The sequence below is a fragment of the Streptomyces gamaensis genome, assembly GCF_042656465.1.
Classification (GTDB): Bacteria; Actinomycetota; Actinomycetes; order Streptomycetales; family Streptomycetaceae; genus Streptomyces; species Streptomyces gamaensis.
The window spans coordinates 57672-115342 of record NZ_JBHSPB010000010.1; the positions used below are offsets into that span (position 1 = coordinate 57672).

The 57671-nt window shown below is 72.0% G+C and carries 49 protein-coding genes and 1 tRNA gene (1 of these 50 only partly in view); 26 read left to right on the forward strand and 24 right to left on the reverse strand.

The genetic code is table 11. The features are described 5' to 3' along the window. Positions 1-75 precede the first annotated feature (75 nt). The 5 genes from ACFP1Z_RS17880 (at position 76) to ACFP1Z_RS17900 (ending at position 5751) form a co-directional block, all read left to right on the forward strand. Positions 76-2049 (forward strand): PTS fructose transporter subunit IIABC, encoded by a 1974-nt coding sequence (locus ACFP1Z_RS17880; protein ID WP_390317399.1) that lies wholly within the window; start codon positions 76-78, stop codon positions 2047-2049. A 442-nt stretch (positions 2050-2491) separates the two neighbouring features. Then, entirely contained in the window at positions 2492-2926 is a 435-nt protein-coding gene (locus tag ACFP1Z_RS17885) for a GntR family transcriptional regulator (RefSeq protein ID WP_390317584.1), read from the forward strand. Then, on the forward strand, positions 2923-3849 hold the full coding sequence (locus ACFP1Z_RS17890; protein ID WP_390317400.1) for an ATP-binding cassette domain-containing protein: 927 nt from the start codon (positions 2923-2925) through the stop codon (positions 3847-3849). The genes ACFP1Z_RS17885 and ACFP1Z_RS17890 overlap by 4 nt, the downstream gene beginning before the upstream one ends. After that, complete coding sequence (locus ACFP1Z_RS17895; protein ID WP_390317401.1) at positions 3846-4838, forward strand: transporter; 993 nt, start codon at positions 3846-3848, stop codon at positions 4836-4838. The genes ACFP1Z_RS17890 and ACFP1Z_RS17895 overlap by 4 nt, the downstream gene beginning before the upstream one ends. 133 nt (positions 4839-4971) lie before the next feature. Then, on the forward strand, positions 4972-5751 hold the full coding sequence (locus ACFP1Z_RS17900) for a class I SAM-dependent methyltransferase (protein ID WP_390317402.1): 780 nt from the start codon (positions 4972-4974) through the stop codon (positions 5749-5751). A 155-nt stretch (positions 5752-5906) separates the two neighbouring features. On the opposite strand, the gene ACFP1Z_RS17905 is transcribed toward ACFP1Z_RS17900, so the two are convergent. Together ACFP1Z_RS17905 and ACFP1Z_RS17910 are read right to left on the reverse strand one after the other, a co-directional pair. Next, entirely contained in the window at positions 5907-7106 is a 1200-nt protein-coding gene (locus ACFP1Z_RS17905) for a P1 family peptidase (RefSeq protein ID WP_390317403.1), read from the reverse strand. A gap of 84 nt (positions 7107-7190) precedes the next feature. Next, positions 7191-7499, reverse strand: a complete 309-nt coding sequence (locus tag ACFP1Z_RS17910) for a hypothetical protein (protein WP_390317404.1) — start codon at positions 7497-7499, stop codon at positions 7191-7193. 124 nt (positions 7500-7623) lie between these two features. Between ACFP1Z_RS17910 and ACFP1Z_RS17915 the strand changes: the two genes are divergently transcribed. Continuing rightward, on the forward strand, positions 7624-8793 hold the full coding sequence (locus ACFP1Z_RS17915) for a low temperature requirement protein A (RefSeq protein ID WP_390317405.1): 1170 nt from the start codon (positions 7624-7626) through the stop codon (positions 8791-8793). A gap of 50 nt (positions 8794-8843) precedes the next feature. Here ACFP1Z_RS17915 and ACFP1Z_RS17920 read toward each other — a convergent pair whose 3' ends face one another. From ACFP1Z_RS17920 to ACFP1Z_RS17940, 5 genes are all read right to left on the reverse strand, one after another. Next, entirely contained in the window at positions 8844-9290 is a 447-nt protein-coding gene (locus tag ACFP1Z_RS17920; RefSeq protein ID WP_390317585.1) for an MscL family protein, read from the reverse strand. Between the two features lie 619 nt (positions 9291-9909). Beyond that, on the reverse strand, positions 9910-10758 hold the full coding sequence (locus ACFP1Z_RS17925; RefSeq protein WP_390317406.1) for an S-methyl-5'-thioadenosine phosphorylase: 849 nt from the start codon (positions 10756-10758) through the stop codon (positions 9910-9912). Positions 10759-10891: 133 nt separating this feature from the next. Then, the gene (locus ACFP1Z_RS17930; RefSeq protein WP_390317407.1) at positions 10892-11227 is read right to left on the reverse strand and encodes an FmdB family zinc ribbon protein; all 336 of its coding nucleotides are present in this window, start codon (positions 11225-11227) and stop codon (positions 10892-10894) included. Between the two features lie 66 nt (positions 11228-11293). Beyond that, positions 11294-12571, reverse strand: coding sequence for an MFS transporter (locus tag ACFP1Z_RS17935; RefSeq protein ID WP_390317409.1), 1278 nt, complete (start codon positions 12569-12571; stop codon positions 11294-11296). 335 nt (positions 12572-12906) lie between these two features. After that, positions 12907-14406, reverse strand: coding sequence for a potassium/proton antiporter (locus ACFP1Z_RS17940; protein WP_390317586.1), 1500 nt, complete (start codon positions 14404-14406; stop codon positions 12907-12909). A 271-nt stretch (positions 14407-14677) separates the two neighbouring features. On the opposite strand from ACFP1Z_RS17940, the gene ACFP1Z_RS17945 reads away from it, so the two are divergent. Beyond that, entirely contained in the window at positions 14678-17563 is a 2886-nt protein-coding gene (locus tag ACFP1Z_RS17945; protein WP_390317411.1) for a penicillin acylase family protein, read from the forward strand. A 7-nt stretch (positions 17564-17570) separates the two neighbouring features. On the opposite strand, the gene ACFP1Z_RS17950 is transcribed toward ACFP1Z_RS17945, so the two are convergent. Beyond that, positions 17571-18164 carry a 5-formyltetrahydrofolate cyclo-ligase gene (locus ACFP1Z_RS17950; RefSeq protein ID WP_390317412.1) on the reverse strand — a complete coding sequence of 198 codons (594 nt, stop codon included), beginning with the start codon at positions 18162-18164 and terminating at the stop codon, positions 17571-17573. An 80-nt stretch (positions 18165-18244) separates the two neighbouring features. On the opposite strand from ACFP1Z_RS17950, the gene galU reads away from it, so the two are divergent. The 8 genes from galU (at position 18245) to ACFP1Z_RS17990 (ending at position 28778) form a co-directional block, all read left to right on the forward strand. Further along, complete coding sequence (galU, locus tag ACFP1Z_RS17955) at positions 18245-19153, forward strand: UTP--glucose-1-phosphate uridylyltransferase GalU (RefSeq protein ID WP_390317413.1); 909 nt, start codon at positions 18245-18247, stop codon at positions 19151-19153. Then, positions 19150-20460: a molybdotransferase-like divisome protein Glp gene (glp, locus tag ACFP1Z_RS17960; RefSeq protein WP_390317414.1), complete on the forward strand. Its 1311-nt coding sequence runs from the start codon at positions 19150-19152 to the stop codon at positions 20458-20460. The genes galU and glp overlap by 4 nt, the downstream gene beginning before the upstream one ends. Positions 20461-20529: 69 nt before the next feature. Further along, positions 20530-21042, forward strand: a complete 513-nt coding sequence (gene moaC / locus ACFP1Z_RS17965; RefSeq protein ID WP_390317415.1) for a cyclic pyranopterin monophosphate synthase MoaC — start codon at positions 20530-20532, stop codon at positions 21040-21042. After that, a complete protein-coding gene (locus tag ACFP1Z_RS17970) occupies positions 21039-21566 on the forward strand; it encodes a MogA/MoaB family molybdenum cofactor biosynthesis protein (RefSeq protein WP_390317416.1) in 528 nt (175 codons plus the stop codon). Before moaC ends, ACFP1Z_RS17970 begins: the two co-directional genes overlap by 4 nt. Further along, complete coding sequence (locus ACFP1Z_RS17975; protein ID WP_390317417.1) at positions 21563-22183, forward strand: GNAT family N-acetyltransferase; 621 nt, start codon at positions 21563-21565, stop codon at positions 22181-22183. The genes ACFP1Z_RS17970 and ACFP1Z_RS17975 overlap by 4 nt, the downstream gene beginning before the upstream one ends. 151 nt (positions 22184-22334) lie before the next feature. After that, entirely contained in the window at positions 22335-23351 is a 1017-nt protein-coding gene (gene sepX, locus ACFP1Z_RS17980) for a divisome protein SepX/GlpR (RefSeq protein WP_390317418.1), read from the forward strand. An 85-nt stretch (positions 23352-23436) separates the two neighbouring features. Next, a tRNA-Ala gene (locus ACFP1Z_RS17985) sits at positions 23437-23510 on the forward strand. Between the two features lie 1197 nt (positions 23511-24707). Next, positions 24708-28778: a ricin-type beta-trefoil lectin domain protein gene (locus ACFP1Z_RS17990; RefSeq protein WP_390317419.1), complete on the forward strand. Its 4071-nt coding sequence runs from the start codon at positions 24708-24710 to the stop codon at positions 28776-28778. A 129-nt stretch (positions 28779-28907) separates the two neighbouring features. Here ACFP1Z_RS17990 and ACFP1Z_RS17995 read toward each other — a convergent pair whose 3' ends face one another. After that, positions 28908-31196, reverse strand: coding sequence for an alpha-N-acetylglucosaminidase (locus ACFP1Z_RS17995; RefSeq protein ID WP_390317421.1), 2289 nt, complete (start codon positions 31194-31196; stop codon positions 28908-28910). Between the two features lie 214 nt (positions 31197-31410). On the opposite strand from ACFP1Z_RS17995, the gene ACFP1Z_RS18000 reads away from it, so the two are divergent. The 3 genes from ACFP1Z_RS18000 (at position 31411) to ACFP1Z_RS18010 (ending at position 33982) form a co-directional block, all read left to right on the forward strand. Then, complete coding sequence (locus ACFP1Z_RS18000) at positions 31411-31878, forward strand: hypothetical protein (RefSeq protein WP_390317422.1); 468 nt, start codon at positions 31411-31413, stop codon at positions 31876-31878. Between the two features lie 20 nt (positions 31879-31898). Then, complete coding sequence (locus ACFP1Z_RS18005; protein WP_390317423.1) at positions 31899-33242, forward strand: ATP-binding protein; 1344 nt, start codon at positions 31899-31901, stop codon at positions 33240-33242. Positions 33243-33484: 242 nt separating this feature from the next. Then, on the forward strand, positions 33485-33982 hold the full coding sequence (locus tag ACFP1Z_RS18010) for a DUF1269 domain-containing protein (RefSeq protein ID WP_390317425.1): 498 nt from the start codon (positions 33485-33487) through the stop codon (positions 33980-33982). Positions 33983-34001: 19 nt separating this feature from the next. Here the strand turns inward: ACFP1Z_RS18010 and ACFP1Z_RS18015 are convergent, their stop codons facing one another. Continuing rightward, positions 34002-34496 (reverse strand): GNAT family N-acetyltransferase, encoded by a 495-nt coding sequence (locus tag ACFP1Z_RS18015; protein ID WP_390317426.1) that lies wholly within the window; start codon positions 34494-34496, stop codon positions 34002-34004. Positions 34497-34623: 127 nt separating this feature from the next. On the opposite strand from ACFP1Z_RS18015, the gene ACFP1Z_RS18020 reads away from it, so the two are divergent. Both ACFP1Z_RS18020 and ACFP1Z_RS18025 read left to right on the forward strand, forming a co-directional pair. After that, entirely contained in the window at positions 34624-35421 is a 798-nt protein-coding gene (locus ACFP1Z_RS18020; RefSeq protein WP_390317427.1) for an exodeoxyribonuclease III, read from the forward strand. Between the two features lie 67 nt (positions 35422-35488). After that, positions 35489-35836 (forward strand): hypothetical protein, encoded by a 348-nt coding sequence (locus ACFP1Z_RS18025; RefSeq protein ID WP_390317428.1) that lies wholly within the window; start codon positions 35489-35491, stop codon positions 35834-35836. A gap of 472 nt (positions 35837-36308) precedes the next feature. Here ACFP1Z_RS18025 and ACFP1Z_RS18030 read toward each other — a convergent pair whose 3' ends face one another. After that, positions 36309-37529 (reverse strand): helix-turn-helix domain-containing protein, encoded by a 1221-nt coding sequence (locus ACFP1Z_RS18030; protein ID WP_390317429.1) that lies wholly within the window; start codon positions 37527-37529, stop codon positions 36309-36311. A gap of 480 nt (positions 37530-38009) precedes the next feature. After that, a complete protein-coding gene (locus ACFP1Z_RS33755) occupies positions 38010-38324 on the reverse strand; it encodes a DUF7848 domain-containing protein (RefSeq protein WP_465269277.1) in 315 nt (104 codons plus the stop codon). A 532-nt stretch (positions 38325-38856) separates the two neighbouring features. On the opposite strand from ACFP1Z_RS33755, the gene ACFP1Z_RS18040 reads away from it, so the two are divergent. Beyond that, complete coding sequence (locus ACFP1Z_RS18040) at positions 38857-39330, forward strand: deoxynucleotide monophosphate kinase family protein (protein ID WP_390317432.1); 474 nt, start codon at positions 38857-38859, stop codon at positions 39328-39330. A gap of 446 nt (positions 39331-39776) precedes the next feature. Next, on the forward strand, positions 39777-40592 hold the full coding sequence (locus tag ACFP1Z_RS18045) for an alpha/beta hydrolase (RefSeq protein ID WP_390317433.1): 816 nt from the start codon (positions 39777-39779) through the stop codon (positions 40590-40592). 102 nt (positions 40593-40694) lie between these two features. Here the strand turns inward: ACFP1Z_RS18045 and ACFP1Z_RS18050 are convergent, their stop codons facing one another. Further along, complete coding sequence (locus tag ACFP1Z_RS18050) at positions 40695-41168, reverse strand: DUF6415 family natural product biosynthesis protein (protein WP_390317434.1); 474 nt, start codon at positions 41166-41168, stop codon at positions 40695-40697. Between the two features lie 187 nt (positions 41169-41355). Between ACFP1Z_RS18050 and ACFP1Z_RS18055 the strand changes: the two genes are divergently transcribed. The 3 genes from ACFP1Z_RS18055 (at position 41356) to ACFP1Z_RS18065 (ending at position 43030) form a co-directional block, all read left to right on the forward strand. Continuing rightward, entirely contained in the window at positions 41356-42174 is an 819-nt protein-coding gene (locus ACFP1Z_RS18055) for a helix-turn-helix domain-containing protein (protein ID WP_390317436.1), read from the forward strand. After that, complete coding sequence (locus tag ACFP1Z_RS18060) at positions 42171-42383, forward strand: DUF397 domain-containing protein (protein WP_390317437.1); 213 nt, start codon at positions 42171-42173, stop codon at positions 42381-42383. The genes ACFP1Z_RS18055 and ACFP1Z_RS18060 overlap by 4 nt, the downstream gene beginning before the upstream one ends. A 209-nt stretch (positions 42384-42592) precedes the next feature. Then, positions 42593-43030, forward strand: coding sequence for a hypothetical protein (locus tag ACFP1Z_RS18065; protein ID WP_390317439.1), 438 nt, complete (start codon positions 42593-42595; stop codon positions 43028-43030). A 57-nt stretch (positions 43031-43087) separates the two neighbouring features. On the opposite strand, the gene ACFP1Z_RS18070 is transcribed toward ACFP1Z_RS18065, so the two are convergent. Next, a complete protein-coding gene (locus tag ACFP1Z_RS18070) occupies positions 43088-45319 on the reverse strand; it encodes an MMPL family transporter (RefSeq protein WP_390317440.1) in 2232 nt (743 codons plus the stop codon). A 143-nt stretch (positions 45320-45462) separates the two neighbouring features. Continuing rightward, a complete protein-coding gene (locus ACFP1Z_RS18075; RefSeq protein WP_390317442.1) occupies positions 45463-46068 on the reverse strand; it encodes a TetR/AcrR family transcriptional regulator in 606 nt (201 codons plus the stop codon). Here ACFP1Z_RS18075 and ACFP1Z_RS18080 point away from each other — a divergent pair. Continuing rightward, positions 46067-49516, forward strand: coding sequence for a S41 family peptidase (locus ACFP1Z_RS18080; RefSeq protein WP_390317443.1), 3450 nt, complete (start codon positions 46067-46069; stop codon positions 49514-49516). The genes ACFP1Z_RS18075 and ACFP1Z_RS18080 overlap by 2 nt on opposite strands. 84 nt (positions 49517-49600) lie before the next feature. Here the strand turns inward: ACFP1Z_RS18080 and ACFP1Z_RS18085 are convergent, their stop codons facing one another. From ACFP1Z_RS18085 to ACFP1Z_RS18125, 9 genes are all read right to left on the reverse strand, one after another. After that, entirely contained in the window at positions 49601-49780 is a 180-nt protein-coding gene (locus ACFP1Z_RS18085) for a hypothetical protein (RefSeq protein ID WP_390317444.1), read from the reverse strand. 29 nt (positions 49781-49809) lie between these two features. Further along, entirely contained in the window at positions 49810-49989 is a 180-nt protein-coding gene (locus ACFP1Z_RS18090; RefSeq protein WP_390317445.1) for a hypothetical protein, read from the reverse strand. Between the two features lie 52 nt (positions 49990-50041). After that, positions 50042-50224, reverse strand: a complete 183-nt coding sequence (locus tag ACFP1Z_RS18095; RefSeq protein WP_390317446.1) for a hypothetical protein — start codon at positions 50222-50224, stop codon at positions 50042-50044. 113 nt (positions 50225-50337) lie between these two features. After that, on the reverse strand, positions 50338-51237 hold the full coding sequence (locus ACFP1Z_RS18100) for an SDR family oxidoreductase (protein WP_390317447.1): 900 nt from the start codon (positions 51235-51237) through the stop codon (positions 50338-50340). Beyond that, complete coding sequence (locus tag ACFP1Z_RS18105; RefSeq protein ID WP_390317448.1) at positions 51234-52760, reverse strand: flavin-containing monooxygenase; 1527 nt, start codon at positions 52758-52760, stop codon at positions 51234-51236. The genes ACFP1Z_RS18100 and ACFP1Z_RS18105 overlap by 4 nt, the downstream gene beginning before the upstream one ends. Positions 52761-53351: 591 nt before the next feature. Next, positions 53352-54203, reverse strand: coding sequence for an EamA family transporter (locus tag ACFP1Z_RS18110; protein WP_390317449.1), 852 nt, complete (start codon positions 54201-54203; stop codon positions 53352-53354). 47 nt (positions 54204-54250) lie between these two features. Next, entirely contained in the window at positions 54251-55066 is an 816-nt protein-coding gene (locus ACFP1Z_RS18115) for an SDR family NAD(P)-dependent oxidoreductase (RefSeq protein ID WP_390317450.1), read from the reverse strand. 51 nt (positions 55067-55117) lie between these two features. Then, positions 55118-56305 (reverse strand): serine hydrolase domain-containing protein, encoded by a 1188-nt coding sequence (locus ACFP1Z_RS18120; protein WP_390317451.1) that lies wholly within the window; start codon positions 56303-56305, stop codon positions 55118-55120. 176 nt (positions 56306-56481) lie between these two features. Then, positions 56482-57671, reverse strand: partial view of a MarP family serine protease gene (locus ACFP1Z_RS18125; protein ID WP_390317452.1) — the 3' portion only. 7 nt of this gene lie beyond the right edge of the window; only the last 1190 of its 1197 coding nucleotides appear in the window; its start codon lies off the right edge, out of view — the gene reads right to left on this strand; its stop codon occupies positions 56482-56484.

Genomic DNA, 57671 nt, shown 5'->3' on the forward strand with positions numbered 1-57671 from the left:
CGCCTTCCGGGGCCGCGACCCCCGGACCGTCCCCCACCGCCCGCAGGGCGCGAACCGCGAGCAAAGGAGCCCGCGTTGAGCGAGCTGATCACCGCGGACCTGGTCGACCTCGGCCTGTCCGCCGACACCAAGGAGGCCGCGGCCCGGTCGCTGGCCGAACGCATGCGGGCCCTCGGGCGCGTCACCGACCTGGAGGGCTTCCTCGCGGACGTCGCCGCCCGCGAGGCCCAGATGCCCACGGGACTCGACGGCGGCATCGGCATCCCCCACTGCCGCAGCGCCCATGTCACCGAGCCCACCCTCGCGTTCGGCCGCGCCACCCCGCCCGTCGACTTCGGCGCGCCCGACGGCCCCGCGGACCTGATCTTCCTCATCGCGGCGCCGGACGGCGCCGACAGCGACCACCTGACGATCCTGTCGAGCCTGGCGCGACAGCTGATGGACGAGTCCTTCACGGGGGCGCTGCGCGCTGCGCGGAGCGCGGAGGCGGCGGCCGCCCTGGTCCGGGGGGAGCGGCCGGAAGAGGAATCCGGGCAACCGGAAGGCGCCGGGGGCGAGCCCCGTGCTGCGGCAACCACCCGCATCGTCGCCGTGACCTCGTGTCCCACCGGAATCGCCCACACCTACATGGCCGCCGAAGCCCTGCAGAAGGCCGCCGAGGCCGCCGGAGTGGAGCTCGTCGTCGAGACCCAGGGGTCCGCCGGCTACAGCAGGCTCGACCCGGAGACCGTCGCCGCCGCCGACGCGGTGATCCTCGCGCACGACGTGGAGGTACGCGAGAAGGACCGCTTCGCGGGCAAGCCCACCGTCGACGTCGGCGTCAAGGCCGGAATCAACCGGGCCGCCGAACTGATCGCGGAAGCACGGGCGTTGGCGGAGCACGCCACGCCCGTACGCCCCGCCGCCCCCATGGACGCGGGCGCCGACGCCGCCGACGGCTACGCGAGCCGGCTGCGCAAGTGGCTGATGACCGGCGTCAGTTACATGGTGCCGTTCGTCGCCGCCGGCGGGCTCCTCATCGCGCTCGCCTTCGCGATCGGCGGGTACCAGATCAACAAGGCCCCGTCCGTCGCCGAGCACTTCGTGTGGACGGAGTCCACGAGCTGGGCGGCCCTGCTGTTCCAGATCGGCAGCGCGGCGTTCGCCTTCCTCGTCCCCGTCCTGGCCGGCTACATCGCCTACGGCATGGCCGACCGCCCCGGCCTCGTCCCCGGGTTCGTGGGCGGCTCGATCGCGCTGACCGTCAACGCCGGCTTCCTCGGCGGGCTCATCGCGGGCCTGCTGGCGGGTGCGGCCGCGCTGGCCGTACGGCGGGTGGACGTACCGCCGGTACTGCGCGGCATCATGCCGGTGGTCGTGATCCCGCTGCTGTCCTCGGCGGTGGTGGGCTTCCTGATGTTCCTGGTGGTCGGCAAGCCGGTCGCCTCCCTGCAGAAGGCGCTCACGGACTGGCTGAGCGGACTGACCGGCGCCAACGCGGTCGTCCTCGGCGTGATCCTCGGCCTGATGATGTGCTTCGACCTCGGCGGCCCGCTGAACAAGGTCGCCTACGCCTTCGCCGTCGGCGGCCTGGCCACCCCCAACGACGGCAGCCTGAAGGTGATGGCGGCGGTCATGGCGGCCGGCATGGTCCCGCCGCTGGCGATGGCCCTGGCCACGACCGTGCGCGGCACCCTGTTCACCAAGGCCGAACGGGAGAACGGCAAGGCGGCCTGGGTACTGGGCGCGTCCTTCATCAGCGAGGGCGCGATCCCCTTCGCGGCCGCCGACCCGCTGCGGGTGATCCCCGCGAGCATGGCGGGCGGCGCGGTCACCGGCGCCCTGTCGATGGCCTTCGGCTGCACGCTGCGCGCCCCGCACGGCGGCCTCTTCGTCGTCCCGCTGATCGGCGAACCGCTGCTGTACGTCCTGGCGATCGCCGCCGGCACGGCCGTCAGCGCGGCCCTGGTCGTCGCACTCAAGAGCCTGACGAAACCGTCCGGGGACGGGGCGGCGCCCGCTCCCGGGGAGAAGGGGAAGGAGACGGAGGCGGAGCCGGTCACGGTGTGAGGAGCGGGGCGCCGCGGGCGCCGGTTCCGGCGGCCGACGCGGAGGCCCGCCTCACGGTGGCGGCCTGACAGCGTGCGCAGGCCGGAGCGGCCGGCAATGCGTCGGCGGCGGAGTCCCACCGCCTTGCGGACCGGACAGGCCGGTCGGCGTGCCGGTCGCGCAGGCCGGCGACGGCCCCGGCCTGCCCGGCCGCCCGGTGCGGGACGCCGCACACATCCAGCACCCGGAGCCCCGGGCCGCCTGCTTTCCTGTGCAGGCGGCCCGGGGCTCCGGGTGTCTTCGCGTGTCCGCGGGCGCGCGGCCCGGGCCGGCCTGCGCGTGCCCCGGAGATTCGCCGGCGAAGCCGGCCCACGCGGGCCGGGGGATTTGACGGGCCCCGCCCCGCATCCGCATCATTCCACTAACACGTTAGTGAAACGAGGGTGCGGTGATCGAGTTCCGGATGGACCGGCGCAGCGGCGTCGCCACCTATCTGCAGCTCGTGCACCAGGTGAAGGCGGCCCTGCGGCTGGGGGTGCTGCGGCCGGGCGACCGGCTGCCCACGGCGCGGCAGGTGGTCGAGGCCGTCGCCGTCAACCCCAACACCGTGCTGCGCGCCTACCGGGAGCTGGAGCGCGAGGGCCTGGTCGAACCCCGGCCGGGGCGGGGCACGTTCGTCACCGCCTCGCTCTCGCGCCCGGAGGCGGGCGCGGACTCGCCACTGCGCGCGGAGGCCGTCGCCTGGGTGGGACGGGCCCGCGCGGCCGGGCTGGAACGGGAGGACATCGCGGCGATCGTCACCTCGGCCCTCGACGAGCGCTTCCCGCGACCGCTGCCCGAACCCCGCAGTCCGCTGCCGTCCCCCCGATCACCGCAGAGCCTGGAGGAAGACACGTGACCGAACCGACCGCCCCCGCCGCCCTGCGGGCGACCCGGCTCGGCCGGAAGTTCCGCGGCGGCTGGGCGCTGCGCGACTGCGACTTCGAGCTGCCCGCGGGCCGGGTCACCGCGCTCGTCGGGCCGAACGGGGCCGGCAAGAGCACCCTGTTCCACCTCGCGACCGGGCTGCTGCGCCCGACCGAGGGCGGCATCAGTGTCTTCGGCGCCGAACCCGGCACCCCGGCCGCCCGCGACCGTACGGCCTTCCTCGCCCAGGACAAGCCGCTCTACCCGCGCTTCACCGTCGAGGAGACCCTGCGCTTCGGCCGTGAGCTCAACACCGACTTCGACCAGGAGAGCGCCGAGCGCATCGTGCGCGCCGGGAACATCCGCCCCGACGTCCGCGTCGGCACCCTCTCCCCGGGGCAGTGCACGCGCATCGCGCTCGCGCTCGCCTTCGGCAAGCGGCCCGAACTGCTGCTGCTGGACGAGCCGTTGGCCAGCCTCGACCCGCTCGTGCGCGTCGAGGTCATGGGCCTGGTCATGGCGGAGGTCGCCGACCGGGGCACCACCGTCGTGATGTCCTCGCACGTGCTGTCCGAGCTGGAGAGCGTCTGCGACCACGTCCTGCTGCTGCAGCACGGCGCCGTCCGGCTCCAGGGCGACACCCAGCAACTGTGCGCGGAGCACGTACGGATCACCGGCCGTGCCGAGGAGTCCGCCCCCGACGGGCTGCCGGCCGCACTCGACCGCGCGGCCGTCGTGGAGTCGGCCGTCACCGGCCGGCAGGCCCGCGCGCTCGTCCGCACGTCCGGCTCCCTCGGCCTCGCCGAGGACCGGTGGATCACCGAAACCCCGTCCCTGGAAGATCTGTTGCTCGCTTACCTGCGCTCCGACCCCGCCCGTACGCCCGCTCCCGGAGCCCCGGAGGCGGCGGCGTGAAGGGCACCTTCTGGCTGGCCTGGCGCCAGCAGCGCACCGCGGTCGTCATCGGCGCCGTGCTCCTCGCCGCGTGCGCGGCGTGGGTGGCGTTCCGCCGCGCGGACATGACGGCGTGGCTCGACAGCCATCACATCGGCGCCGGGCTGTGCAAGGGCTGGGATCCCGAGGAGTGTCAGAAGGCGGGCGTCGACGTCGACGCCCTGCACCGGATGCTCGGCGACTACGGCGACTCCCTCCGGGCCCTCGGCTCGCTCAGCGCCGCCCTGCCGGTGATCATCGGCGTCTTCTGGGGCGCACCGCTGGTCGGGCGCGAGCTGGAGAGCGGCACCTGGAAGCTGGCCCTGACCCAGGGAGTGGGCGTCCGGCGGCTGTTCGCCTCCCGCTTCGCGCTCGCCGCCGCGTGCGCGCTCGTCGGTTCGGTGGTGCTCGCCGGACTGGTCGCCTGGTGGTGGTCGCCGGTCTCCAACATGCTCGACGGGCTCTACTGGCACGACGGCTTCATCTTCAACGCCACCGGCCCGGCCGCCGTGGCCTGCGCCCTCTTCGGCCTCGTCGCGGGAACGGCCGCCGGGGTACTGCTGCGCCGCACCCTGCCCGCGATGGGTACGGCCCTGGTGGCGATCGCCGGACTCCGGCTGCTGCTCAACACCTTCCGCTCCGACTGGATCTCGCCCGCGGTGCGGATCAGCCAGGGCACCGCTCCCCGGGAGTACGTCGGCAGCGCCTGGTCGACCGGTGACTTCGGCTTCGTCCGCGCGGACGGCTCGCTCTTCCCCGACCCGTCGATCTGCCCGGTCTACAGCTCCGACCCCACCACCCCGCCGATGGGCAGATGCATGACCGAACACGGCTTCACCGGCCGCTACCACAAGGTCTTCCCCGTCGGGGACTTCTGGGCCTTCCAGTGGATCGAGACCGCGGTCTACCTGGGAGTGGCGGCCGTGCTGTTCGCGGGGATCTGCGTGGTGCTGCGGCGCCGCCCGATCTGATTCCCCGCTCCCCGGCGGCCTGTCGTCTCCCGGCCGGCCGCCGTTTTTCTCCCCTTTGTACGCCCGTTACGCACCTTGTGTCCCGATTCCTTACCCCCTCGTACGCCCTCACACCCCGACCGGAGGTCACCCCGTGACGACGTCCAAGAACCTGCTGAAGAACCGCAGCAACCTCGGCCACAAGGTCCGTTACGCCGTCGGCAACCCCGGCCGTATCGCCCCCTACCTCAAGCGCACCGCCCGCGACAGCTGGCTGCGTCTGAAGCACCCCGACCACGTCGACTACTACCGCGCCGTGATGGCCTCCGACACCGCCCGCAACCCCGAGGCCGCCGTCGGCAGCAAGACCCACGACCGCTGGCTCGCCCTGGGCAAGATGCAGTTCGACTACCTCAAGGAGCACGGGCTCGCCCCCCGCCACCGCATGCTCGACATCGGCTGCGGCAACCTGCGCGCGGGCTGGCGCTTCATCGAATACCTCGACGCCGGCCACTACTACGGCATCGACATCTCGCCCGACATCCTCATATCGGCGAAGAAGACCCTGACCGGCTACGGGCTCCAGGAGAAGCTGCCCCACCTGACCATCACCCAGAACCTCACCCTCGACTTCCTCCCCGAGGCGCACTTCGACGTCGTCCACGCGCACAGCGTCTTCTCGCACTCGCCGATCGAGGTCATCGACGAGTGCCTGGCCAACGTCGGCCGCGTCCTGGCCCCCGGCGGCTTCTTCGACTTCACCTTCGACCGCACCGAGGGCACCGAACACCAGGTGCTGCGCGAGGACTTCTACTACCGCACCGAAACCCTGACCGCCCTCGCCGGGAAGCACGGCCTCAAGGCCCGCTTCATGGACGACTGGGAGAAGCGCCCGCACGGCCAGTCCAAGATCCGGGTCAGCCACGCGGACTGAGCCCCCACCGGGAGCCGGACGGGGCCGGTACGGGGCTGTACGGGGGCTGGTACGGAGCCGCACGGGGTGGTCGCTCCTGTGAGGGATACGCAGGGCTGGGCGAGAGCTTGGACCCGCACGTCCCAACACCTGGAAGCGACCACGGACCGAAGTGTTCAGAGCTCGTACAGCTCCCGGTACGAGGGGAACACCCCGCCCGGACCGTCCACGCTCTCGGCCGCGAGCGCCGCCTTGACCACCGCCCGCGTCAGCACGTCCGCGCCCGCCGCGAGGATCTCGTTGAGCGCGCCCGCCACGAGCATGGTGGCCGCCGCGTCCTCGAAGACGTCCTCGGCGAGCAGCGGACGGCTGCCCGTGGCCAGCGCGAAGACCGTGTCCCCGTCGTTCAGCAGATGCACCGGCCGCACGGCACGGGCCAGCCCGTCGTGCGCCGTGCCCGCGAGCTTCTGCGCCTGCGCTCGGGTCAGCTCCGCGTCCGTGGCGACCACCGCCAGCGTGGTGTTCAACGGCGGCCGCACGGACGCCGCCGAACGCCGCGCCGACTCCTCCCGCGCCGCCGCCAGCCTCTCCCGCGCCGCCCGGTGCCGCTCCGCACCGGGGTGGGGGCCGCCCCCCGCCCCCTCCCCTGCCCCCGCCCCCGTGCAGTACTGCCCGTACAGCACCCCCGTGCCCGGATCGGCCACCTCCCCGGCCGCGTTGAGGACCGCCAGCGCCGCGACCGTCGTCCCCGAGGGCAGCACCAGGCTCGCCGTGCCGACACCGCCCTTGATGCCCCCGGCCACCGCGCCCGTGCCCGCGCCCACGTTGCCCTGCGCGACGGGCGCCCCCGGCGGCGAGGCCGCCGCCGCCTCGGCCGCCGCCCGGCCCAGCGCGGCATCCGGCCGGGCCCGCCAGTCGCCACCCCGCCCCAGGTCGAACAGCGCCGCGGCCGGGACCACCGGCACCACCTGCGCCGGATCCGGCCCCACCGAGAAGCCGCGCCCCGCGTCCTCCAGCCAGGCCACCACCCCGGACGCGGCGTCCAGCCCGAACGCGCTGCCCCCCGACAGCACCACCGCTTCCACGCGCTGCACGAGATTGCGCGGATCCAGGGCGTCGGTCTCCCGCGTCCCCGGCCCGCCGCCGCGCACGTCCACCGCCGCGACCGCGCCGCCCTCCTCGGTCAGCACCACGGTCGTCCCGCTCAGCGCCCGCTCCCCGGCCAGCCGCGCGTGCCCGACCCGCAGCCCCGCCACATCGGTCAGCGCGTCCAGCGGCCCGGGCCGCGGCGCGGCCTGTCCGGCCGTCTGCCCAGTCGTCTGTCCGGTGGCCTGCCCGGTCGTCCGTCTGCTCGAAGCGCTCGAAGCATCAGTCATGGGCCATGCGTATCACGCGTATCCGACGCGGGGCAGGGGGAGTTGACCGGTCCGCCGGGACGGCCCCACGCCGCGCGGGCGTGCTCAGAGGTGGTGCGGCGGCTTCTCGTCGAGGAAGCGGGCCAGGTCGGCCGTGCCGTCGCCGCCCCTCGGCCGCTCGCCCCAGCCCCGGTCGGTGTCGTCCGAGGACTGCCGGTCCAGCGGATCGTCGAAGATCAGGGAGGCGGCCGGGCGGCGCTTCGGCCGGGCGCTCGCCGCCGGGGCAGGCCGCTGCCCACTGCCGGGCTCGCCGGGGCGCGTCCCGGGCGCGTCGGCGCTCTCCGGCTCGGTGGGCCGTGCTCCGGGCGCCTCGGTGCCCGTCGGTTCGGGCCCGGACTGGGGGGTGGTGCTCATGCAGCCAGGGTACGGCGCCGGTGCCGGGCGCGGCGCCGCACGGTCCCGGGCACCGCGCCCGCCCCCTGCGCCCGCCGCACCCCTTCCACGAGCGGCGGGCGGCGGCAGCGCCGACAATCGCCACATGAGCAACGTGCTGCGCCGGATGCACGCGCGCGGCCGGGGCGAGGCACACCGAGCCGCGACCCCGCTGGAGCTGTTCTTCGACCTGTGCTTCGTCGTCGCCGTCGCACAGGCGGGACGCCAGCTGGTGCACGCGCTCGCCGAGGGACACCCGGGGCACGGCATCCCCGGCTACCTGATGATGTTCTTCGCCGTGTGGTGGGCGTGGATGAACTTCAGCTGGTTCTCCTCCGCCTACGACACCGACGACGTGCCCTACCGCGTGGTGACCCTGGTCCAGATGGCCGGGGTGCTCGTCCTGGCGGCCGGGGTGCCGCGCGCCTTCGACCGGGGCGACTTCACCGTCGTCTGGTTCGGCTACCTCGTGATGCGGCTGGCCATGGTGGCGCAGTGGCTGCGGGCCGCGCTCTCCGCCGAGGGCGAGGAGCGGCGCACGGCGCTGCGCTACGCCGGCGGGGTCGCCCTGTGCCAAGTCGGCTGGCTGGGCCTGCTGTTGCTGCCGTCCCACGCCAAGCCGTGGGTGTTCCTCGTGATGGCCGTGTGCGAGATGTCCGTCCCCGTCTTCGCCGAGCACCGGCAGCAGACGGGCTGGCATCCGCACCACATCGCCGAGCGGTACGGGCTGTTCACCATCATCGTGCTCGGCGAGACGGTCTCGGCCGCCACCGTCGCCGTGCAGTCGGCGGTGGACGAGCACGGGGCGCTCGGCCTTCTGCTGCCCATCGCCGGCGGCGGGCTGCTGCTCATCTTCGCCGCGTACTGGATCTACTTCGCCGTGCCGATCCACCTGCACCTCGCCTCCAACCGGCAGGCGTTCCTGTGGGGCTACGGGCACTACCTCGTCTTCGGCTCGGCCGCGGCCATCGGCGCCGGGATCGAGGTCGCCATCGAGGAGGCCGCGGGCAAGGCGCACATCGCCACCTTCGCGGCCTCCGCGGCCGTGACGGTACCGGCCGCCCTGTTCATGCTCACGGTGTGGCTGATCCACTCCCGTCACCAGAAACGCGGGTTCTTGCAGCAGTCGGTGCTGCCCGTCTCCTCGCTCCTGGTCCTGGCCTGCACCTTCGCGGGCCACCAGGCCGTCCTGCTGGCCGGCCTGGTGGCAGCGGTCACGATCGCGGTGGGCGTCACGCTGACCGCCCGCGCGGCGTCCCGAGAGGCCGCGGCCTGACCCGCCGCCGTGCCTCGCGTCGCCGCGGCCCGCGTCGCCCCGCCGTGCCGCTACTTCCCCGCCGGCGCCGTCTCCCGGCCCGTACCGCCGCGCCCGCCCTGCTCCACCAGCGCGTCGCGGATCTCCTTCAGCAGCTCGATCTCCGTCGCCTCCGCCGGGGACGAACCCACCGGCGCTGCCGGGGTCTTCGCGGCCTGGCGGTCCTGCCAGCGCTTCATCGGCACCAGCATCATGAAGTAGACGACCGCGGCCGTCGCCACGAAGGTGAGCGTCGCGCCGAGCACCAGACCCCACTGGATGTAGATGCCCTTGGTCACCTCGCCCGCCGCGTTCGTCTCGCACGGCCCCTTCAGACAGGACGCGTACGCGTCCAGGTTCTTGGTGCCGAACGCCCCGACGACCGGGTTGATCACGCCCTTGACCACGGAGTTCACGATATTGGTGAAGGCCGCTCCGATGACCACGGCGACCGCGAGGTCTATCACGTTGCCCCGCATCAGGAACGCCTTGAAGCCCGCGAGGACGCCTGTCTTGTTCTCGCTCTCGCTCACCGGTGGGCCACTCTCCGTCTCTCTCCGCACCGAACAGTCTGTTTTCGGGCCGTACGCGACGAAGGCCGCGTACGCACCCCGCGAGAGATTCTGACAGCTTCCCCCGGGCCGCCGCCGTGATCAGCCGGACGATCATCCGAAGGGGAGCCGGGGCAGTACGGGCACGCACAGGATCACCGCCCCCGCCGCCGCGACCCCCGCTGCCACCACGCGCCCCCGGCGTGGCCCCGGCCACCGGGGCCCGCCCCGCCCGGCCCGCACCGGGGCGAAGTGCGGCACTTCGCGGCGCGGGGGAGGACAGTACGGCGGGAACGAGGAGCCCGAGCGCGAGAACTCCGCCGCGCAACCTGCCGGGAGACCTGTTGAGAAAGGGGACATGACCACCACCGCCTGACGTGACGAGCGCCGACCGAACCGACACCCCCCACGATCCCGGCAATCGCCGAATCCCGCAGAGCCCTGTGGACGACCGGGGAGTTGGGGAAATCCCCGTCACCCGGAAGTGAGAGCCGACCAGCCCCGAACCACGGCAAAAGCCCCAACCCGGGCCCCAAGACAGTTCGCGTCAGGGCAGTTCGATGCCGAGCTCCCACCCGTCGTGCACCCGCGCGCACAGGCAGTCCCGCTCATGGGCCGCCGGCAGCTTCCCCACCACGTCGAGGAGGACCTCCCGCAGCCGCCCCACGTTCTCGCCGAAGACCCGCAGCACCTCCTGGTGCGAGACGCCCTCGCCCGTCCCGGCCCCCGCGTCCAGGTCCGTGACCAGTGCGGCCGACGTGTAGCAGAGCCCCAGTTCACGGGCCAGTACGGCCTCGGGGTGCCCGGTCATGCCGACCACCGACCAGCCCTGCGCCGCGTGCCACCGCGACTCGGCGCGCGTCGAGAAGCGCGGGCCCTCGATCACGACCATCGTCCCGCCGTCCACGGGCTCCCAGCCGCGCCCGCGCGCGGCGGTCACCACGGCCTCCCGCCCGACCGGGCAGTACGGGTCCGCGAACGTGGTGTGCACCACGTTCGGCACCACGCCGTCCGGCAGCGGCTCCCCGTCGAAGAAGGTCTGGACCCGCGTCTTCGTCCGGTCCACGAGCTGGTCCGGTACGAGCAGCGTCCCCGGCCCGTACTCCTGCCGCAGCCCGCCCACCGCGCACGGCCCCAGCACCTGCCGTACGCCCACGGAGCGCAGCGCCCACAGATTGGCCCGGTAGTTGACGCGGTGCGGCGGCAGATGGTGGCCGCGCCCGTGCCGGGGGAGGAAGGCGACCCTGCGGCCGGCCAGTTCGCCGAGGAAGAGCGCGTCGCTCGGCGGCCCGTAGGGGGTCCGCACCGTGACTTCGGTCACGTCCTTCAGGAAGGAGTAGAACCCCGACCCGCCGATCACGCCTATGTCCGCCTGCGCGGTACCGATGTCGACCATGAACTCACCCTAGCCGCGGGGCGTCCCGCGCGGCCGCGGACGAGGGCGCCCGCATACGAAGAGCCCGCCGCCTCCCGAACGTGAACGGGAGACGGCGGGCTCTCGCGAGCGATGCGCGCCGGTGAGGACGTCCTCAGGCGGCCGACGAGGACGTCGACGAAGAGGACGAGGAGCTCGACGAAGACGAAGACGAGGACGAGGACGACGAGCTCGACGAAGAGGACGAGGCCGACGACGAGTCGGAGCTCTTCGTGCTGGAGGACGTCTTCGCCGGGCTGCTGCTGGACGACGCGCCGCGGCTGTCGTTCCGGTAGAAGCCGGAGCCCTTGAAGACGATGCCGACGGCGGAGAACACCTTCTTCAGGCGTCCGTCACAGCTGGGGCACACCGTCAGCGCGTCGTCGGTGAACTTCTGCACCGCCTCAAGGCCCTCGCCGCACTCGGTGCACTGGTACTGATACGTCGGCACTTGCTCCTCCTGGCACTCTCACTGAATGAGTGCTAACGACGCTCCATAGTGCAGTATTCCGGCCCGTCAGTCCACCGGAAGCGGCTCGCGGTGACCGACCCCACTGGCGGCCGCCGTCTCCGCGTCCCTCGGCGTGAGCGCCTTGCGCAGGGCCAGCAGGACCAGCAGCGCCGCGGCCGTACCGCCCAGCGGCACCAGGAAACCGGTGCTCGCGCTGTGCGCGTCGATCAGCTGGCCGCCCACCGTGGAGCCCGCCGCCTGGCCCAGGCCCACCGCGCCCGTCAGCCACGTGAACGCCTCGGTGCGGGCGGTCGCCGGGACGAGGGAGTCGACGAGGGTGTAGCCGGTTATCAGGGCCGGGGCGATGCACAGGCCGACGAGCAGGCCCAGGCCGCCCAGGACCGGCAGCGCGGAGGCCGTCCACAGCGGGGCGGTGGCCAGCGTCAGCAGCGGGTAGGCCAGCAGTAGCCGGCGCTGCGGGGTGCTGCGCCAGGCGACGGCGCCGCACACGATGCCCGCGATCATGTTGCCCGCCGCGAAGGCCCCGTACATCAGGCCGTTCAGGCCCGGGTCGCCGATCTCCTTGGTGAAGGCCGTCATCGACACCTGCATGCCGCCGAAGACCGAGCCGATGCCCAGGAACGCGATGGCCAGCACCCGCACGCCCGGCACCGACAGCGCCGAGGCGCTCTGCGCGCGGCCGCCCGCCGCGCTGCGGGAGGGCTCGGGCTGGGTGCGCTTCTGGGAGGCGAACAGCAGCCCGCCGACCAGGGTCAGCACCGCCTCCGCGACCAGGCCCGCTGCCGGGTGGACGCCCGAGCACAGCGCGGTCGCCAGGACCGGGCCGATCACGAAGGTGAACTCGTCGGTGACCGACTCGAAGGCCGCCGCCGTCGACATCAGCGGTGTGCCCGCCAGCTTCGACGCCCAGCGGGCCCGCACCATCGGGCCGATCTGCGGCGTGGAGGCGCCCGCGGGCACCGCCGCCGCGAAGACCGCCCACAGCGGGGCGCCCGACAGCGCGAGCGTGGTCAGCAGGGCGATCGCCGCGGCGTGCACGAGGACACCGGGCATGAGCACGGCGCCCTGCCCGAAGCGGTCGGCGAGCTTGCCGGCCTGCGGGGCGAACAGCGCCATCGAGACACCCGCGGTCGCCGAGACGGCGCCCGCCGTGCCGTACGAGCCGCTGGTGTGCTCGACCAGCAGCAGGATGCCGATGGTGAGCATCGCGAAGGGCTGCCGGGCCAGGAAGCCCGGCAGCAGGAACGTCCAGGCACCACGGGTGCGCAGCAGTTGCAGATATCCGGGGCGTGCCCCGGCGGGGTCGTGGACCGTGGTCGCCACGGCCTGGGCCTTTCCGCCGCCTGGTAGCGACACCCCGTACGGAAGGCGTACCGCACCGCACGGAGTGCGCCGAGAGCTGTCCTCTCGCGCAAGGACCGTGGTAGATACCGTGCGGCCGTCTCGCGGCCGCGGCCGCCGTGCGGTCGCGCCAGCCCTGCATCAGGCAGAGTTGGTTCGGTCTGTTGAATCGTTCGTGCGGGCCGGTCCTGCGGACCGGTCCTGAACGCTGTCTTCTGACGACGCCGCGTGCGCCCGGGGCAGTCCCCGGGGACCCCGGCCGGCAGGGCCGAAGGCGTCCTCCCGAAGATAGCTCCGGGCACACGGCTGTCAACAGATTACTTCGCCCTCAGCGTACCCGGGCTTCCCAGCCACCCCGCGAGCTTGCCGCCCTCGCTGACCGCCCGCAGCCGGTTCTCGGCCGCGTCCCGCACCGGGTCCGTGGCCACCACGAGCAGCTCGTCGCCGTGCCGCAGCACGGTCGTGGGCACCGGGACGAAGCTCTTGCCCTCGCGGACGACCAGGGTGACCCCGGCGCCCTCGGGCAGCCGCAGCTCGCCGATCTCCACGCCGTGCAGCTTCGAGCCCTCGGGGACGCCCACCGACAGCAGGTGCCCGCGCAGCCGCTCCAGCGGCGCGGACTCGATGCCCAGGTCCTCGGGCTCGCTCTCGCCGAGGTCGAGCCGGCGCGCGAGCCAGGGCAGGGTCGGCCCCTGCACCAGGGTGTAGACGATCACCAGCACGAAGACGATGTTGAAGACGCGGCGGCTGTCGGCGACCCCGGCCACCATGGGGATGGTGGCCAGCACGATGGGCACGGCCCCGCGCAGTCCGGCCCACGACAGCAGCGCCTTCTCCTGCCAGGGCGTACGGAACGGGGCGGTGCTCAGGAACACCGACAGCGGGCGCGCGACCACGGTCAGCACGAGTCCCACTACGAGCGCGGGCAGGATGTCCTGTCCCAGCTCGTGCGGGGTGACCAGCAGACCGAGCAGGACGAACATGCCGATCTGCGCGATCCAGCCGAGCCCCTCGGCGAAGCCGCGGGTGGCCGGCCAGTGCGGCAGCTTGGCGTTGCCGAGGATCAGCGCGGCGAGATACACGGCGAGGAAGCCCGAGCCGTGCGCGAGCGCGCCGCCCGCGTAGGCGACGGTCGCTATGGCCATGACGGCGATGGGGTAGAGGCCGGAGGCCGGCAGGGCCACGCGGCGCAGCCCGTAGGCGCCCGCGAGGCCGATGGCCAGTCCGACGGCCGCGCCGATCGCGAGCTCCAGGGCGATCTTGCCGACGAGCAGGTACCAGTGGTCGACGGGTCCGGCCGCGGAGAAGGCGACGACGAGGATGACGACGGGGGCGTCGTTGAAGCCGGACTCGGCCTCCAGGACACCGGTGAGCCGGGCGGGCAGCGGGACGTTGCGCAGTACGGAGAAGACGGCGGCTGCGTCCGTGGAGGAGACCACCGCGCCGATGATGAGGGCCTGGCGCCACTCCATGCCCGCGAGGTAGTGCGCGGCGGAGGCGGTGACGCCGACGCTGAGGGCGACGCCGACGGTGGAGAGCACGGCGGCCGAGGGGAGCGCGGGCTTGATCTCGTGCCACTTCGTGCCGAGACCGCCTTCGGCGAGGATCACGACGAGGGCGGCGTAGCCGATGACCTGGGTCAGGCCCACGTCGTTGAACTGGACGCCTATGCCGTCCTGTCCTATGGCGACGCCGATGCCGAGGTAGATGAGCAGGCTGGGCAGTCCGCTGCGGGAGGACACCCGTACCGCCGCCACGGCGACGAGCAGTACGAGGGAGCTGACCAGCAGCAGTTCGTTGAGGTGGTGGACAGTCAGGGGCCGGTCCCTTCACGAGTCTTGCCACGGACGGATGGTCAGGAGGAGGGCGAAACGTTCCTTCGATCGACTCTTCTCTCGACAAGAAGTTCGTTTCCTCATCTAACATTTTACGGGTTCTTAACGCCTTCCGGGCTCGACAGCGACCGAAGTCACGCTGCGGGGGAGCGAGCGGCGGCAGGGCGGGACGACTCCGCGTCCGGGCCCCGGCGGCCCTGCGCCTATGGTTGCTACAGCACTCCAGGACCACCCTGCCCCTCGAAGGACAGCGATGCCCGCCAACACGACCGGCCCTTCCGGTGAGAAGAAGCCCGGCAAGAAGAAGAAAGGCCGACGCGCCCGCCTGCTCGTCCTCACCCTCGCGCTGCTGCTCGTGGCGGGCGTCGCCTTCGGCGCGTACTGGAGCGTGAGCACGGTGCGTGCCTCCTTCCCGGAGACCAGCGGCACGCTGCAGCTCAAGGGCCTGTCGGCGCCGGTGAAGGTCGTGCGCGACGGCAACGGCATCCCGCAGATCTACGCGGACACCGAGGACGACCTCTTCCGCGCCCAGGGCTATGTGCAGGCGCAGGACCGGTTCTGGGAGATGGACGTGCGCCGGCATCTGACGGCGGGCCGGCTCTCGGAGATGTTCGGCGCCGACCAGGTGGAGACCGACGCCTTCGTACGCACCATGGGCTGGCGCAAGGTCGCGCAGGAGGAGTACGACACCAAGCTCTCCGCGGACACCAAGAAGACGCTGCAGTCGTTCACGGACGGCGTCAACGCCTACCTCAAGGACCATCAGGGCAAGTCGCTGTCCGTCGAGTACGCGGCCCTGGAGCTGGAGAACGACTACAAGCCCGAGCCGTGGACCCCGGTCGACTCGGTGGCCTGGCTCAAGGCCATGGCCTGGGACCTGCGCGGCAACCTCCAGGACGAGATCGACCGCTCGCTCGCCTCGGCCCGGCTGACCCCGCAGCAGATCGAGCAGCTCTACCCCTCCTACCCGTACGAGCGCAACAAGCCGATCGTCGAGGGCGGTGCCGTCGACCAGGCGGCCAAGGAGTTCGACCCCACCAAGACCACCCCGCCCGCGAGCCAGCCCGGCAGCGCGGGCAGCCAGTCCGGCGCGCGCGGTTCCTCCGGCCCGGCAGGCGGGTCCGGTTCGTCCGGCAGCAGTACGGGCGGCGCCGGCACCCCGGGCATGGGCGGCAACACGGCCACCGGCGGCGGCGCGGGAGCCGGCAACGGCCTGCGCACCGGACTGTCCTCGCTCGCGAGCACCCTGGACAAGATCCCCGCACTGCTCGGCCCCTCCGGCAGCGGTATCGGCTCCAACTCCTGGGTCGTCTCCGGCCAGTACACGACCACCGGCAAGCCCCTGCTCGCCAACGACCCGCACCTCGCCCCGCAGATGCCCTCCGTCTGGTACCAGATGGGCCTGCACTGCACGAAGGTCAGCGACGCCTGCCGGTACGACGTGGCCGGCTTCAGCTTCGCCGGCATGCCCGGCGTGGTCATCGGCCACAACCAGAACATCGGCTGGGGCATGACCAACCTCGGCGCCGACGTCGCCGACCTGTACCTGGAGAAGGTCACCGCCGACACCTACCTCTACGACGGCAAGCAACTGCCCTTCACCACCCGCAAGGAGATCATCAAGGTCGCGGGCGGCGAGGACCGCACCCTGACGGTGCGCTCCACCAACTCCGGCCCCCTGGTCTCCGACCGCAACGACGAGCTCGGCAAGGTCGGCCAGGACGCGCCCGTACAGGACCCCGCGCCCGACCGCGGCGAGGGCTACGCCGTCGCCCTGCGCTGGACCGCCCTGGATCCCGGCAAGAGCATGGACGCCCTGCTGGAGCTGGACCGGGCGAAGAACTGGAAGGAGTTCCGCGCGGCGGCCGCCGACTTCGAGGTCCCCTCGCAGAACCTGGTCTACGCCGACACCGAGGGCAACATCGGCTACCAGGCGCCCGGCCGTATCCCCGTCCGCGGCAAGGGCGACGGCCGCTACCCGGCGCCCGGCTGGGACTCCGCCTACCAGTGGACCGGCAGCATCCCGCAGGGCGAACTGCCCTGGGACTACAACCCCAAGCGCGGCTACATCGTCACCGCCAACCAGGCCGTCACGGACAAGAAGTACCCCTTCAACCTCACTTCCGACTGGGACTACGGGGCGCGCAGCCAGCGCATCAACGAGCTCATCCAGTCGAAGATCAAGGACGGCGGGAAGATCTCGACCGAGGACATGGTCAAGATGCAGATGGACAACAGCAGCGAGATCGCGAAGCTGCTGACGCCCTACCTGCTCAAGATCGATGTCAAGGGCGCCAACGATCGCGAGACCACGTACGTCCGCGAGGCGCAGAAGCTGCTGCAGGGCTGGGACTACAACCAGGACGCCGACTCCGCGGCGGCCGCGTACTTCAACGCGGTCTGGCGCAACGTCCTCAAGCTGGCGTTCGGCAACAAGCTGCCCAAGGAGCTGCGGGTCAAGGGCCAGTGCCTCCAGGTGCGTCCGGCCAACGACGCGGGCCCGCGCGAGGACCTCGACGGCCGGGCCCGGCTCGTCGTGGAGTGCGGTGAGCGCGATCCGGACACGGCGCAGCCCAACGGCGGCGACCGCTGGTTCGAGGTGGTGCGCAACATCCTCGACAAGCCCGAGGACGACTGGTGGAAGACCAACGGCAACCGCACCGGCACCAACCCCGGCACCCGCAACCGTGACGAGCTGCTGGAGCGCGCCATGAAGGACGCGCGCTGGGAGCTGACCTCCAAGCTCGGCAAGGACGTCAACTCCTGGAGCTGGGGCCGGCTGCACCAGCTGAACCTGAAGAACCAGACCCTCGGCAAGGAGGGCCCCGGCTTCGTGCAGTGGCTGCTCAACCGGGGCCCGTGGAACCTCGCCGGCGGCGAGGCCGCGGTCAACGCGGCGGGCTGGAACGCGGCGGGCGGCTACGAGGTGCTGTGGGTGCCGTCGATGCGGATGGTCGTCAACTTCGACGACTTCGACAAGTCCCGCTGGATCAACCTCACCGGAGCCTCCGGCCACGCCTACAACGCCCACTACTACGACCAGACCGACAAGTGGGCCAAGGGCGAGCTGCTGCCGTGGTCCTACAGCCCGCAGGCCATAAAGAAGGCGGGCGGCGACGAGCTGACGCTCAAGCCGTAGCGGGCGCTCAGCCGCCGAAGCGGCGCACCCCGCCAGGGGTGGCCACCGCGTGCACGGGGTGGTCGTGCGGTTCCTCCGGGACCCGCGCGACCACCTCGTCGTCGTAGAGGAGCACGACGAGGGCGGGCGTGGCCCCCGCGCGCTCCAGGCGGGCCAGGACGCGGTCGTAGCTGCCGCCGCCGCGTCCCAGCCGCATGCCGCGCCCGTCCACGGCGAGCCCCGGCAGCAGGACGGCGTCCGCCGCCGTCACCGCGTCCGGGCCCAGCCGCGGTCCGTCCGGCTCCAGCAGTCCCCGGTCCGCCCTCACCAGATGTCCGGTACCTCGGTACTCACCCCAGTCGAGATCGTTGTCGGCGAGCAGCACCGGCAGCAGGACCCGTACGCCCCGCTCGCGCAGCGCGTCCAGCAGCGCGCGCGTGGGCGGCTCGTGCCCCACCGAGACATAGGCGGCCACCGTGTCCGCCCCGGTCAGCTCCGGCAGTTCCTGTGCCCGCTCGGTGAGCGCGGCACCCGCCGCCGTCCGTTCCCGGCCGCTCATCGCGGCCCGTGCGGCCAGCAGCGCGCGCCGCAACTCCGCTTTCCCGCCCTCGGACTTGATCACGGTCGTACATACTCCCTGTCTCGGGTCATACTCGGTGGAGCCTCGTCTTCCGCCCAATAGCAACGGATAGTGTTCGGCCCATGACTCATACGCGTCGGATCAGCAAGGCTGTCATCCCCGCCGCCGGTCTCGGCACCCGCTTCCTCCCGGCCACCAAGGCCACCCCCAAGGAGATGCTGCCGGTTGTCGACAAGCCGGCGATCCAGTACGTGGTGGAGGAGGCCGTGACCGCCGGCCTCTCGGACGTCCTCATGATCACAGGTCGCAACAAGCGTCCCCTGGAGGACCACTTCGATCGCAACTACGAGCTGGAGGAGGCCCTGCGCCGCAAGGGCGACGACTCCCGGCTCGCCCGCGTCCAGGAGTCCAGCGACCTCGCGACCATGCACTACGTGCGCCAGGGCGACCCCAGGGGCCTGGGCCACGCCGTGCTGTGCGCGGCCCCGCACGTCGGCGACGAGCCCTTCGCCGTCCTCCTCGGCGACGACCTGATCGACGCCCGTGACCCGCTGCTGCCCCGCATGGTCGACATCCAGCGCCGGCACGGCGGCAGCGTGATCGCGCTCATGGAGGTCGACCACGAGCAGATCGGCCTGTACGGCTGCGCGGCGGTCAAGCCCACCGAGACCCCCGACGTCGTCCAGGTGACCGGCCTGGTGGAGAAACCCGAGCCCGCCGACGCCCCCAGCAACTACGCCGTCATCGGCCGCTACGTCCTCGACCCGGCCGTCTTCGACGTGCTGCGCGAGACCCCGCCCGGCCGGGGCGGCGAGATCCAGCTCACCGACGCCCTGCAGGCGCTGGCCGCCGAGCCCGGCCTCGGCGGCCCGGTGCACGGCGTGGTCTTCAAGGGCCGCCGCTACGACACCGGTGACCGCGGTGACTATCTGCGCGCCATTGTCAGACTGGCGTGCGAACGCGAGGATCTGGGACCGGACTTCCGTGCCTGGCTCCGCCGCTTTGTCACCGAGGAGATGCAGCCCCTGTGAGCAGTACGCCCGACGCTCCCCCCGCCCCCGGCCGGCTCTGGTCGGTGGAGGAGCACCTCGCCGACGTCCTGGACGCGCTCCGCCCGCTCGACCCCATCGAGATCGGCCTCCTGGACGCCCAGGGCTGTGTGCTCACCGAGGACGTCACCGTCCCCGCCGCGCTGCCGCCCTTCGACAACAGTTCCATGGACGGCTACGCGGTCCGCACGGCGGACGTCGAGGGCGCGAGCGAGGAGTTCCCCGCCGTCCTGACCGTCGTCGGCGACATCGCCGCCGGCAGCGGGCAGCGCGTCGAGGTCGGCCCCGGGCAGGCCGCCCGCATCATGACCGGCGCCCCCCTGCCGCCCGGCGCCCAGGCCGTGGTCCCCGTCGAGTGGACCGACGGCGGCAGCGGCCGGGGCCCCGCCACCGCCATGACCGCCCGCGCCGCGGCCCCCGAGGGCGGCGGCGGCGAGGTGCGGGTGCACCGCCCCGTCACCGCCGGGGCGCACGTGCGGGCCCGCGGCAGCGACGTGGGCGCCGGGGCACTGGCCCTGGCCGCCGGTACGGTCCTGGGCCCGCCCCAGATCGGGCTGCTCGCGGCGATCGGCCGGGCCACCGCGGTCGTACGGCCCCGCCCGCGCGTCGTCGTCCTGTCGACCGGCAGCGAACTCGTCCCGCCCGGCGAGGAGTTGGCGCCCGGACAGATCCACGACTCCAACAGCTTCGTACTGACCGCCTGCGCCCGCGACGCGGGCGCCCTCGCCTACCGCGTCGGCGCCGTCGACGACGACCCCGCGACCCTGCGCGCCACCCTGGAGGACCAGCTGGTGCGCGCCGACCTCCTCGTCACCAGCGGCGGCGTCAGCGTCGGCGCCTACGACGTGGTCAAGGAGGTCCTCTCCGGGTTCTCCGGCGAGGAGGGCAGCGTCGACTTCCGCCGCCTGGCCATGCAGCCCGGCAAGCCGCAGGGCTTCGGCCGCCTCGGCCTCGACCGCGTCCCGCTGCTGGCACTGCCGGGCAACCCGGTCAGCGCGTACGTCTCCTTCGAGCTGTTCGTACGGCCCGCGATCCGCGCCCTGATGGGGCTCGACCCCCTCGACCGCGCCCCGGTACGGGCGGTGCTCGACGCTCCGGTCGCCTCCTCGCCCAAGGGCCGCCGCCAGTTCCTGCGCGCCCGCTACGAGGACGGCACCGTCGGCGTCGTCGGCGGCGCCGGCTCCCATCTCGTCAAGGCCCTCGCCGACGCCGACGCCCTCGTCGTCGTGCCCGAGGAGACCACCGCCCTCCCGGCCGGCGCCGAGGTCGACGTGATCCGTCTCGGCTGACCGCGCCGCCGTACCCCGCGCGCCGCCCGGTACCGTGCTGCCCACCATCAGGACCGGACCAGGAGAACGATGAGCAGCGCCGAGGAGCACCGCACGCAGCCCGGACTCACCCACCTCGACGACGCGGGCGCGGCCCGCATGGTCGACGTCTCCGCCAAGGACGTCACCGCGCGCACCGCCCGCGCCCGCGGCCGGGTCCTCGTCGCGCCCCGCGTGGTGGAGCTGCTGCGCGGCGAGGGCGTGCCCAAGGGCGACGCCCTGGCCACCGCCCGGATCGCGGGCATCATGGGCGCCAAGCGCACCCCCGAACTGATCCCGCTGTGCCACCCGCTGGCCGTCACCGGGGTGAAGGTGGATCTGGAGGTCGCCGACGACGCCGTGGAGATCACCGCGACGGTGCGTACCACCGACCGCACGGGCGTGGAGATGGAGGCGCTGACCGCCGTGAGCGTCGCCGCGCTGACCGTCGTCGACATGGTCAAGGCGGTCGACAAGGGTGCTGTGATCACGGATGTGCGGGTGGAGGAGAAGACCGGCGGCAAGTCCGGCCACTGGCAGCGCCCCGAGAGCGAGGGCGTGTGAGCTCCGGGGCCGCGCGCCCGTACCGCGCGCTCGTCGTCACCGCCTCCACCAGGGCCGCCGCGGGCGTCTACCCGGACCGGGGCGGCCCCCTGCTGGCCGCGGGCCTTGAAGAGCTCGGTTTCGCCGTGGACGGCCCCCGGGTCGTCCCCGACGGCGACCCCGTCGAGCAGGCGCTGCGGGAGGCGGTCGCGGCCGCGTACGACGTGGTGCTGACCACCGGCGGCACGGGGCTGACGCCCACCGACCGCACCCCGGAGGCCACCCGCCGCGTCCTGGACCACGAGGTCCCCGGCATCGCCGAGGCGATCCGCGCCGAGGGCATGGCCAAGGTGCCCACCGCCGCCCTCTCCCGGGGGCTGGCGGGGGTGGCCGGACGCACCCTGGTCGTGAACCTGCCCGGCTCCACCGGCGGGGTCCGTGACGGCCTGGCGGTCCTGGGCCGGCTGCTCGTGCACGCCGTGGACCAGCTGCGCGGCGGCGACCATCCGGCCCCCGCCCAGGACAGCCCCCGGACCCCGCGTTGAGCGGCCGGCCGGTCCGGCTGCGGGACGGCGACGTCGTCCTGCGGCCGATCAGGCTGCGCGACCAGGGCGCCTGGCGCGAGGTCAACGCGCGCAACCGCGACTGGCTGCGGCCCTGGGAGGCCACCATCCCGCCGCCCCCGCCCGGGGTGCCGCCCGCGCGGCGCCCCACCTACCGGCAGATGGTCCGCCATCTGCGCGCCGAGGCGCACGCGGGCCGCATGCTGCCCTTCGTCATCGACTACCGGGGGCGGCTCGCCGGGCAGCTGACCGTGGCCGGGATCACCTGGGGGTCGATGTGCTCGGCCCACATCGGCTACTGGGTGGACGCGGCCGTCGCGGGCCGGGGCGTGATGCCCACCGCCGTGGCCCTCTCCGTCGACCACTGCTTCCGCGCGCTCGGGCTGCACCGGGTCGAGGTGTGCATCCGCCCGGAGAACGCGCCCAGCCGCCGGGTCGTGGAGAAGCTCGGCTTCCGCGAGGAGGGACTGCGCCCGCGCTATCTGCACATCGACGGCGCGTGGCGCGATCACCTCGTGTACGCGCTGACCGTCGAGGAGCTCGGGGAGGGGCTGCTGGAGCGCTGGCACCGGCAGTGTCCCGGCGCCCCTCACAAATGAAATAGGCGTTCGAAAAACGTCCCTCGATGACGCCATTCGAGCGCTCTCGATCTCGACAATCACAAAAAAAGTTCGAGTTATCAGCCGGATTGTGCGACACACCGGGCCAATTGGCGGAATCCCTCGCGTGCGCCCCTCTACCGTGTGCAGTGTGAGCAGCAGCGGCCTCATCTACGCAGTCATCGTCGGGGCCTGGGCCGCCTACTTGGTGCCGATGTGGCTCCGTAGGCAGGACGAGCTCAACGAAGCCCGTCCGACGGAACGCTTCAGCACCGCCATCCGGCTGCTGTCCGGACGGGCGGGCATGGAGCGCCGTTACGCCAAGGACCTCGAAGGGCGCGTCGCCGACGACGCGCCACCCGCCGACGGGCCGGCCGGGCCCGGCGCCCGTGGCCCCGAGCCGGACGCGCCGACCGAACCGGTCGCCGTCCGGCCCTCCGGCGCGCCCTCCGCCGCCCCGCCCGCCCCGCACGCGCCCCCGGCGCTCTCGTCCGCCGAGCGCGCCCGGCGCTCCAAGGTGCTCGCGCGACGGCGGCGCACCACCGTGATGCTCTTCCTCGCCTTCACCCTCGGCGCGGTGATCGCGGGGGTCTTCGGGCTGGGCTTCCTGTGGGCGCCCGCGGCCCCGGCGGTCCTGCTCAGCGCGTACATCGTGTACCTGCGCAGCCAGGAGCGGCGGCGGTTCGCCTTCACCATGGACCAGCGCCGTGCCGAACTGGCCGCGCAGCGGCTGCGCGAGGGGCGCGCCGGACGCGCCCGCCCGGCGGACCGGGACGCGGCGGCGGCCGATACCGCCCCCCACCCCGCGCCCGCCGCCCCGGACCCGGCCGCGGGGCGCCGCGCCCTCGTCGAGCTCACCGACCACGCCGAGTGGGTCGACGCGCAGCGCTCGCGCGGCGGCGAGAGCTGGGAGCCCGTGCCCGTGCCGCTGCCGACCTATGTCACCGCCCCGGTCGCCCCGCGCGGCGGCGACGGCGCCGACCCCGTCGGCCCCGACACCACCTGGAGCTCGGCCCGCTCCAGCAGCGCCGAGCCCGCCCCGGAGCAGGGCCGCCCCGAGCAGGAGCGGCGTGCGGCCGGCCGACGCCGCCGCCCCCGCGAGCGCGGCCGCACCCCGCTCTTCGACCAGTACGCGGAGGACGGCCGCCCGCGCGCGGCCAACGAGTGACCGCCGACGGCGTCCGCGGCCGCTGACCAGCGCGAGCGGATTTTTGAGCACCCGGAAGGAAGTGCTAGAGTTTCACTCGTTGCAAGGGCCTGTGGCGCAGTCCGGTAGCGCACCTCGTTCGCATCGAGGGGGTCAGGGGTTCAAATCCCCTCAGGTCCACAACGCGGCTGTTCTTGAGTTCGCTCAGGGAGAGTTGACGGGATCCCGTCCGATCTGTTGATCGGGCGGGATCTTCGCGTTTCCGGGGCTTGTCCGAGGCGGTGTGCGAACTCGGTGGCTCTGGGGGTGTTGGCGGGTGCGGTCGTCATGACGAGGCTGTCGTGGCCGAGATCGCCGCGACGAGGACAGTCTGGGCGGCGCGTCCGTTGAGGGTGAGGGTCGCTTTCCGGCAGACCGGTGGGAAGGCGGCGGGGCACCGGAGCCGATGGTGCCGCGTGCATCGGCCGCTTGCTTGAGTTTGAGAACGAACGGTTCGCGCTGGGCGATGAGCTCGGCGAGCTGGTCGTCCATGGCGCGTACGGAGTCGTCGTCCAGGCCCGTGGTCGCGTGCGCGAAGCGGGCCGGCATGGCAGGGCAGGCGAGGGAGACGTCGGCGAGGAGGGCTCCGGAGAGGGTGATGCCTTGGATGCCCGGCTGGCCGCCTTCACCGATGTGCGGCTGTGGCCGGACGGGCCTGGCGGTGCCGGCCTCATCCGCCGCAGCGGGCCGAGGCCGCACCCGGCGGACGCTTCGTCAGGCCACCCCGTCCTCCTCAGGGAAACGGCAACAACCGCTCAGGCCGATCTCGTTACCGTCCACGAGTGGCCCGGGCTTCGGCAACACGCGGACAGTACTGGACCGTCCGTGGACTTCGAGCACGGATGCCGTCGGCGGCCCAGTGCTCAAAACCGTCAACATCCGTACGGCAGTTGGAATGGCTGGCGAGAGATTGCCGGTCAACCGTCGCAGCCACAACCGCTGAGCCGGCCCAAGTGTCTTGAGTGCAGCAGAGGTTGACACGTCCCTCCCCGGTTGCCGATGGAATTTATGCGGCATCAAGTCGCCCGTGTTTAGATTGCCTTTAGCAACGCTTGGCCTGGTGATGACGGGCGGTGGGTGCGGTGCGGGCGCTGGTCGATGCGACCGGCGCCCGCGCGTTCACGCCCCCGCGCCGAGGCGGTGCCCGGGCCCATGGCGGCTCACCCGCTCTCGACTCGGCCTTGCACCCCACATGATCACCGCCGCCCGGTGGATGCCGTCGGGGGACGGCGTCCACCGGGCCAGGTGGCAGTTCGAAAGAGATAGATGCGACCAATATTCAAGAGGTCGAGGCGAGTTGCGCTGGCCGGCGTGCTCGCAACAGCCACGGTAGTGGGCATGGCCGCCCCCGCGGCACTGGCTGCACCGCAGCCGGCAGCCCGGTCTGTCGTCGCGGGCTGGCCGGGGGCGCTCGCCCGCAGCCCTCAAGCCGTGGCCGAGACGATCGCGGGCCACGAGGTCATCGAGGTCAAGGGGCTGGGAGGGAAGACACTCAGAGCAGTGCGCATTCCCATACCCGACTCGAAGGTGGTCTCAAGCATCGTCGTCGCTCTGGACAGGTACAGCACAGGGCAGATGATTCCTTACGACCACGAAGTCAACGGACGGGAGAAGGCGGAGGCGTTCGTCAAGCGGATCGAGGGCAACCTCGGGAAACTCGCCGGCGACTCGGAAGGGAAAGTCCTTCTGGAGGGCATCAGCGGTATGAGCCCGCTGGACGTGGTGATGGGGGAGAGGTCGCCGGCAACGGGACACGCGGACATCAACACCATCATCCACCGAGGATTCCCCCAGGATCCGAAGGAATGGACGCGTGACGTCCTGGATGTTTACGAAGGGCTTTCCCCTGCGGAGCAGGAGAAGTTTCGTGAGCTCTCGTCCCCGGAATCTCCCTATGTGCGGACCTTCGATCCTGAGCGCCATTCCAACGGAATTGGCAGTGAGGGCATGGTCATGGTGCAGGACGACCCTGTCGTGCTCATCAGCCACCAGCCGGACGGCAGGCTCGTCGCCATGGACGAGTCTCTGATCCTGGGGCACGAGCTGGTCCATGTCGCTCACGGCCTGCAGGGCGCCGATGCTGCCAGGGAGCACGGCACGATCCCCGTGCCCGTGGAATACAAGGATCCCGAGGGAAACAGATGGAAGAATGAGTCGAAAACCAGCGCCGAAGAGATATCGACGCTGGGTGGGGGCAGCGTAAAGTACATCGGCCATCCCAAGGACGGCGAGCCCGCGCTCGGGCTGAGTCACTTCGAGCGGTCGGAAAAGGCTGTCAAGGACGCGTTGTCCAGGAGCGGTCTGCCGGACCATGTGGTGAAGAGGCTGGCGGAGGTGCAGTTGGCCCGCTATTCCACCTTCCCCATCTCGGAGACCAGCCTGGCGAACAGTCGTGGCGTTCCGGTACGGGAACACTACAAACTTCCCGTCGAGTTCGCCCTGCGTTGGAACCTGGTGCTCCGGAACGCCGAAGGAAAGCCCACAGCAGTGACGGATCAGCAGGTCGTCAAGCTCCCGGAGGGCCTGGCCTTCACGGAGGACGACCTGAACAAGCCGGTCCGTCTCAAGAAGATTCTTGAGACGGAGGGCGTCAGGCTGCAGCCCTGCTCGCGGGGCACGAGCTTCATGGCCTGTGACCTGGGCGGACAACCGGAGGAGGTGACGGAGGAGACGAAGAAGCGGATCAACGAGGTCGAGCAGTTCTTGAAGGAACACCCGGACGCGAAGGTGCAGCTGCCCTCGGCCGACTCTGCCGCGGACCGGGAGCGTGCGCGTGCGGAGGCGGTCAAGGAGGGGGAGAAGTGGCGGGGGCAGGCGCGGGAGCGCGCCAAGGAGCTGTGCGCCAAGTCGGGGCACGCGTCGTGTCTGGAGACCGTGGACTGGGAGCGGATCCGCCGTCAGGCACGGGCCGAGGCCGAAGCGTTGGTGGAGAAGAAGCTCGCCGGCACCGGCAAGGTTTCCGAGATCAAGCTGTCCAAGGACATTGAGGCATCGCTGAAGGACCCTGCCACCTTCTACGTGCCCTATGAGGAGACGCGAGGGAAACTTGCGAACCCGGCCGGAGACCTCGCGTGGGAGCGGGTGAAGAGCGCCGGTGGAGCAGTCCTGTACCTCTCCGGCATCTACGGTGCGTTCGCCCACGACTCCACCGATCTGGACAAGGCCGCTGCCGTCGCGGCGATCGTCCCCGGGGTGGGCGACCTTCTGAACCTGGCGACCGATATCGAGCACAAGGACTTCGCGGGACTCGGCGTCGATGCCGCCGCCTCGCTCGCCGGTCTCCTGGAGATGGCGGGTGTGGAAGGAATCGGCGGCCCGGCGTTCGCCGTGGCCATGGCCTACCACCTCATCGCGCAGCTCACCGCTGATGACTTCCACCGCTACGAGGAGGTCGCAAACGCTGTAGCGAAGCGGGACAAAGAGTGGCACGACTCCCTGATGAACTACCTTCAGGACCCGGAAAAGGGCTGGCTGTCCAAGGAAGGGGGGAACCAGGTCGTCGCCATGGCGATCGGTTTCCTCCAGGCCGTCGAACTCCAGCGGGCTTCGGTCAAGGCGACTGCCCACGCCGCCACGGCAGCCGGCGACGGGGGCGCCCACATCGCTTCCAGGACCAGTGACTGGGCGCGTACCGACGCGTCCAAGGACGCCGATGCCGCGGTGGACGCACTCGCCGACAAGACACCCGACATCGTGCGCCAGGCAGCGGCCAGGTCGATCGCCGACGGAATGAACGCAGCCTGGAACGAGAAGCAGGGCAAGGACTTCAATCAGGCCTACATCGACCGCGTCGACAGCATCCAGCTCGGAATCTGGTGCGGGCGCAGTATGCCGGACGGAAGCAACCCCTGCTACGAGAGCTCGCAGAAGATGAAGGCCGAGGTTCTTGAGAATCTGAAGAAGAATCCTCCCGCCGGTGTCACGGCGAAGGAAGTCGAAGACGTCCTGGAGAACTTCGGCCTCACCGACCCCGGATTCCTTCCGCTCGGACGCCCCTTCCGTCTCTCCAACACGTCCGACGGTGCGAAGACGTATCTGCACTTCGACATCGAGAACGAGAAGGTGACCCACGCGAAGGACGCCAACGATCCCGCCCGGCAGGAGTTCTTCTTCCGCACCACTGGCCGCATCACCACTCTCGAAGGCGGGCTGTGCATGGCCGGGGGCAAGCAGGCCGGTGACCCGGTCACCGTGAGCCCCTGCACCCACCGCAACGCACCCGAACAGCGCTGGGAGCCCGACGGCAAGGGACGCATCAAAAACCTTGCCACCGGCCTGTACCTGGACTCTGCGAGCCCGGACGGATACGTCACCACCTGGTCCGAGCAGGACGGCAACCCGGCGCGCCAGACCTGGAAGGCCGAAGCTCCCGCACGGAGCATGACTCCGCAGACCAGCAACGACGCGATCAGCAAGCTGCTCTCCGCACCCGGCTCGTCCAAGCAGATCGACGGCGTCGTTCCCAACCAGCAGTACCCGGACAACTACTACCTGTTCTCCGGAGCCAATATTCTGGGCGTTTCCGCCTCGTCCGGCGGAGGCGACCTGAAGTTGTCGCCCGGAGAGGTCAAGAAGACGACCGAACACTGGGAGGGCCTTGTCCCCCTGTTCGCCACGTCACGGGACAGCAGGATCACCGCCGGCATGAAGGTGCCTGGGCGGCCGGGCGAGCTGTACCTGTTCTCCGGAGACACGTACGCGCGCCTCGGGGCAGACCGGAAGATCATCAACGAGCCCCGCAGTATCGAGGACAACTGGGCAACACTGAAGGGCTTGTTCGCCAAGTCGGGTGTCAAGCGCGTCGACGCGATCCGTCCCATCCCGGGCGTCGAGGACTGCTTCCAGTTCTTCTCCGGCGCCTACAGCAACCAGGTGTGCATCAACGACAAACTGGAAGACCGCGAGACGGGTTCTGTGCAGCGGAACACGGAGCGCTGGCCGGAGGTCGGGGCGAACACCGGGAAGGACGAGGTGCATGGGTTCCTCCAGGTACCGGGGAAGCCAATGGCGAACCACATCTTCTCCGGAGACCAGTTCACCTACGTAGACCGGTCGGTCCTGCCCGCCAAGCCGGACGTGCAGTTCGAATTTCACGCAACGTGGACCTACTTCACCTTCGGCTGGGGCAACGGGCAGGGACTTCCGGAGGGGGCGAAGATCGTGGTCGAGCGATCCGGGGACGCTTACCAGAAGGGAGAATTCGACGCGTCGCTCGGCAAGCTCTCCCCCGACGTCGATCCTGCCAGGGGAATCCTCTACAACTATCCCAAGGACATCGTGGGATCCAAGTCGTACACGATGACGGCCCACTACCGATATGTCCACCCGGACGGCTCTGAAGAGATCAGCGGGCAGTGGTCGCAAGGGTTCTGGTGCAGCTTCTGGGAGTGCAACGTACCGCAGGAGTGAAATAAGCCGGGCAACGAAAACCCCGCCGGGAGACCGGCGGGGTTTTCGCGTTACGGTCCCCAAGTCGGCGCGATCTCAGCGCACTTGGGTGGTTGACGGAGCGTCAGGACGCACCGTCTGTGACGGGCGTCATGTGCGCTGCCTGAGTTTTCCCGCGACCGTGCGGGCGATGGCGACGATGTCGCCCTTGGGGCGGATGGCGAGGGACGGCAGGGTGTGCAGCCAGCGGTCCTCCAGGGCGTACCAGTCGATCGCCTTGGGCCTGCGGCCCGTTGCCAGGGAGGTCTCCAGGGCCGAGAAGTAGGTCTGCCAGCGCAGCCGGTACAGGCCGCCGACGAGACCGGACCACTCGCGGTTGGCGTAGTCGTGCAGTCTGCCGCCGTCCGCCGAGGGCTTGGGGCCCCACACGGTCAGCAGGGAGAGGGCGTCCTGGGCGAGGCGGGCGCGTTCGGCGTCGGTGGTGCCCCAGGCGCGGGCGTCGGCGATCCAGCGGCCGAGCAGATGGCGTTCGTCGGTGGCGACGGCCGCTTCCAGCAGGTCGGTCCAGGCGAACCACTGGCGGGTCAGGGCGCGGAAGCGGGGCCGGTCGCGGGCGTCGTGGGCGGCCTTGATGCGGGGGAGCAGCAGCCGGGCGCGGTTGGCGACGGCCTGCCGGGTGACGTCGAGGAGGTCGTAGCGGTAGGCGGGGCGGCCGTGCAGCGCGGGGGCGGCGGCGAGGAGTTCGGTCAGGGCCTTCTCGAACTCCTGGGTGTCGTAGCGCACTCGCAGCGGCGACCAGGCGGCGGCGCGGGTGGTGGCCAGGTCGGGGCGGGCGCCGAAGAGGCTGTCGGCGGGCTCGCTCCAGCCGTCGGAGCGGCTGGTGCCGTAGGCGGTGCGGCGCAGTACGTCCCAGGCGGCCGCCGCGTGCGCGTCGTCGGTGCCGTAGCGCTGCAGCGGCCACTGCGCGAACCAGGTGCGCAGCTGCGGGGGGCCGTCGGTCCAGGGCAGGTCGCTGAACAGGGCCATGGCGGCGGGGTTGTTGTCGGCGGCCTCCGGCATCAGGGCGATGCCGCGCAGGGCGCTGCGCGGCTTGGTGCGCCAGCGGTGGTAGAGCTCCGCCCAGTCGCGGGTGTTGGCGCCGATCGCGGTGTGGCCGCCGAAGTTGAAGATGGTGCCGAAGGCGTAGGGGGTGCCATTGAAGTCGGCCTCGCGGTCGGTGATCTTCGCGTAGCGGTCGCTGAGCCCGTCCAGGACCAGCATCCGGGAGCGGTCGACGGCGGCCAGCAGCTCGCGGCGCGGGTTGTTCTGCCAGCCGAGGACGGCCCAGACGGCGTCGGGGCGGGCGGTGCGCAGGGCCCGCTCCACGGCGCGGGCGGCCTCGCCGACGGGCACGTCGCCGGGGGTGCCGCCCTCGTGCAGCAGGTCCATCTTGTACATCGTGCTCGGCCCGTACAGCTCCTCCTGCACGCGGTAGAAGGTCTCCGCGACGCGGGCGAAGGCGTCGGTGCGCGGGTCGAGCCAGTCGGGCCGGCGGAAGCCGCCCCAGTCGCCCTGCGGGACGGTACGGGCGCCGCGGTGGCGCTCGGCGAAGCCCGGCGGCACCGTGCCGAAGTAGCCGGGCAGTACGGGCGTCATGCCCAGCTCGCGCAGCCGGGCCACGATCCTGCGGGCCAGGTCCGCGCGGCGGGCGAGGAGTTCGCGCCAGACCGGGCCGCCGACGGAGGACAGGTTCGCCACGAGCCACCAGGGCTGGTGGGCGGGGCCGGGGATCCAGCGGTTCAGCTCGTCCTCGCTGTAGCCGAGTTCGGCGAAGGTGCGGTGGTAGACGGTGTCGGCCCCGGTGTAGACCAGGACTTCGTTGTAGCCGTGCAGGGCCAGTACATCGATTTCGTGTTCCCAGTAGTCCCACCCTCTGTAGGGGCCGGTGTAGCCGTCGTTGGTGTCGTTCAGGGCGAAGCGGTGGGGGACGTTCGCGGTCCTGGCGAGCGGGGTACGGACGCCGGGGAGGCGGTCGGGCAGGGCGGTCTGCGCCCCGGCCCAGGAGAAGTGGGCGTGGGCGACATGGCGGAGATACCAGTGGAGGCCCGTGAGCTGCACGGCCGGGGTGGTGCCCTCGACGAGGAGCGCGCCGTCGCCCCCGCTGACGCGGAAGGCGTCCCGGCCGTCCCGGCGCGCCACGGTGCGGAAGGCGAGCTGTCCGCTGTGCCGGGGCAGCAGCCGGGCCGCCGCGCCCGCGGCGCCGTGCGGCGGGGCCGCCGGGGGCACGGCGGCGGAGCCCGGGCCGGGGGCGGGGCCCACCGGGGTCGGGCCGCCGCCGGGGGCGGGCGTGGGGCCGACCGGAGTGGGGCCGGGATCGGCCCCGGCGGGCGGCGACCCCATCGCGCCGAGCGCGGCGGTTCCGGCGAGGGCGCCGAGGAGCGTACGACGGGCGATGCGCATGAGTGACCTCCGGGGCGCTGCGGCTGCGGGACCGGACCACTTCAGGCCGGTGATCCTACGAGCCGACGACCGTCGATGGACAAGGGCGCGGGCGGCAATCCAGCCACTCCGGTTACATTTGGCACGAATGGCCCCATCCGGGCGTCCCGAGCTGCTGGGGGACACCGCACCGGGCGGCGGGCCACCGCCCCCCGTCCCCGGCCCGAGGAAACCCGTGCGAAGCCTGCGCCCGCTCACCGCCGCCCGCGGCGCGGCCGCCCTCGTGGCCGGACTGCTCGGGCTGGCCGCGCTCTGCGCGTGCTCCGACCCCGGCGGGCTCAAGGTGAGCGGGCCCGCGCAGAGCCCCTCCGCCGGCTCCGGCCCCGCCTACGTCTCCGAGGGCGCGGGCCGGACCCCCCTGAACCACCCCGAGGCCTTCGCGCCCACCGAGACCGTCGCCCTCACCGCACTGCGCTGGGCGTCCTGGGGCGGACCCGTCGCCGAGGGCACCGGCAGGCTCGGCGGCAGCTGGTGCGCGTCCGCCTGCACGGCCACGCCCCTCCCCGTCAGGGTCACGCTCAGCGGGCTCGTCCGGCTGGAGAAGGCCGCCTACTACAGCCGCGCCACCGTCGACGCCGAGGGGCTGCCGGAAGCACAGCGTGCCCCGCTGCGCGACCTGCCTCTGTACGTCCCCAAGCGTTAGCCGCCGAGGAGCCGTCAGCCATGGGACTGCGTACGAAGATCGGCGTGGCCATCACCGCCACCGCCGCCGTGGTCGCCGTCATCATGGGCCTGGTGGTGCACCACCGCACCGCCACGACCCAGCTGGAGACCGCCCGCGAGTCCCTGGAGTCCCGGCTGACCACGGCCGTCGAGGACCGGGCTGCCGGCCTGGTCCGGCCGCGCACCCTCATCAACCCCGAGTCCATACCCGGGCCGCTGCGGGACGCGATCGAGCGCGGCAAGCGCGCCACGTATCTCGACCGCAGCGGCCCCGAACCCGTGCTGTGGGCGGGCAGCAGGCTCGGCCGGGACATCGTTGTCGTCCGCCACTCCTACGTCCGGCAGACCGAGAACCTGCGCCGTCTCGACGAGATCCTCTGGCTCGCCGGCGGCCTCGGCACCGCCTTCGCCTGCCTGGTCGGCGTCGCCCTCGCGACCGTCGCCGGGCGCCGGCTCAACGCCTCCGCCCGCACCGCCGAGCGCATCGCCGACGGCGACCTGTCCGCCCGGCTGCGGCCGCGCGGCGGCAAGGACGAGATCGCCCGGCTGACCGTCGCCGTCAACACCATGGCCGACGCGCTCGCCGCCCGGCTGCGGGCCGAACGCGAGGTCACCTCCAACATCGCGCACGAACTGCGCACCCCCGTCGCCGGACTCGTCGCCGCCGCCGGGCTGCTGCCGCCCGGCCGCCCCGCCGAGCTCGTACGCGAGCGGGCCCGGCGGCTGCACGCGCTCATGGAGGACGTCCTGGAGGTGGCCCGCCTCGACGGCACCACCGAACAGGCGGACACGGACGTACGGCCGCTGGGCGAGCTGACCCGGCGGGCGGTCGCCTCGGTGACCCTTGAGGGGCGCGACAGCGGGGATCCGGGGAGCGTGCGCGACCCCAAGGACGCCCCCGAGGTGCGGGTGCTGCGCGACTGCCTGGTCGAGACCGACGCCCGGCGCGTCGAACGGATCCTGGCCAACCTCGTCACCAACGCGTACCGGCACGGCAGCGCGCCCGTCGTGGTCGAGATCGACGCGGGCACCGTCCGCGTCCGCGACGCCGGGCCCGGCTTCCCCCAGCAGCTCCTGGCCGGCGGACCGCAGCGCTTCCGCACGGGCTCCGGCTGCGGGCTGGGGCTGGGGCTGACCATCGCGGTCGGGCAGGCGCGGGTGCTGGGGGCACGGCTGTCCTTCGCGAACCCGGCGGACGGGGGTGCGGAGGCGGTGCTGGATCTGACGCGGTCGGTGGTGCGCGGTGCGATTCCGGGTGCGCCGGGTGCGCCGGGGGTGCCGGGTGCGCCTGATGTGCGGGGTGGGTCGGGGCCGGGGCGGTCCGGGCCCGAAGGGGCTGTATGAATTACGGCGGCGTGCCCTTGGACGTCAAGGGCGCCCAGAATGCCGCCGCAATTCACACTCCCCCAGACTCCGTCCGGGGGTGCCCCCAGCCCCTTCTCGGGCCCTACCCGCCCCGGCCCCTCCCGCCGTACGCGTCTGCCGGTCCGCCCACCGAGGGTCCCTGACGTGCGGGCGTAGCCCATAGGCCGAAGAGTGGGAGGCAGGGCCCCCTTCCGCCCCCGTCTTACGGGAAAGGTGCCGCCATGCGCGACTACGTACTGTTCATGACCGTCGACAGCCCGCGCGCCGGGCACAAGGCGCTCGACGCGCTGCGGGAGGCGCACGCGTCCGGCTCGCTCAAGTTGCGCGAGGGCGCGGTGATCTCCCGGGACCCGGAGGGCCGGCTCGACTTTCCCGATGCCGCCGACAACACTTCCACGGCCCCGGCGTTCGCCGTCGGCGGGCTCCTCGGCGCGCTGCTCGGCATCCTCGGCGGCCCCCTCGGCGTCATGATCGGCTTCGGTGCGGGCGGGCTGGTGGGCGGTCTGCACGACGTCCGCGAGGCGACCGCCACGAACGCGGCGCTCGACCTGCTGGCGGCCGAGGTCCCGCCCGGCTGCACGGTCCTGGCCGCCGAGGTCGGCGAGGAGGATCCAGGCCCCGCCGACCGGGCCCTCGCCGCCTTCGGCGCGGTCGTGGCCCGCTACCCGGCCTCGGACATCCGCAAGGGCATCGACGAGGCGATCGCGCGGACGCGGTGAGGCGGTCGCGGCGCCCCGCTCAGTCCCCGAGCCGTTTCACGAAGCAGCGGCTCATCTCGTGGAAGCGGTAGTGGCCGAACTTCACGGGTGCCGGTTCGTAGCCGCTGGAGGTGTAGAGGGCGACGGCCTCGGGCTGCATCGTGCCCGTCTCCAGGACCATGCGGGTGCGGCCCGCCGCGCGGGCGTCCGCCTCCAGTTCGGCGAGGATGCGGCGGGCCAGGCCGAGCCCCCGGGCCTCGGGGACCACGTACATCCGCTTCAGCTCGGCGTCGCCGTCCGCGAACCCCTCCTCGTCGGCGTGGCGCGAACGCCAGCCGCCGCCGGCCACCGGGGTGCCCCCGGCGTCGTACGCGAGGAGGTACAGACCGCGCGGCGGTACGAACTCCTCCGGGCGTACGGCGGCGGCGTCGCCCTCGCTTCCCTCACTGCGGTACCGCTCGGCGTACTCGGCCTGTACCCGGTCGTGGAGCTTGACGGCGTCGGGGTGGTCGAAGCGGGCTGCGACGATCTCCATCCCGGCAGGGTACGAAAGGCCCGGCCGGGCCGGCCAGGGAGCGCGGGAATGATCGACATCCCGGGATGTCACAGGGGTCGCGTAGGCTCCGTTGTCCCCGATTGTCCCCGCCCACCGGGAGCGACTTGTGTACACCGTGACGACTGTGAACGTGAACGGCCTGCGCGCCGCCGCGAAGAAGGGCTTCGTGGAGTGGCTGGCGAGCACGGAGGCCGACGTCGTCTGTCTGCAGGAGGTGCGCGCGGAGCCGCACCAGCTGCCGGACGAGGTGCGTGAGCCGGAGGGCTGGTACGTGACGCACGCCCCGGCGGCGGCCAAGGGCCGGGCGGGGGTGTCGCTGTACACGCGGCGCGAGCCGGACGCGGTGCGGACCGGCTTCGGCTCCGCCGAGTTCGACGGCAGCGGCCGCTACCTGGAGGCCGACCTGCCGGGCCTGACGGTCGCGAGCCTGTACCTGCCCTCGGGCGAGGTCGGCACCGAGCGGCAGGACGAGAAGGAGCGCTTCATGGACGAGTTCCTGCCCTATCTCGTCGCCCTGCGCGCCCGGGCCGCCGAGGAGGGCCGGGAGGTGCTCGTGTGCGGCGACTGGAACATCGCGCACACCGAGGCCGACCTGAAGAACTGGAAGGCCAACCGCAAGAGCGCGGGCTTCCTGCCGGAGGAGCGCGCCTGGCTGTCCCGGGTCTTCGACGAAGCGGGCTACGTGGACGTGGTGCGCGCCCTGCACCCGGATGTCACGGGCCCGTACTCGTGGTGGTCCTACCGGGGCCGCGCCTTCGACAACGACTCGGGCTGGCGCATCGACTACCAGGTGGCGACGCCGGGTCTCGCGGAGCGCGCGGTGAAGGCGATGGTGGAGCGGGCGGCCAGCCACGACCAGCGGTGGTCGGACCATGCGCCTGTGACCGTCGTGTACGAGCTGTAGGGGCGAGAGGGCCCGGCGGGGCGGTACCCCGTACCAGGAAGCACAGGCCGGACGGAGGAGGGGCACGATGACCACTGCTGCCATGGGTGAGCCGGGCATCCCGCCCATGCCGGAGAGAACCCCGAAAGCCCTCCGCGAAGCCATTGCCCAGCACGCGCCCCAGCTCCTGCCTGATTTCGATGCGCACTGGAAGCGGTACGTCGCCGACGCATACGACATCAGCACCGTGCCCGCCTTCATGGCCCGCTGGTGGGGCGAGTACGCGATCGCCCGCGACCCGCAGCTCGATGCCCACGTCACCGGCCTCGAACACCGCGCTGCCTACGAGTGCACGGATTCCGCCGAAGCCAGGGCGCTCCTGGAAGAAGCCTCCAACATCCGGCACGTGGCGGCCCGCACGGAGCCCGGCCGGTGACCAACGGCTTCATGGGCCCGCCCTGGCGGATGGACTGGACCCTCAAGGCCCAGGCCGCACGCGATGCGCTGCCCGAGTACGTACGGAAGATGATGGGGGATTCGGGGCTCAGCGGTTCAGATCCCGGAACTCATCCAGCGTGCGCAGCGCGGGCATGAGGCGGGGCAGTGAGCCCGTACAACGGAAGACCTTCGGAAGCGCCCACGTATGCCAGCACGACAGGCACCGGAGAACCCGTTCATGCTCCGGGTCGGGTGCCGCGTCGCCGCCGCAGCGCGGGCACTCCTGCAAGGTGTCTCCTAGGCCGAGAGGTCGAACTCACCCAGCTTGGCACCGCTCAGGAACTCGGTCCACTCAACGGGTGTGAAAAGGAACGGTTCGGGGGGCCGAGGATCGCGGCGGCGGGCTTGGGGTGGTGGGGATCGGGCTGATGCTGCACGCGGGTTGAGCACGCGCCCCGGGGGTGTTCCGCTCAGTCCAGCTCCGCGAGGGCGTCCACGAGCGCGCGCCCCTCGTGAGCTCCGCGCCGCAGCAGCAGCGCGGCCACGGTGTGCAGCTCGCCCCACGCGTGCGGGCGACCGATCTCCGAGGCGTCGGTGACGGCGGCCAGTGCGGTGTCCAATGCCGCTTCGGCTTCTCCTGCGCCCGCGTAGGCGTGCGCGAGGCACGCTCCGTACCATGCGCGGTCCCGCCGGTAGGCCGGGTCGAAGCCGACGAGTCCTGTCACCAAGTGGTCAATGGCGCTTGCCCAGTTCTTCAGGTGGACCTCCGCCATCCCTCGTTGCGCCGAGAACCAGGACTCGCCGTAGAAGTACAGCCAGGGCGGGGCGTCGCGCGCGTCCGTGATGAGCTGCTGCGCTTCGTCCAACGCGCGGTACGCGCCTGGGGCAACGCCTTCGAGAGCGTACCCTCGTCCGGTCATCTGGATCGCCATGGCCCGGGTCGCCTCGCTGGCGCCGGTGGTGGATGCCGCGGCCTCCCCGAGCCGAACGCACCTGCGCCCGTTCCCGTTCGACCACGCCAGGTGAGCCTTCATGCTCATCGTGGTGGCCGCCATGTCACCGTGGCCCGCCTCCAACGCCCAGTCGTAGGACCGGTCGAACCAGCCCAGCGCGGCAGGGGCGTTATCCTGGTCCTGCGCCATCCAGGCGAGGAACTGCGCGTACTCCGCCAACAACTTCACCAGCCGGTCGGCGAGCGGCCCCCGAGCCTGGTCGTACAGACCGGCCACGGCCTTGAACTGCGCGAGTACGACCCCGTTCATGACCCGCGAGCCCAGCGTGTCCTCGGTCCTGCGATGCGTGGCGAGCAACCCCTCCAGCGCCTCCAGGGATTCCACGTCCAGCCGCATGCGCGCCTCACCCACGCGCCGCAGCCGGTCCGTTGCCGGGGATGCGACCATCTCGGGCAGCACGAGTGACGGCAACGGCATCTCCGCCGTGGCCGCCCCGAGCAACTCGACGGGAATACCCAGTCCGTCGATGATCCGCTGCCGCACTTCGACAGAGGTCACCGTCCGGCGACGGTTCTCGATGGCGGAGACGTCCGGCTGCGAGAGCCCGACGAGCGAACCGAGCTTGCTCTGATTGGTGCGGGTCAGAGTCCGCCAGGTCTTCAGCAGCGCCGGCCAGTCCTCGACGGCCGCGGCGGCCCGCAGGCCGGGATGTGCCCAGATGTTCGGCTCCGGCTCCATCCCAGAAATATGGCACTCTTCGCTTGGCGGAGCGCGCGGACAGCCAAGGGCCCCGCCCGCACGCCACGGGGCAGCGCACGAGCGGGGCTGAGGGTGGTGCTAGGTGCGGGCGTGCTCACGCTGGCAGTGCAGACACACGTACCCCGTGCGCAAGAGCAGCTTCATTGCGTCCGGGTCCTTGTGGACCTGGCACAGCCACGACAGCTCAGAGTTTTCCGGTAGGTCCCTCTTCAGGAACCGCCTGGCCGTCGCGCGAGCGCTGCCGTCACCAGAGGTGCCGCTAGTTGCCATCCCCTTCCCCGTCCTGGTCCTGCTCGTCGGGCTCAGCCGGAGTGATGATCTCCTCGCCTGCCACGTCGTAGCCGTTTACGTGGTCGTTGGGCATGATGGTCTCCTCGGTTGTAACTCACTGGAGTTGTGCCGAACAGTCCGCCTCGGTGCTGATGAGTCCCCACTCTGTTGCCACCGGGGCGGACGCTTTCAGGGGTGCGTGCGGGCGTGCTCGTCGGCGGGGAGGGCCTTGACGACCTCACCCGCGATGACCGCGCCCTCTGGGGGGATCGCTGTGCACGTGTCGCCCATGTTGCGCTGGAACTCCGTGTGCCCCGTCCCCTGAACGTGGTTCGCCATCCACTGCTCCCGACCCTTCAGGGTCCTGTGGAGGCCAGAGAAGGCGTTGCACCTCTGGGGATCGGAGAGGCACAGGGCAGAGAAGTGCGGGTTGCTGTCCGCCTTCCGGACAAAGTCCCAGTCGGCGTAACGGAAGACTCTTGCCTCACCCACGGGCCCCACCACCGTTCAGGCACGACACGTGGGTGTAGAGCACGAGGGTTCCCCGGGGCCCCTGTTCCTCGTCGCGCCGTCGGCACGGCTCCAGGCCGCCGATCGGCTGTTTGCAGACGGAGCAGGTGTTACCCGGCGGGGCGTACGTCACGTAGTCCCACGGCCCCAAGGTGGTAATGGGTTCTACCTTCACGACCCTTCGCACAGTTGCGCCCTTCCTGCGGGGAAGCAGAGAAGGGCGAGCGCACATCGGGGAACGGGGCCCCGACGTACAGCGACCTTCCCCGCGCTCCCGCGCGGTCCGCTGTGGTCATGTTTTGTTGTCCTCACTCCGGATCGGCCCGATGGGCGTCCACTGGGGTGATGCAGCTCACCACGGTAGGCCTGCATTCGTCGCTGCCACCAGCCCAAGTCACGCTTGGCATATGACAAGTTGACGGAACGCTACGCTGCTGGCATGCGAGGAATCGGGATCATTGGCCGACCACATGTCGGGAAAGACGCCGCCGCTGATCACCTTTGTGGGCGACACGGCTTCGTGCGCGTGTCCATTGCAGAACCGATCAAGCGCGCCGGGATCGGAGCAGACCCCATCATCGGATGGGCCAAGAACGTGGACGAACCCGTCAGGCTCGCCACGGTCGTTGAGCGGTACGGGTGGGAGTTCGCCAAGGACAACTTCCCGGAGGTGAGGCGGTTCCTGTGGAAGATGTCCGTTGACGGGGTCGCTGCCGTCCTCGGCGAGGACGTGTGGACCGATGCCGCCGTGAAGCAGATCCAGGCCACCAGCCGGCCCGTGGTGGTCACTGACGTGCGCTTGGCGGAGGAGGTGAAGGCGCTCAAGTCGGAGGGCCTGACGATCGTCTACCTGAGCCGTGAGGGCATCCCGGAGTACGACGGGCGGGAGGGTGAGCACCTGGGCCCGGAATACGCAGACCTGCGGGTCCACAACGGGGGCACGCTCGAAGAGTTCCACGCGCAGATGGACGCCCTGGTCAAACGCCTGGCCGGTCGCTGAACCCCGTGACCCGCACACGAAGGAAGCCGCTGTCCGTTTCTCCGCTGCGCCGACACAGCGAAAGACAGCCTGTCGCGCCGACAGACGATCTCTCAGAGTCTCGCAGGTGGCGGCTGCGGCGCGTCGGCCAGCGCCCGATACACAGCGTCGCCCGGGACACACCAACGCCCGTGCAAGCTCCGTGTCGGTCGGCTTCGCAACCCCTGGGGTGGCGCGGTCCATTCGTGGCCACCGCCCGGCGGTACGAGGTACGCAGTTCCTTCGAACAGTCTGCGTACCTCCTGGAGGGGCTGGCGATTCCCCGTATCCGGTGGCGTGCGGCGCGGCCAACCGCTGCGGCAGCTAAGACCGTTCGCGGCGCGGGGCGCGCTGGGCCGGGCGCTGTTCTGCGTGCAGATCCTGCCGACCGTGGTGCGGCAGGCTGCCGCCGTCACTACCCTCGGCGCATGACCGAGCTGGAGGCGGCATTCCGATCCGTTGACGGGACAGCGCTGGCGGGCACCGTAGCCGCTCCGGAGGGAGCAACCCGTGGCTTGGCCGTGCTCGTTCACGGGGCTGGGGTGACACGGGAAGAGGGCGGCTTCTTCAGTCGTCTCGCTGCGGGCCTGGCCCGGATCGGTATCCGGTCGCTGCGTTTCGACCTTCGTGCTCACGGAGCCAGCGGTGGCCGCCCCGAGGACATCACCATCGCCGGTGTCAGCAACGACATCCGTGCGGCGGGCCACTACCTCAAGCGTGAAAGCGGGCTCCAGCAGCCCGTGCACGTCATCGCGGCATCGTTCTCCGGTGGCGCCGCGGCACTTCACGCCGCGCACCGGCCGCAGGACGTCGAGAAACTGGTGCTGCTGAACCCACGGCTCGATTACCGCGAGCGGTACATCACGAGCCGCCCGTACTTCGACGACACCGACTTCATCTCAGCGGAGGCCGCGCAGGCGTTGGACGAGGTGGGGTTCACCGAGCGGAGTCCGTTCGAGCTGGGCCGGTCCCTGCTGAACGAGGTCGCATATCTGGACCCGGAGGTGTTCGTGCGCGCGGTCCGCGTGCCCGTCCTGCTCGTGCACGGGACGAAGGACACGTTCGTGCCGGTGGAGTCCTCCCGCCACCACCTGCCGCTCTTCGGCGGCCCGGCCGAGCTCATGGAACTCGACGGCGCCCAGCACGGCTTCGCCGTACACGAGGACCCTCACTATCTGAACCCGCAGTCGCAGACGTGGCAGGCCGAGGTCATCGACCGCGTCAGCGAGTTCCTCGCGGGCTAGCAGGGCAGCGTCGGCCAGTCCTCGGCGGCCGCAGCGGCCCGCAGGCCAGGGCGTGCCCAGATGTTCGGCTCCAGCTCCATCCCAGCAGCGGGCTACGGCGGCTCACAGCACACCGTCCAAGCGTCTCCGGCTACGGGCGTTGACGGCTGCGATGCGCTCGCTCAGCGGCTCCTTCCCGTCGGGAGACTGCGTGTGCGCCGCTTCGCCGTGCGGCTGACTGCCGAGCGCCCTCCGATGCTCTCGGAGAGTGCGCACGTCACCGGCGAGCCCCATGGCGTAAGCCATGGCGGCCTTGTACCCCGGGCCAGAACCGACCCGCACCCTGTTGGCGGCTTTGTCGGCTGCAGCGAGAGCCGGCGCACGCCCGGGGTGGTCGGCAGGGAGCAACAAGGCGGCACCAGCAACGGATCGAATCGAGCGGCAGACGTCCTGCGTCAATTGCCGGATCCACTCGCGCAGTTCCTTCGCGGGAGGCTGCGGGACAACGTTCTGGTCGAGCAGGAGTCCGACGATGTCGTCAACAGTCTGCCGCTGGGGAAGGCCGCACATGCCGGTATGGGGAAACGGTGGAACCACGTAGCACTCCGAGCAGGTCAGTAGGGGGCAAGGGGGCTTGGCCGCTGGGGCGTTGCACTGTGGATCGGCGCCCCGATCGACGCGTTCCCAGCATCAACCCGTAGCGGTACCGTGACCAGCGGTAGCGGTTGGAGAAGATCCAGCCCGGTAGCAGGCGCTGCGGCTGCAACGCGAGAGGCGAACAACTGTGCCCGCACCCAAGCGGTTTGAACCGACCGACCTCAACAAGTGGTTCGCACTGAAGATCACCAGCTTGCGCGAGGCGAAGGGCTGGTCACGGCAAGATCTGGCCGATGCGGTGAGGCTCTCGTACAGCAGGATCGCGCAGTACGAGCGCGCGGAGGGCGTTCCCCCGGAGGACATTACAAAGATCCTCGACGAAGTCCTTGAATCAGGTGGAATCCTCACCGAGGCGTGGCCGTACCTTGAGCACGGCAGCCCTGATACGAAATGGGCGCACAAGCTGACCGAAGCCGAGTCGAAAGCCACGAAGATCCGGTACTACATCCACTCGGTACCCGGTCTGCTCCAGACCCGAGAGTACGCAACTGTGATGCTCCGCTCGGGAATTCCCTTCTATGGCGGCGACCTGGACCAGAAGGTCGACTTCCGCATGGAGCGGCAAGCCGTGCTCGACGCCCCGAACCCTCCATGGATCTGGACGGTTCTCGACGAGTCAGCCCTGTACCGAACCTTCGGGCACGCGGACATCATGCGGGATCAGCTTGTACACCTGCTCGATCTGATGCGACGACCGCATGTCAACGTCCAGATCATCCCGCATGATGACGGCACGCTGATCACGGGCATGGGGACAACGTCGATCTTCGAGCTTCGTGACGGGCGAACGGTCGTGTACCGCGAGGAGCCCGAAGCGGCGTTCGTCACGGACGTTGACCGCGTCGCGCCGTTCGTGCGCCTCTATGATCACCTTCAGGCGGAAGCCCTGTCGCCGACGCGGTCAAGAGAGTTCATTCGCAGGGTAGTTGAGGAGAAATATCCATGAGAACTGCCGGGACCGATCTCGCTTCAGCCGCCTGGCGGAAGAGTGGCTACAGCAGCGGAGGGGAACATTGCGTCGAGGTCGCCGACGACTTCCCCGGTGCCGTGCCTGTTCGCGACAGCAAGAACTCCAGCGGCTCCACGCTCGTCATACCAGCGGCCGCCTGGGGGGAATTCGTTGCCGCAGTCCGAATAGACGGGCTCATACCCTGACACGCTGCTCGAACAAGGCCCCCTCATCAATGGCCTCGTTGACTGGAGGGGGCTTACTCGTGCCTACCGTCCGAGCCCCTCACCCGACGGGAAGGCAATTCTCCTGAGGGTTTCAGTCACAACAACGGCTGACTCGTGTCCAGTTGAGCGGACCGAGGCCCCGCCCGTACGACAGGGTGGGGCCTCTCACACGCGTCAAGGAGCTGTCGATGAAGCCCATCACCGGAGAGAGCCGGGTGACTGTCGCCCCGCTGCTGTACGACTGGCCGGACCTGTACTGCGTGATCGCCTACGCGAACCTGGGGTGGGGAGAGACCTCGGTCGTCGGCACACTTGATCTCCCCGGGGTCGACACCCCGTACTTGCTGGACGTGGCGGCCCGTCATCGAGCCACCGGCATGTACGGCCAGCCCGAGGATCACGCGTACGCGTGCTGGGTCATCTGTGCCGGCTGGAGCGCGCGCGGCGTCCCGAAACCCGGCACGCTCGACGTGCCCTCGGCAGAGTGGACTTTGCATCCGCGGAAGACGGTGGAGCTCAAGACGACCATGTACGGGCACGACCGCCTGCACGTCGGATCGTTCGAGTTCGTGGACAAGGCCTGGGAGGAGAAGGCCTTGTCGGTGCTGGAGCCGTACCGGCGCTGATCCGGCGGGGCGGCCCAAGGCGCAAGCACCCCGAACCGCCCCGCCCCAGGCCAGCCGTCACACCCCGCTGGGCACCCGCTCCCCAGCGGCAGCGGCGCCCGCGGGCTCCGCAGCCAGCTCCTTCCGCAAGCCCTCCCCCTCGACATCCACGTTCGGCAGCAGACGTGCCAGCCACGACGGCAGCCACCAAGCGGCCCGCCCCAGCAGCGCCAGTACCGCCGGCACGATCGCCATCCGCACCACGAACGCGTCGAAGAAGACCGCGATCGCCAGTCCGAACCCGATCATCTTGATCATGGACTCGGAGGAGCCGATGAAGCCCGCGAAGACGCTGATCATGATGACGGCGGCGGCGGTGACGACGCGCGCTCCGTGCCGGAAGCCGGTCACGATGGCCTGGCCGGGGCGTTCCCCGTGGACGTACGCCTCCCGCATGCGGGTCACGAGGAAGACCTCGTAGTCCATGGCGAGGCCGAAGACGACGCCGACCATGAAGATCGGCATCATGCTCATGATGGGGCCGGTCTCCTCGACCTGGAAGAGGCCGCCGAGCCAGCCCCACTGGAAGACGGCGACGACCGCGCCGAGCGCGGCGACGACGGAGAGCAGGAAGCCGAGCGCGGCCTTCAGCGGTACGAGGACGGAGCGGAAGACGACCATCAGCAGCAGGAAGGCGAGGCCGACGACGAGTGCCAGGTAGGGCAGCAGGGCGTCGTTGAGCTTCTGCGAGACGTCGATGTTCATGGCCGTGGAGCCGGTCACGAGCACCTTGGCGCCGGTCTGCTCGGTGATCGAGGCGCCGTGGTCGCGGATGGCGTGGACGAGGTCCTCGGTCTCGGTGCTGGTGGGCTTGGACTTGGGGACGACGGTCAGGGTCGCGGTGTTCCCGGCCTTGTTGAAGGAGGCGGGGGTGACGGGCGAGACGGCTGCCACGTCGTCGAGGCCCTTGACGACCCCGGCCACGTGATCGGCGGCGGCCTTGGGGTCCTTGCTGTCCGCCGCGTCGACGACGAGCATCAGCGGGCCGTTGAAGCCGGGGCCGAAGCCCTCGGACAGCAGGTCGTACGCCTGGCGCTGGGTCGTGCTGCGCGGCTGCGAGCCGTCGTCGGGCAGGCCGAGTTGCAGGGAGGCGGCGGGCACGGCGACGGCGCCGAGGCCGATGACACCCGCGAGCAGCACCAGGACGGGGCGGCGCAGCACGAAGCGGGCCCAGCGGGTGCCGAGGTTCGCCTTCTCCTCATCGGAGGCACCGGAACCGCCGCCCGCGGCAGCGGACTTGCGGTCCTTGCGCGCGAGTACCTTCGAGCCCGCGAAGCCGAGCAGCGCGGGGATGAGGGTGAGCGCGATGAGCACGGCGATGGCGACCGTACCGGCCGCCGCGAGGCCCATCTTCGTCAGCATGGGGATGTTGACGACCGCGAGGCCCGCGAGCGCGATGACGACCGTGAGGCCGGCGAAGACGACGGCGGAGCCGGCCGTGCCGACGGCCCGTCCGGCGGCTTCCTCGCGCTCGCGGCCCTCGGCGAGTTCCGCGCGGTAGCGGGAGACGATGAACAGCGCGTAGTCGATGCCGACGGCGAGGCCGATCATCATCGCGAGCGTCGAGGTGTTGCCGGACAGATCGAGCAGTGACGCGAGCGCGGTGATCGTGGAGACGCCGATACCGACGCCGATGATCGCGGTGAGCAGCGGCAGTCCGGCCGCGACGAGCGAGCCGAAGGTGATCAGCAGCACGACGGCGGAGACGATGATGCCGATGATCTCGGAGCCGGCCTCGGGCATGGACTGCAGGGCGCTGCCGCCGGTCTCGACGGTCAGTCCGGCGTCGCGGCCGTGCTGGGCGGCGTCCTTGAGGGTGTCGCGGGAGGCGTCGGTGAGTTCGTTGGACTTCACCTTGTAGGCGACGGACGCGTAGGCGGTGGTGCCGTCCTTGCTGACGGCCTTGCCGAGGAAGGGGTCGGCGACGGAGGCGACCTGCGGGCCCGCGAGCTCGGCGACGGTCTTCTCGACGGCGGCCTTGTTGGCCGGGTCGGTGATCTTCTGGCCGTCGGGGGCCTTGAAGACGACGCGGGCGCTCGCGCCGTCGGCCGTCTTCCCGGGGAAGCGCTGCTCCAGCAGGTCGAAGGCGTGCTGGGCCTCGGTGCCGGGGATGGAGAAGCTGTTGTTGGTGGCTTTGGACGCGGTGGCGGCGCCGGTGCCGGCGAGGGCCAGCAGCGCCACCCATATGAGGGCGACGTACCAGCGGCGCCGGAAGGCGAGCCGGCCGAGTCGGTAGAGGAACGTGGCCACGAGCAGTGTGCTCCCGTCGGGATCTGGCGGCGTACGGGGTGTGGGGGGCCGTCCCGACGACGAGAGCGGCGCGTCGGGCAGGCGTCATATGGGGTTGTTCTGAGGGGAGTTCGGCCTACAGACCTGTCGCGCTGACAGGCCCGTCAGGCCCGTACGCCGAGGGCGGGGAGAACCGCGGCGTCGATGTAGGCGGCGAGATACTCGGGGTCCGCGGGGCGGTCCTCGATCAGCTGCCGGGCGATGAAGGCGCCGAACATCATGTGCGCGACGTAGTCGATGGCGGGGGTGTCCGCCGCGAGCTCGCCGCGCGCGACGGCGCGCCGCAGCATCGCGTCCAGTCCGGCGACCTCGGGTTCGACGAGCAGTTCGCGCAGCGCGCGGCGCAGGTCGGGGTGCTGGTGACTGGCGTGTCCCAGCGCCCGTACGAGGGCGGCGTCGCGTTCCATCCCGGCCTGGTCGGCGTGGGCCGCGAGAGCCAGTAAGTCACCGCGCAGGGTGCCGGTGTCGACGTCCGCGGACCGTACGGGCTTGTGGTGCCGCAGGGCGCTCGCGACGAGTTCGGGCTTGCCCTTCCACTGGCGGTAGAGGGTGGCCTTGCTCGCGTGCGTGCGGGTGGCGACGGCGTCCATGGTCAGGGCGTCGTAGCCGACCTCGCGGACGACGGCGAGGACGGTGTCGTAGATCTCGGCCTCGCGCTCGGGCGTGAGCCGGGTGCGGCGCGCCGCCGGTTTGGGGGTGTCCGCCGTCATGCCGCGTCTCCTTCCGGGGAGCCCGGGAACCGTCGAGGATCGAAACGAAACCGTTTCGTACACACGAGCGTACGCGGCGCGGGAGGGAACGGGACCATTCCGGCAGGTGTTCTGCGTCACGGGGGTCAAGGGAAGGGACCGAGTTGCCGGGCCCCCCTTGGGCCAGAACGATGGAACGGTGAGAGACGCTCGCGAGGCCACTGGCTCGTATCTACGGTTTCCGCACCTCCACGGCGATCTGCTCTGTTTCACCGCCGAGGACGATCTGTGGCTGGCGCCGCTGTCCGACGGCGGGCCGCCGGGCCGGGCCTGGCGGCTGACGGTGGACCGGACCCGGGCCGGGCATCCGCGGTTCTCCCCGGACGGGCGGCACATCGCCTACACCACGTGGCGCAGCCTCGACCCGGAGATCCATCTGGTGCCGGTCGAGGGCGGTCCGGCGCGGCGGCTCAGCTACTGGGGCAGTACGGACGCGCGGGTGTGCGGCTGGGCGCCGCCGGAGCCGGACGGCGGCTGCGACATTCTCGCCGTCTCCTCGCACGGCCAGCCCTTCCCGTACTTCACGTGGGCCTACCGGCTGCCCACCGACGGCAGCCCGGGGGCCCGGCTGCCGTGGGGGCCGGTGGCGGACATCGCGATCGCCGATCAGGAGGGCGAGCACCGCACCCTGCTGCTCGCGGGGAAGCCGCCGCACGAGCCGGCCGCGTGGAAGCGCTACCGGGGCGGGGCGACGGGCCGGCTGTGGCTGCACGGCCTGCGTCTGGTGCCGGAGCTGCGGGGGCATCTGGACTCGCCGATGTTCGTCGGCGGCCGGATCGCGTTCCTCTCCGACCACGAGGGCGTCGGCAACCTCTACTCGTGTCTGCCCGACGGCTCGGACCTGCGCCGGCACACCGACCACGACGACTTCTACGCGCGCCACGCCGCGACCGACGGCAGCCGCGTGGTCTACCAGTGCGCGGGCGAGCTGTGGCTCGTCACGGACTTCGGCCCCAAGGGCACCCCGCGCCGGCTGGACGTGCGCCTGGGCGGGCCGCGCGCGGGGCGGCGCCCGTACCAGGTGCAGGCCGCCTCGAACGTGGACGCGCTGGCCGTGGACACCACGGGCCGGGCGAGCGCGGTGCAGGTGCGCGGCAGCCTGTACTGGCTCACGCACCGCGACGGCCCGGCGCGGGCCATCGCCGACACCCCCGGGGTGCGGGTGCGGCTGCCGGAGATGCTCGGCTCGACCGGCCGGATCGCCTATGTCACGGACGCGGAGGGCGAGGACGCCGTCGAGCTCGTCCAGCTGCCGCGTGCCACCGGCCCGGTGCAGCCGCGCCGGATCGCGGCGGGCCGGATCGGCCGGGTGCACGAGCTGGTCTCCGCCCCGGACGGCGGCCGGCTCGCGATCGCCGCGCACGACGGGCGGCTGCTGCTGGTCGACACCTCGGAGGAGGGCGACGGCTCGGTCACCGAGCTGGTCCGGTCCGCCAACGGGCCCGTACGGGACCTCGCGTTCTCCCCCGACTCGGCGTGGCTGGCCTGGTCGCACCCGGGTATCGGCCGTTCACTGCGGCAGATCAAGATCGCCCGGCTCGCGGACCGGCACATCGTGGACGTCACCAACGGCCGGTTCGAGGACGAGGGCCCGGTCTTCACCCGTGACGGCCGCTATCTCGCGTTCCTGTCCTGGCGCGGCTTCGACCCCGTCTACGACGTGCACACCGGCGATCTGTCCTTCCCGCTGGGCTGCCGCCCGTACCTGGTGCCGCTGTCCTCGGCGACGCCCTCGCCGTTCGCGCTGACGACGGAGGGCCGGCCGGCGGGCGGCGGACTCGACCTGGACGAGGGCGCGGGCGCGGGCCCCGCCCTGGTCGAGGAGGAGGGCATCGAGAGCCGGGTGACGCCGTTCCCGGTGGCGGCCTCGAAGTACTCGGCGCTGCGGCCGGTGAGCGGCGGCGGGCTGGTGTGGCTGCGCTGGCCGATCTCCGGCGCGCTCGGCGAGACCTTCGCCAACCCCGCCGACACCTCCGGCCGCCCCACCCTGGAGTACTTCGACCTGGCCAAGCCCAAGCGCACCGAACTCACCGCCTCCCTCGACTGGTTCGCGGTCAGCGGCGACGGCAGCCGGCTCGCGGTGTGCGACGACGGCGAGCTGCGCGTGGTGCCCGCCACCGAGGTCGCGGACGCCGACCAGACCGTCTACGTCGACATGCGGCGGATCCTGCACGAGGTGGACCCGGCCGCCGAGTGGCGGCAGGCGTACGCGGAGGCGGGCCGCATCGTCCGCGCCTACTTCTGGGAACCGGGCATGTGCGGCATCGACTGGGACGCGGTGCTGGAGCAGTACCGGCCGCTCGTCGAACACGTCGCCACGCCCGACGAGTTCGCCGATCTGCTGCGCGAGGTCCTCGGCGAGCTGGGCACCTCGCACGCCTACGTCACCCCGGCCCGCCGCAACGAGGGGCCGCCGCACTACCAGCGGGCCATCGGCCTGCTCGGCGCGAACCTCACCCGGCAGAAGGACGGCACCTGGACCGTGCGCCGTATCCTGCCCGGCGAGTCCTCCGACTCCAAGGCCCGCTCCCCGCTGGCCGGTTCGGGCGTCCGCGAGGGCTGGGCGCTCACCCACGTCGACGGCCGGCCCGTGGACCCGGTTGCGGGCCCCTCCCCGCTGCTCGCGGCGGCCGGCGGCACGACCGTCGAGCTGACCTTCGCCCCGCCGGAGGGCGAGGGCCCGCCGCGCCGGGTCGCGATCGTGCCGCTCGTCGACGAACGTCCCCTGCGCTACCAGGACTGGGTCGCCAAACGCCGGGCCGTGGTCCGCGAGTTGAGCGGCGGCAAGTGCGGCTATCTGCACATCCCCGACATGGGCGGCTCCGGCTGGGCGCAGTTCAACCGGGACCTGCGCATGGAGATGTCACGGCCCGCGCTGATCGTGGACGTACGGGGCAACGCGGGCGGCAACATCAGCGAGCTGGTGGTGGAGAAGCTCACCCGCACCATCGTCGGCTGGGACCTCACGCGCGGGGCACAGCCGGTCAGTTACGCCTCCAACGCGCCGCGCGGCCCGGTCGTCGCCGTCGCCGACGAGATGACCTCCTCCGACGGCGACATGATCACCGCCGCGTTCAAACTGCAGGGCATCGGCCCGGTGGTGGGCCTGCGCACCTGGGGCGGTGTCGTCGGCATGACCGGCAGGCACCGGCTCGGCGACGGCACGTCCATCACGGTGCCGATGAACGCGGCCTGGTTCGACGCGTACGGCTGGGGGGTGGAGAACCACGGTGTCACCCCCGACATCGAGATCGACCGCACCCCCCTGGACTGGGCGGAGGGCCGTCACCGGCAGCTGGACGACGCGGTGCACCTGGCGCTGGACCTGCTGGACCGGCACGGCGCCGCCAACCCGCCGGACTACTCCGGCGTACCGAATCTGCAGCGGCCCAAGCTGCCGCCCCGGTAAGGGGGTTCGGGTCCACGGGTAAGGGGCGCCGGCTCTTGCCGGGCGCCCCTTACCGTTTACCGGTTACCGGTCATCCGTGATCCGTCAGACCTCGAAGTTCTCGTCGAAGGTGCGGCGGTCGCGGTCGGCCTGTTCCTGGGCCTTCAGCCGGGCCTTGCGCTCGTGGTTGGCCCGGGTCTCCTTGCTCTCCTGCGCCTTCGGCGAGCCGGTGCCGGCCTCACGGCCCTTGCCCTGCTGCCGACCGGGCTGTTCCTTCGTGCCCATCGCGCGTCACTCCTCGGGAGTGGGGATCTTCAGGAGCGGTCGTCGTACTCGTCCTGGATGTCGTCGAGCGACTGCTGGCGCGCCTGCTCCTGGCGCTGCTTGACGTCGTCCTGCATCTGCTGGCCGCGCTGCTGCGCCCGCTGCTTGGCCTGCTCGGCCTTTTCCTTGGCCTCCTGGGCCTTCTTCTGCAGTTCGTCCTTCATACCCATGGCGGGTCAACTCCTTCGCGGGGTGGTGGGGGTGAGGTGGGCTGTCGCCGGGCTACTGCAGGTCGTCGAGGTCGTCGTCGTACGAGCTCTCGTCCTGCTGCCGCCCGCGCTGCCGCTCCTGCTCGCGCTGGGCGCGCTGGCGCGCCTGCTCCCGCTCGGCCTCCGTCTCCTCCGTCATGTTCTCGACGTAGTCGTCGGTGTCGCGGTACGGGTCGCGTTCCCTCTTGCTGGCCATGCTCTGCTCACTCCTCGGTGAGGTGGTGGGGGTGTCGGGAGACCCCCCGATCGAGCGTGGCACGAGCCCACACAAGCCGCATATCGGACGGTTACCGTGCGCTATGCCCCGGGCTACCCTCCGTGCGCCGCCGCACGTACGGCCCGTTCCCGCTCGTCCGCCGCGCCGCCCGCGCCCACGAGACCGGGCCGCGCCCCCTGCGCCCGCGCGCCCAGCCGGCGCAGCTCCCGGGCCCCGCCCGCCGCGATCACCCCGGGCAGCACGCCCCGCACCGCCTGCACCCCGCGTATCCAGCCCTGCCCGTAGACGTGCGCCGAGCGCCGCTCGATGCCGTCCACCAGCCGGTCGACGGCCGGGCCGAGCGGATAGGTGCGGTTCGCGGGCCACGGCAGCCGGCGGCGCAGCTCCCGCATCGCCCCGTCCTCGTCGGCGCCGCGCACCATGTCGGTGTCGGTCCAGCTGAGATAGCCGACACCGACCCGCACGCCCCGGTGGGCGACCTCGGCGCGCAGCGCGTGCGCGTACGCCTCGACGCCCGCCTTGGACGCGCAGTAGGCGGTCATCAGCGGCGCGGGCGTCAGCGCGGCGAGCGAGGCGATCTGCAGCAGATAGCCGCGGCTCTCGGCCAGGACGGGCAGGAAGGCGCGGCCGGTGACCGCGCTGCCGACGAGATTGACGTCGACGACGCGCCGCCACGCCCCGGGGTCGGAGCCCTCCAGGGGCCCGCCGGCGGCCACCCCGGCGTTGGCGACGACGATGTCGACCTTGCCGAAGCGGGCCTTGACCTCCCGCGCGACCCGCTCCATCGCCGCGTGGTCGGTGACGTCGGCGTGCCAGCGCGCGGCGTCGGACTCCAACGCGCCCGCGACACGCGCCAGTTGCCGCTCCTCCAGGCCGACCAGGGCCACGCTCGCGCCGCGCGCGGCGAGCTTGCGGGCGAGCCGCTCCCCCACCCCGCGCGCCGCCCCGGTGACGACGGCGACCTGCCCCTCCAGCGGGACGCGCCGGCTCATACGGTCGCCTCCAGCGCCGGACCGGCGGCCACGGGCGTACGGGGCTCGCGCAGCACCCGGTACTCGGAGAGGTCCACCCGGCGCGTCACCCGGCGGAACTCCCCGGTGGTGCCCGGCCAGACGACCGTGTTGCGGCCCTCCGCGTCCAGGTACCAGCTGTCGCAGCCGCCGGTGTTCCACACCGTGCGGCGCATGCGCTGCTGCAGCCCCCGGTTCCAGACGCCGACGGCGGACGGGCGGGCGTCCAGGGCGGCCCGGCCGCCGAGGATGTCCAACTGCCGCAGATAGTCCGCGAGATAGTTCAGCTGCGCCTCGATGATGAGGATCATCGAGCTGTTGCCCAGGCCCGTGTTGGGGCCGATGACGAACAGCAGGTTGGGGAAACCGGCCGCGCTGGTGCCGCGCAGCGCGGCCATGCCGTCCTTCCACGCCTCGGCGAGCGTGATGCCGTCGGCGCCCGTCACCCGCCGGGCGATGGGCAGGTCGGTGACACGGAAGCCGGTGCCCAGGACGATCGCGTCGGCCTCGGCGCGGGAGCCGTCGGCGGCGATCAGCGTGGAGCCGTCGACCTCGGCGAGCGCGGAGGTCACCACGTCCACATTGGGCCGCACGAGCGCCGGGTAGTAGTCGTTGGACAGCAGGATGCGCTTGCAGCCGATGCGGTAGCCGGGGGTGAGCCGGGCCCGCAGCGCGGGATCGGAGATCGCCTTGCGCATATGGGCCTTCGCGGTGTGCTCCGCGCCCGCCAGCAGGCCCGGGTACTTGGCGAACATGCCCACCTGCAACTCCCGGATGCCCCACAGCAGCCCCCGGCGCAGCGCGCGGGTCGCCGGGATCCTCGTGTGCAGGGCCCGCTCGGCGGCCGTGATGCGCCGGTCGGCGCGCGGCAGCACCCACGGCGGCGTGCGCTGGAACAGCGTCAGGTGCCCCACCTCCGGCTGGATGGCGGGCACGATCTGGATCGCCGAGGCGCCGGTGCCGACCACCGCGACGCGCTTGCCGCGCAGGTCGTAGTCGTGGTCCCAGCGGGAGGAGTGGAAGACCCGGCCCGGGAAGGAGCCCAGGCCCGGGATGTCCGGAAGCCTGGGGTCCGCGAGCGGGCCCGAGGCCGAGACGACCACGTCGGCGGTGAGCTCCCCGGAAGAGGTCTCGATCTCCCACAGCAGCCGGTCGCCGTCCCACCGCAGGTGCCGCACCTCGGTGTCGAAGCGCAGGTGCGGGCGGAGCCCGAAGGTGTCGGCGACACGCTCCATGTAGGCCCAGATATCGGCCTGGCCGGAGAAGTTGCGGGGCCAGTCGGGATTGGGGGCGAAGGAGAAGGAGTACAGGTGCGAGGGCACATCGCAGGCGCAGCCGGGATAGGTGTTGTCCCGCCAGGTGCCGCCGAGCGCGCCGGCGCGCTCCAGGACCACGAAGTCGGTGATGCCCTCGCGGCGCAGCCGCACGGCCGCCCCGAGCCCGCCGAACCCGGCCCCGATCACCGCCACCCGCACGTGCTCGCCCGTACGTTCCCGCTCGGTCATGCCGCCGCCTCCCGCTGTGCGTGGTGCGTCCGCGTCGTTGACTGTGCCGACTGTGCCAGCGGTGGCTGGCACAGTCGGAGCGTAGAACAGGGACGCGCTGGACAACAGGGGCCCGCAGCGGGGAAGTTACCGCCGGTCGCCGCCACGGGCGCGGTCCCGCGTCGTACGGACCGGCGCGTGCGCACCGGGCTCGCTGCCCGCCCGGTGCGCACGCCACCGCCGACGGCCCGGGTCCTGCCAAGCCCGGGCGAGGGCGGCGGATCGTACGGGCGCCCCATGCCGCGGTCGCGCCCGTACGACCGGACAGTGGTCCGGCCGTGCGAGGAGCCGCCGTCGGACGAACGGCCTTTACACGGAAGAGAATTGAAGCAAGGCCGACGGCCCGCGCGGGCCCGAACCCGAAGACTTGCGGACCAAACGTCCGCTTTCCGCCGAATCCCGGGTTCCGGGCGGAGCCCCGGGAGAGACCCGCTACGGCTGGCGGGTGCGGGCGTAGCCGAAGCGGCATCGGACGGCGCGGAGCTCACCAGGGGCGCACCCTCGTGGACGCCCTCGCGGAGCTGGACTGAGCAGAACAACCCCTGCGCGCGCTCAACCCGCGTGCAGCATCAGCCCGATCCCCACCACCATCAACCCCGCCGCCGCGATCCTCGGCCCCCCGAACCGTTCCTTGAAGAACAGTGCCCCTATCGCCGCCCCCACAATGATCGACGACTCCCGCAGCGCGGAGATGGGGGCCAGTGCCGCCCGGGTCTGTGCCCACAGGACCAGCCCGTACGCGACCACGGACAGTGCCCCGCCCAGCGTTCCCCGTACCGCGAACGGTCGCAGCTGCCGCAGCAGTTGGCCGCGGCGCACCACCACCGCGTACGCGGGGATCGCCAGACCCTCCAGGATCATCAGCCACGCGATGTAGCCGCCGGACGTGCCGGAGGCGCGTACGCCCAGGCCGTCGACGACCGTGTACGAGGCGATGGCCAGTCCCGTCGCCCCGGCGGCGCCGATCGCGGGCCACTGGGGGCGGCGGCCGGAGCCGCGGATGCCCCAGACGGCCAGTCCCACCAGTCCGGCGGAGGCCACGGCGACGCCGGCGAGCTGCCAGCCGTCGGGGAGTTCGCCGGCGAAGACGGCGGCCAGGACGGTGACGGCGAGCGGGGCCGTACCGCGGGCGATCGGGTACATCTGGCCGAAGTCGCCGAGTGTGAACGACCGCATGAGCAGCAGCTGGTAGACGACGTGCAGGACGGACGAGCCGACCAGGTACGGCCACGCGGCCCCGGCGGGCACACCGGTGAACGGCAGCATGACCGCCCCGCACACCGCTCCGGCCCCGCCGACGAGAGTGAAGGCCAGCAGCTGGTCGCGGATGGCGTGCGCGAGGGCGTTCCAACTGGCGTGGGTGACGGCGGCGATGAGCACCGCGACGGCGACGAGGGGCGTCATGGGTCCTGACGCTATCGGTCCTTACCGGGTGCGCGGTGTTGTACGGATCACCCCGGCACCGGCCGTCGGCCCGACAGCGCCTCGCGCAGCGCGAGGTTGCCGACCAGGATGCCCCCGTCCACCGGCAGCGTGACCCCCGTGATCCACGCCGCGTCCCGCGAGGCGAGGAACGCCACCGCCGCCGCGATGTCCTCCGGGCGCCCCACCCGCCCCAGCGGATAGCAGGCGGCGGCCCGCTCCAACGCCGCTTCCCGGCCGTCCCAGTTGGGCGTGGCGACCGTACCGGGCGCGACGAGGTTGACCCGTACGCCGCGCGCCGCGCAGTGCCCGGCGAGCGTGCGGGTCAGGCTCGCGAGGCCCGCCTTGGCCGCGCTGTAGGCGTGGTTGCCGAAGTCCTGCTCGCCGTTGACGGAGCCGACGCCGACGATCGCGCCGCGTCCGCCGGGGGCGGCGGCCAGGTGCGGCATGGCGGCCCGTACGCAGCGCAGCGCGCCGGTGAGGGTGATGTCGAGGTCGCGCTGCCACGCCTCGTCGGTCTCGTCCTCGACGAGCGCCGGGTCGGGGTGGCAGGAGAAGGCGTTGTTGACGAGCACGTCGAGTCCGCCGAAGAGGGCGACGGCGCGGGCCACGGCGGCCTCGACGGCCGCCCGGTCGGCCACGTCGCACGCGAACGCCTCGGCGGAGCGGCCGGATTCACGGATCGCGGCGGCGGCCTTCCGCGCCCGCTCGCCGTCGATGTCGGTGACCAGGACCCGCGCGCCCTCGGCGGCCAGCCGCCGGGCCGTGGCCGCGCCGATGCCCCGCCCCGCGCCGGTGACCAGCACCGACCAGCCGTCGAACCGCTCTGCCGCCGCATCCGCCATCGGGACCTCCGTGTGCTTGCCCGGACGGTCCCTACCCGGGCGGCGGCCGCCTCACCCCGCGAGGGCCCGCGCCACCCCCCGGACCAGCGCCTGCGCGCGCGGGTCCGCGGTGACGTTCTTCTGCATGCCGTTGGTGACGTAGCCGAAGGAGATCCCCGACTCGGGGTCGGCGAAGGCGAGCGAGCCGCCGCGGCCGGGGTGTCCGAAGGAGCCGGGGCCCAGGAGCGGCGAGGCCGGGCCGTGCAGCATGTAGCCGAGTCCGAAGCGGGTGTTCACGATCAGGACGCGGTCGGGGCCGGCGGACTCCTCGGTGCGCGCGAGGGTCAGGGTCGCGGGGGCGAACAGCCGGCGGTGTCCGTCGACGTCGCCGATCAGCGAGGCGTAGAAGCGGGCGAGGCCCTCGGCGGTGGCGATGCCGGCGGAGGCGGGCAGTTCGGCGGCGCGCCAGGCGGGGGCGTTCTCGTCGGCGGCCGGGGAGATCGCCGCGAAGGCGCGCCGGGTGAGGGAGGCGGGGTCGTCGTAGGCGTCGGTGACGGCCTTCCTGGGGCGCATCCGCAGGCCCGGCGCGGCCGGGTCGGCGGGCGGCTCGACGTCGGATATGCGTCCGGGGCGGTGCCGCTCGGACTCCGGCAGCCCGATCCACAGGTCCAGGCCGAGGGGGCCGGCGATCTCCTCGGCGATCCAGCGGCCGGCGCTGCGGCCGGTGATCCGCTCGACGAGTTCGCCGATCAGCCAGCTGTAGGTCTGGGCGTGGTAGCCGTGGTCGGTGCCGGGCTCCCAGGCGGGGGCCTGCGCGGCGAGCGCGCGGGGGCCGCTGACGCCGTCGACGGCCTCGGCCGGGGTGAGCGGGGTGTCCAGGGCGGGCAGTCCGGCGCGGTGGGCGAGCAGGTGGCGGACGAGGACGCGCTCCTTGCCGGCGGCCTTGAACTCGGGCCAGTACGTGCCGACGGGCGCGTCCAGGTCGACGAGCCCGCGCTGGTGCAGCAGCAGCGGCACGGCGGCGGCGACACCCTTGGTGGCCGAGCGGACGATCTGGGCGGTGCCGCGCTCCCACGGCGCCGACGGGCCGTCCCCGGGCGCGTCGGCGTCCTTGGTGCCGGCCCACAGGTCGACGACCTTGCGGCCGTCGCGGTAGAGGGCCACGGCGGCGCCGCGCTCGCCGCGTCGCGCGAAGTTCTCGGCGAAGGCGTCCCGGACCGGCTCGAAACCGTCCGTCACCGTGCCCTGGACGTCCACCACTGCTGCCTGCTCCTGCTCGTACCGAATCGTTCGCGCTCCCCCGGCGGGGACTCCAGGGACTCAAGGAAAAAATCCCCCCACCATGGTGCAATGCCCCGGTCTACACGCGTTGACCGGGGCACCCGATGCGAGTCCGTCAGGTACCGGACGGCCCTTGCGGGCCGCCCGGGCAAGGGTCAGAGGGCGGCGCGGCTGCCCGTGTTCACCGGCACCGTGGCGTTCGCCGCACGCGCGGCGTCGGCCGCGACCTGCTCGGCGGTGAGCACGTAGCCCGTCTCGGAATCGGCGGTCGAGCGGGCGAAGACCACGCCGTAGACCTTGCCGGAGGGGGTCAGCAGCGGGCCGCCGGAGTTGCCGGGGCGGATCATGGAGCGCACCGAGTACACGGTGCGGGTGGTGACGCCGTCGCCGTAGATGTCCTGGCCCTTGGCGCGCAGCTCGTTGGCGACGGTCGCGGCCCGCAGGTCGAGGCCGCCGTTCTCGGGGAAGCCCGCGACGACGGCGGCGTCCCCGCGCTTGGCGGTCTTGTCGAAGGGCAGGACGGGCGCCTTCAGACCGGGCACGTCGAGGACGGCCACGTCCGTGTTCGGGTCGAAGAGGACGACCTTCGCCTCGTACTCCTTGCCGACCCCGCCGACCTTGACCGTGGGGGTGCGCACCCCGGCGACCACGTGGGCGTTGGTCATCACGTGCTGCGGGGCGTAGACGAAGCCGCTGCCCTCCTGCCCGCGCCGGCCGCCGCCGACGTCGGCGACGCCCTCGACCTTGACCACGCTGCTGCGGGCGGCCTGGGAGGCGGCCGCGGTGACCGCGTCCCCGGAGGGCCTGGCCACGGAGGTGGCCGGTTCGTTCTCGAACGGGTTGAACACCTGCGGGAAGCCGGCCCCCGCCAGGGCGTCCGTGGTCCGGCTGAACCAGGTCGGGGCCTGCTCGGGCATCGAGCGCTGCACCGTGCCGAGCACCGAGGAGCCCTTGATCTCCTTGGTGAGCGGCGTGACATTCGCGGAGACCAGGACGCTGGCCGCGACCCAGGCGACCAGCAGCACCGCGAGGCCGCCCGCGACCGCGCCGCCGAGGCCGTCCACGCCGCGCACGGGCGCCCACGTCAGCCGGCGCCGCAGCCCCCACGCGAGCCTGCCCGCCAGGGCGTGCCCGAGCGCGGCGGGCACCAGCACCACGAGGACGGCCACCACGGCCGCCGTCGCCGTCCCGGCCTCGAAGGGCTCCAGCGCGTACGGCAGCGCCCACACGCCGAGCACCGCGCCGCCGAGGAAGCCGGCCAGCAGCACGGCGCTGGCGACCAGCCCCCGCCGGAAGCCGGAGACGGCATAGGCGGCGACGATCAGCAGCAGAAGCACATCCAGCA

Bases quoted from the DNA above. Each gene is read 5' to 3' on its own strand.
- ACFP1Z_RS18010 (WP_390317425.1), top strand. From the start codon at position 33,485: ATGCGCGACTACGTACTGTTCATGACCGTCGACAGCCCGCGCGCCGGG.
- galU (WP_390317413.1), top strand. From the start codon at position 18,245: ATGACTCATACGCGTCGGATCAGCAAGGCTGTCATCCCCGCCGCCGGT.
- ACFP1Z_RS18100 (WP_390317447.1), bottom strand. From the start codon at position 51,237: ATGAGCCGGCGCGTCCCGCTGGAGGGGCAGGTCGCCGTCGTCACCGGG.
- ACFP1Z_RS18090 (WP_390317445.1), bottom strand. From the start codon at position 49,989: ATGGGTATGAAGGACGAACTGCAGAAGAAGGCCCAGGAGGCCAAGGAA.
- ACFP1Z_RS18095 (WP_390317446.1), bottom strand. From the start codon at position 50,224: ATGGCCAGCAAGAGGGAACGCGACCCGTACCGCGACACCGACGACTAC.
- ACFP1Z_RS18025 (WP_390317428.1), top strand. From the start codon at position 35,489: ATGACCACTGCTGCCATGGGTGAGCCGGGCATCCCGCCCATGCCGGAG.
- ACFP1Z_RS17925 (WP_390317406.1), bottom strand. From the start codon at position 10,758: ATGGTCGACATCGGTACCGCGCAGGCGGACATAGGCGTGATCGGCGGG.
- ACFP1Z_RS18115 (WP_390317450.1), bottom strand. From the start codon at position 55,066: ATGGCGGATGCGGCGGCAGAGCGGTTCGACGGCTGGTCGGTGCTGGTC.
- ACFP1Z_RS17995 (WP_390317421.1), bottom strand. From the start codon at position 31,196: ATGCGCATCGCCCGTCGTACGCTCCTCGGCGCCCTCGCCGGAACCGCC.
- ACFP1Z_RS17945 (WP_390317411.1), top strand. From the start codon at position 14,678: ATGCCCGCCAACACGACCGGCCCTTCCGGTGAGAAGAAGCCCGGCAAG.
- ACFP1Z_RS18005 (WP_390317423.1), top strand. From the start codon at position 31,899: ATGGGACTGCGTACGAAGATCGGCGTGGCCATCACCGCCACCGCCGCC.
- ACFP1Z_RS17990 (WP_390317419.1), top strand. From the start codon at position 24,708: ATGGCCGCCCCCGCGGCACTGGCTGCACCGCAGCCGGCAGCCCGGTCT.
- ACFP1Z_RS18085 (WP_390317444.1), bottom strand. From the start codon at position 49,780: ATGGGCACGAAGGAACAGCCCGGTCGGCAGCAGGGCAAGGGCCGTGAG.
- ACFP1Z_RS18110 (WP_390317449.1), bottom strand. From the start codon at position 54,203: ATGACGCCCCTCGTCGCCGTCGCGGTGCTCATCGCCGCCGTCACCCAC.
- ACFP1Z_RS17920 (WP_390317585.1), bottom strand. From the start codon at position 9,290: ATGCGGGGCAACGTGATAGACCTCGCGGTCGCCGTGGTCATCGGAGCG.
- ACFP1Z_RS18105 (WP_390317448.1), bottom strand. From the start codon at position 52,760: ATGACCGAGCGGGAACGTACGGGCGAGCACGTGCGGGTGGCGGTGATC.
- ACFP1Z_RS17910 (WP_390317404.1), bottom strand. From the start codon at position 7,499: ATGAGCACCACCCCCCAGTCCGGGCCCGAACCGACGGGCACCGAGGCG.
- ACFP1Z_RS18030 (WP_390317429.1), bottom strand. From the start codon at position 37,529: ATGGAGCCGGAGCCGAACATCTGGGCACATCCCGGCCTGCGGGCCGCC.
- ACFP1Z_RS17915 (WP_390317405.1), top strand. From the start codon at position 7,624: ATGAGCAACGTGCTGCGCCGGATGCACGCGCGCGGCCGGGGCGAGGCA.
- ACFP1Z_RS18015 (WP_390317426.1), bottom strand. From the start codon at position 34,496: ATGGAGATCGTCGCAGCCCGCTTCGACCACCCCGACGCCGTCAAGCTC.
- ACFP1Z_RS18065 (WP_390317439.1), top strand. From the start codon at position 42,593: ATGAAGCCCATCACCGGAGAGAGCCGGGTGACTGTCGCCCCGCTGCTG.
- moaC (WP_390317415.1), top strand. From the start codon at position 20,530: ATGAGCAGCGCCGAGGAGCACCGCACGCAGCCCGGACTCACCCACCTC.
- ACFP1Z_RS18045 (WP_390317433.1), top strand. From the start codon at position 39,777: ATGACCGAGCTGGAGGCGGCATTCCGATCCGTTGACGGGACAGCGCTG.
- ACFP1Z_RS18080 (WP_390317443.1), top strand. From the start codon at position 46,067: ATGCCGCGTCTCCTTCCGGGGAGCCCGGGAACCGTCGAGGATCGAAAC.
- ACFP1Z_RS17905 (WP_390317403.1), bottom strand. From the start codon at position 7,106: ATGACTGATGCTTCGAGCGCTTCGAGCAGACGGACGACCGGGCAGGCC.
- ACFP1Z_RS17885 (WP_390317584.1), top strand. From the start codon at position 2,492: ATGGACCGGCGCAGCGGCGTCGCCACCTATCTGCAGCTCGTGCACCAG.
- ACFP1Z_RS18060 (WP_390317437.1), top strand. From the start codon at position 42,171: ATGAGAACTGCCGGGACCGATCTCGCTTCAGCCGCCTGGCGGAAGAGT.
- ACFP1Z_RS18075 (WP_390317442.1), bottom strand. From the start codon at position 46,068: ATGACGGCGGACACCCCCAAACCGGCGGCGCGCCGCACCCGGCTCACG.